Below are 55,628 nucleotides of genomic sequence, written 5' to 3' on the forward strand. Positions count from 1 at the left end.
CTTGGTGCCTTCGGGAACTTACATACAGGTGCTGCATGGCTGTCGTCAGCTCGTGTCGTGAGATGTTGGGTTAAGTCCCGCAACGAGCGCAACCCTTGTCCTTTGTTGCCAGCGATTCGGTCGGGAACTCAAAGGAGACTGCCGGTGATAAACCGGAGGAAGGTGGGGACGACGTCAAGTCATCATGGCCCTTACGGGTAGGGCTACACACGTGCTACAATGGCGCGTACAGAGGGCGGCGAACCAGCGATGGTAAGCGAATCCCAAAAAGCGCGTCGTAGTCCGGATCGGAGTCTGCAACTCGACTCCGTGAAGTCGGAATCGCTAGTAATCGCAAATCAGAATGTTGCGGTGAATACGTTCCCGGGCCTTGTACACACCGCCCGTCACACCATGGGAGTGGGTTGCTCCAGAAGTAGATAGCTTAACCTTCGGGAGGGCGTTTACCACGGAGTGATTCATGACTGGGGTGAAGTCGTAACAAGGTAACCGTAGGGGAACCTGCGGTTGGATCACCTCCTTACCTTAATCTCAACGTCTGTTGAGTGTTCACACAGTTTGCTTGATATAAAAGAGTGACGTCTTTGGGTCTGTAGCTCAGCTGGTTCGCGCCCCTTCCCTTGGGAATGAGCGGGTGAGGCCGGTTGAATGCAGCACAAGTTTTGGGTCTGTAGCTCAGGTGGTTAGAGCGCACCCCTGATAAGGGTGAGGTCGGTAGTTCGAGTCTACTCAGACCCACCAATTTCCTGTGGGAATTGGTAATGACGGTCAGCTAACTGGGGCTATAGCTCAGCTGGGAGAGCGCCTGCTTTGCACGCAGGAGGTCAGCGGTTCGATCCCGCTTAGCTCCACCATTACTTGACCGCACAATAAAGACGACAAAGTCATGGGTTGCCATCGGTAGCTTATCACTTTGACGTTTTGCGTCACGCTCTTTAACAATTCGGAAAAGCTGATGAATAAAAGTAGTTCTTGATACTGCAAGTGTCTTGGAACTTCTTGGCGAAACAATGTTGTAAGCATCAGTCACACGATGCGTACCGCCTTCAGTGAGTGCACCGGTCTTCGGACTGACACACTTCTTGGGGTTGTATGGTTAAGTGACTAAGCGTGCACGGTGGATGCCTTGGCAGTCAGAGGCGATGAAGGACGTGCTAACCTGCGTTAAGCACGGGTGAGCTGGTAAGAAGCGCTTGAGCCCGTGATGTCCGAATGGGGAAACCCACCGCATTCAGTGCGGTATCGCAACGTGAATACATAGCGTTGCGAGGCGAACCGGGAGAACTGAAACATCTAAGTACCCCGAGGAAAAGAAATCAACCGAGATCCCCTTAGTAGCGGCGAGCGAACGGGGGCCAGCCCTTAAGCAGCATTGGCGGTAGTGGAACGGCCCTGGAAAGGCCGGCCATAGTGGGTGATAGCCCCGTACACCAAACCGCCCTTGTTGTGAAATCGAGTAGGACGGGACACGTGTTATCCTGTCTGAACATGGGGGGACCATCCTCCAAGGCTAAATACTCCTGACTGACCGATAGTGAACCAGTACCGTGAGGGAAAGGCGAAAAGAACCCCTGTGAGGGGAGTGAAATAGAACCTGAAACCGTGCACGTACAAGCAGTGGAAGCCGACTTGTTCGGTGACTGCGTACCTTTTGTATAATGGGTCAGCGACTTACTTTTAGTAGCAAGGTTAACCGTATAGGGGAGCCGTAGGGAAACCGAGTCTTAACTGGGCGATGAGTTGCTAGGAGTAGACCCGAAACCCGGTGATCTAGCCATGGGCAGGTTGAAGGTTGAGTAACATCAACTGGAGGACCGAACCCACTAACGTTGCAAAGTTAGGGGATGACCTGTGGCTGGGGGTGAAAGGCCAATCAAACCGGGAGATAGCTGGTTCTCCCCGAAAGCTATTTAGGTAGCGCCTCGGACTTATACTACTGGGGGTAGAGCACTGTTTGGGCTAGGGGGTCATCCCGACTTACCAACCCCATGCAAACTCCGAATACCAGTAAGTACTATCCGGGAGACACACGGCGGGTGCTAACGTCCGTCGTGAAGAGGGAAACAACCCAGACCGCCGGCTAAGGTCCCCAAGTTCTGGTTAAGTGGGAAACGAGGTGGGAAGGCTCAGACAGCCAGGATGTTGGCTTAGAAGCAGCCATCATTTAAAGAAAGCGTAATAGCTCACTGGTCGAGTCGGCCTGCGCGGAAGATGTAACGGGGCTAAACCAGGCACCGAAGCCGCGGATTCAGAATTTATTCTGAGTGGTAGGGGAGCGTTCTGTAAGTCTGCGAAGGTGTGTCGTGAGGCATGCTGGAGATATCAGAAGTGCGAATGCTGACATGAGTAACGATAAAGGGGGTGAAAAACCTCCTCGCCGGAAGACCAAGGGTTCCTGTCCAACGTTAATCGGGGCAGGGTGAGTCGGCCCCTAAGGCGAGGGCGAAAGCCGTAGTCGATGGGAAACGGGTTAATATTCCCGTACTGACACACATTGCGATGGGGGGACGGAGAAGGCTAGATGGGCCAGGCGTTGGTAGTCCTGGTGAAAGGGAGTAGGTGGTGCGTTTAGGCAAATCCGGACGCACAACACTGAGACCCGAGACGAAGTCACCACGGTGACGAAGTCATTGATGCCCGGCTTCCAGGAAAAGCCTCTAAGCTTCAGATGTGTGTGAACCGTACCCCAAACCGACACAGGTGGTCGGGTAGAGAATACCAAGGCGCTTGAGAGAACTCGGGTGAAGGAACTAGGCAAAATAGTACCGTAACTTCGGGAGAAGGTACGCTGGAGCGGGTGAAGTCCCTTGCGGATGGAGCCTGAGCCAGTCGCAGTGACCAGGTGGCTGGGACTGTTTATCAAAAACACAGCACTGTGCAAACTCGTAAGAGGACGTATACGGTGTGACACCTGCCCGGTGCCGGAAGGTTAATTGATGGGGTTAGCCGCAAGGTGAAGCTCTTGATCGAAGCCCCGGTAAACGGCGGCCGTAACTATAACGGTCCTAAGGTAGCGAAATTCCTTGTCGGGTAAGTTCCGACCTGCACGAATGGTGTAACCATGGCCACGCTGTCTCCACCCGAGACTCAGTGAAATTGAAATCGCCGTGAAGATGCGGTGTACCCGCGGCTAGACGGAAAGACCCCGTGAACCTTTACTATAGCTTGGCACTGAACATTGACCCTACATGTGTAGGATAGGTGGGAGGCTGTGAAGCGGTGACGCCAGTTGCCGTGGAGCCGACCTTGAAATACCACCCTTGTATGTTTGATGTTCTAACGTAGGCCCCTAATCGGGGTTGCGGACAGTGCCTGGTGGGTAGTTTGACTGGGGCGGTCTCCTCCCAAAGCGTAACGGAGGAGCACGAAGGTTGGCTAAGTACGGTCGGACATCGTACGGTTAGTGCAATGGCATAAGCCAGCTTAACTGCGAGACGGACAGGTCGAGCAGGTGCGAAAGCAGGTCATAGTGATCCGGTGGTTCTGAATGGAAGGGCCATCGCTCAACGGATAAAAGGTACTCCGGGGATAACAGGCTGATACCGCCCAAGAGTTCATATCGACGGCGGTGTTTGGCACCTCGATGTCGGCTCATCACATCCTGGGGCTGAAGTCGGTCCCAAGGGTATGGCTGTTCGCCATTTAAAGTGGTACGCGAGCTGGGTTCAGAACGTCGTGAGACAGTTCGGTCCCTATCTGCCGTGGGCGTTGGATGATTGAGGGGGGTTGCTCCTAGTACGAGAGGACCGGAGTGAACGAACCGCTGGTGTTCGGGTTGTCATGCCAATGGCACTGCCCGGTAGCTAAGTTCGGAATCGATAACCGCTGAAAGCATCTAAGCGGGAAGCGAGCCCCGAGATGAGTCATCCCTAGAGCTTCGAGCTCTCTAAAGGGCCGTCCGAGACTAGGACGTAGATAGGCAGGGTGTGGAAGCGTAGCGATACGTGCAGCTAACCTGTACTAATGACCCGTGCGGCTTAACCATACAACACCCAAGAAGTGTGAGACCTTGCGGTTTCGAGAACGGATTATTCATCAGGCAGAACATTGCTCCTGCATGTTCTGCATGTCCGCCCTCCCTGGCGGTCGCTTTTCCGGATTAAAGTTTATTGCCTGGCGGCGATAGCGTTGTGGTCCCACCTGACCCCATGCCGAACTCAGAAGTGAAACGCACCCGCGCCGATGATAGTGTGGCAGCTGCCATGTGAAAGTAGGTCACTGCCAGGCACCCAAATTAGAGAAGCCCTTCACCGATGTGAAGGGCTTTTTCGTATCCATTCATCTCTTGTGCCTGCCAGCATTCCTACCATTGGCATTACCATCTGAGTACAATGAAGCCCTCTTTGCTTGCGGGTGATTCGGGATGAAAACGCTGCTTTTTATCGGTATGGGCGGTGCCATCGGGGCTATCCTGCGCTTCAGTGTGACCGATTTGATGGCTCGTCTGTTCGGTAAGGGTTTTCCCTTCGGAACTCTCTCGGTCAACCTGGCCGGTTCACTGCTGATCGGCGTGGTGTTCGTGCTGATCCAGCAGGGGGTAGTCGGGGGACACTCCTGGCGACCTTTCTTCGTGGTGGGCATGCTCGGTGCCCTGACGACCTTTTCATCCTTTTCCCTCGATACGGTACTGCTGCTAGAACAGGGACACTGGCTCAAGGCGGCATTGAATGTGTCTCTCAATGTGGTTTGCTGTATCATATTTACCTATTTGGGCATGCAGCTGACCGGCAGCCTGATCGCTTCCCGTTAGTCCGGTTCGCGCATTTGCAGTACACTACTTCCCCTTTGATTGTTACAGGTGTCTTCAGAATGTCAGAACAGCACAAATCGACGACCCATTTTGGTTATAAAACCGTGGATGCCGGTGAAAAGGAGCAGATGGTCGCCAGTGTGTTCCACTCTGTGGCCGCCAAGTATGATCTGATGAACGATCTGATGTCGTTCGGCATCCATCGCCTGTGGAAGCGTTTTGCTATCGACTGCTCTGGGGTGCGCAAGGGACAGAAGGTATTGGATTTGGCCGGTGGCACCGGCGATTTGACTGCCAAGTTTTCCCGTATCGTGGGGGAAACCGGCCAGGTAGTGCTGGCCGACATCAACGATTCCATGCTCAAGGTGGGACGGGACAAGCTGCGTAATATGGGCCTGGGCAGTAACATCGCCTATGTACAGGCCAATGCCGAACAACTGCCTTTCCCCGATAACCATTTCGATCTGATCACCATCGCCTTCGGTCTGCGCAATGTCACCGACAAGGACAAGGCGCTGGCCTCCATGCAGCGGGTGCTCAAGCCTGGCGGTCGCCTGTTGGTGCTGGAGTTTTCCAAGCCCCAGCACGAAGTGATGAACAAGCTGTACGATTTCTATTCCTTTAACATTCTGCCGAAGATGGGTGCCCTGGTGGCGAAAGACAGCGACAGCTACCAGTACCTGGCCGAGTCCATCCGCATGCATCCGGATCAGGAAACCCTGAAAGCCATGATGGAACAGGCCGGCTTCGAGCAGGTCGAGTATTTCAACCTGACCGACGGCATAGTGGCACTGCATCGCGGGTTCAAGTTCTGATGAAGGATCTGCTGCTCCCCCTGTTGAATGGTTCTCTGGAGAAGGTGTTTAACCGCGTTATCCTGCAGGATGCCGAGCGGCGTCGAAAGATGCTGCCGCTGCAGGGCAAGGTGCTGCAACTGACGGTGCACGAGATTGCCAGTGGTTTTCTGCTGTTCTCCGGGGATCGCCTGGAAATATTAGGACACTACGAAGGACAGCCGGACAGCCACCTGAGCCTGTCCCTCAATGCCCTTGGACTGCTGAAAGACAAGGGCCTGCTGATGCAATATATCCGGGACGGGCGCCTGGATCTGGAAGGTGATCCCCAACCCTGGCAGGATCTGGCTGCCCTGCTCAAGGAGCCGGCCATCGATCTGGAGTCCATGCTGGTGCCCTATACCGGAGATGTTCTGGCACATTTGCTGTGCCGGCATGGCAGGGAGCTGAGAGCCGGCGTCGAGCAGCGCCTGACGGGGGCCCGGGGCTACCTGGGGGACTACCTGCGCGAGGAAGCCCGCCTGGCGGTGGGGCCCCTTGAGCTGGCCGATTTTAATGACGAAGTGGCGGAACTGAACAAGCGGCTAATCCGCCTGCAGGGACGGCTGGCGACACTGGCAGACAAGGTGGTCCATTCATGAGAAAGCTGCGGGAACTGCTCCGCCTCTATCAGATAGGCAAGACCCTGTTCGACTACGGACTGGACGAACTGATCCCGGTTCGGCTGCAGGTCTGGCCGGCACGGCTTGCCCGTCGGAGCCTGTTCTGGCTGAAGAACCGGCATCCGGATCTGTCCCGGGGTAAACGCATCCGCCTGGCCTTGGAAAGTCTGGGACCGGTGTTCATCAAGTTCGGGCAGATGCTCTCCACCCGTCGGGATCTGCTGCCGCCGGATATCGCCGAAGAGCTCGCCCTGCTACAGGATCGGGTGCCGCCCTTCGATGGCGTCCTGGCCCGGCGGCAGATCGAGGCGAGCCTGCAGCACCCCATAGAAGCGCTGTTCGATGACTTTGATGAAAGGCCCCTGGCATCCGCCTCCATCGCCCAGGTGCACACCGCCCGACTGAAGACGGGGCAGGAAATCGTGATCAAGGTGATCCGCCCGAGCATAGAGAAGGTCATCGAAGCGGATGTCAGCCTGATGCATTCCATGGCGACCCTGATTGCCCGGCTGGTACCTGAGCGCAGTAACCGGTTACGGCCGGTCGAGGTGGTGGAAGAGTACCGTAAGACGCTGCTTGATGAGCTGAATCTGCTGCGTGAAGCGGCCAACGCCATCCAGCTGCGCCGCAACTTCGAAGGTTCCCGGACCCTCTATGTGCCGGAGATCTATCCCAGTTATTGTCATGAAAACGTGCTGGTGATGGAGCGGATCTACGGGATTCCCGTGTCCGATATCGAGGCGCTGGAAGCCAACGGCACCGACATGAAGCTGCTGGCCGAGCGAGGGGTCGAAGTGTTCTTCACCCAGGTGTTCCGCGACAGCTTCTTCCATGCGGACATGCATCCGGGCAATATCTTCGTTTCCTACGAGCACCCGGAAGACCCACAGTGGATAGGCATCGACTGCGGCATAGTGGGTACCCTGAACCGGGACGACAAGCGTTACCTGGCGGAAAACTTCCTGGCCTTCTTCAACCGGGACTATCGCAAGGTGGCCGAGCTGCACGTGGAGTCGGGTTGGGTGCCGGCAGACACCAAGGTGGAGGAATTCGAGTCGGCCATCCGTACCGTGCTGGAGCCTATCTTCGAAAAGCCCCTGTCAGAGATCTCCTTCGGCCATGTGCTGGTTAACCTGTTCAATACCGCCCGTCGTTTCAACATGGCGGTACAGCCGCAACTGGTACTGTTGCAGAAGACGTTGCTCTATGTGGAAGGGGTTGGCCGCCAGCTCTATCCGCAGCTGGACCTGTGGAAAACGGCCAAGCCTTTCCTGGAAGACTGGATGCAGCAGCAGGTGGGCTACAAGGCGGTGATTAACGCGGTGAGGGAGAAGGCGCCCTTCTGGGCCGAGAAGCTGCCCGATCTGCCGGAGCTGGTCTACGACGCCCTGCGCCAGGCCAAGCTGCAGCAACGGCAGGTGCAGGGGATCTACGATCAGTATGCCCGTCACGACAAGGGGCAGGGGCAGGGGCGCTTCCTGTTGGCGATGGGGGCCTCTCTGCTGTTGGCCAGCACCTTGCTGCTGGGGATGGAGAAAACCCAATGGGCCATGTCTGGTCTCGTGCTGACTTTGGTTGTATGGTTGCTGGGATGGCGGCGGATCAGCATACGTTAGTTTGATCTGGACTCGATTCTTTGTCATCAAGCAGAGATATAATCGTTTTTATTGTTTTCATTCTGTATAGGAAAGTGCGTTATGGGCGGAATCAGTATTTGGCAATTGCTTATCGTGGTGTTGATCGTGGTGCTGCTGTTTGGTACCAAAAAACTGCGTGGCCTGGGTTCGGATCTGGGCTCGGCGGTAAAAGGCTTCAAGAAGGCGATGACCGACGAAGAGCAGGGCAAGAAGGATGCCGACTTTGAGCAGCAGAAACTGGCCGACAAGAAAGAGTCGGATGACTCCCTTAATCAGAAAGACCAGGATAAAGCCAAAGACAAAGATCGGGTGTAATCATGTTCGACATCGGTTTCTGGGAGCTGGTTGTGATTTCCGTGGTCGGGTTGCTGGTGCTGGGGCCAGAGCGTTTGCCGGTGGCCATCAGGACCGTATCCCGGCTGTTTAAAACCGTGCGTGATACGGCCAACGCGGTCAAGACCGAACTGGCCCAGGAACTGAAGATGGAAGAGCTGCACCGGGATCTGAAAAAGGCCGAGCAGCTCGGCATGAAGGATCTGAGCCCCGAGCTCAAGCAGTCCATCGATCAACTGAAAGATGCCGCCGCCTCGGTCAATCGCCCCTACGACAAGACTGGCGGCAACAGTCCCCACGCGGAGCCGGCAAAGCCGGCATCAAACGAGCCCCAGGATAAAACCTAAATGAGTCAAGCACAGCAGCCGCTGATCAGCCACCTGGTGGAGCTGAGAGGCCGCCTACTCCGCGCTTTTGCTGCCATCCTGCTGGTATTTCTGGCCCTGGTCTATTTTGCCAACGATATTTACAGCATACTGGCCGAGCCGCTGTTGAAGCAGTTGCCGGAAGGTGCCAGCATGATTGCCACCGGCGTGGCGACCCCCTTTCTGACCCCGCTGAAGCTGACCCTGATCGTGTCATTCTTCGCGGCCATTCCCTATGTGCTGTACCAGGTTTGGGCCTTTGTCGCCCCGGGCTTGTACAAGCACGAAAAACGGCTGATCGCCCCCCTGGTGTTTTCCAGCGCCCTGCTGTTTTATGCCGGCGCCGCCTTCGCCTATTTCGTGGTGTTTCCCCTGGCTTTCGGCTTCTTCACCAAGATGGCGCCCGAAGGGGTGACCATAGCGACCGATATCGCCAGCTACCTGGATTTCGTGCTCGGCCTCTTCGTGGCCTTCGGCATCGCCTTCGAAATCCCCATCGCCACCATACTGCTGTGCTGGACCGGGGTGACCACGCCGAAGGATCTGGTGGCCAAGCGGCCCTATGTGATCGTCATCGTGTTTATCGTCGGCATGCTGCTGACACCGCCGGATGTGATCTCCCAGACCCTGCTGGCCATTCCCATGTGGCTGCTGTTTGAAGTGGGGGTTTTCTTTGCCCGCTTCTATGTCCGGCAGGAGGACGGTGACGAGGAGCAGGATCAGGCGCCATGATCGACATCGGGGTCAACCTGACCAGCAGTCAGTTCGATGTGGACCGACCTGAGGTCGTGGCCCGCGCCAGAGCGGCGGGCGTCACGGCGCTGATCCTCACCGGTACCAATCTGGAGGAAAGCCGGGCCGTGGCCGACTATGCCGCCGGTCAGCCCGGCTTCTGTCATGCCACCGCCGGCATTCATCCCCACGACGCCAACACTTTCGATGACCAGAGCCTGCGCGAACTGGAGCGGCTGGCAGCCCTGCCCCAGGTGGTGGCCATCGGCGAGTGCGGTCTCGACTACAACCGGGATTTCTCGCCCCGTCCCCAACAGGATGCGGCCTTCGAAGCCCAGTTGTCCCTGGCCGCCGAGCTGCAGCTGCCGGTGTTCATGCATTGCCGGGATGCTCATCAACGTTTTATCGAGATACTGGCCCCCTGGCGCGATCGCCTGCCTGCCGCGGTGCTGCACTGCTTTACCGGCACCGAGGCGGAGCTGCACGACTGCCTGGCGCTGGATCTGCATATCGGCATCACCGGCTGGATCTGCGACGAGCGCCGTGGCCGGGAACTGCAGCAACTGGTGCGCCAGATCCCGGCCGAACGGCTGATGGTGGAAACCGACAGTCCCTACCTGATCCCGCGGGACCTGTTGCCCAGGCCGGCTTCCCGGCGCAACGAGCCCGCCTATTTGCCCCATATCGTCCGGCGCATCGCCGAGTGCCGGGGCGACGACCCCCATGCCCTGATCGCCGCCGTCACGGCGACCAGCCGCGCCTTTTTCCGCATAGAGGAGCAGTCATGACCGAACAAGTTTTTGGCGGTTTTCCCAACCGTCGCCTGCGTCGCGTGCGCAAGCACGACTTCAGCCGCCGGCTGGTGCGCGAGCATCGCCTGACCGTGGACGATCTGATCTACCCGGTGTTCGTGCTGCCCGGCTTCCAGCGCCGCGAGGCGGTGCCTTCCATGCCGGGGGTGGAGCGCCTGTCCATCGACCTGTTGCTGGAGGAGGCGGCCGAACTGGTGCAACTCGGGATTCCACTGATCGCCCTGTTTCCGGTGGTCAATGCCAGCCAGAAATCCCTGCTGGCGGAAGAGGCCTACAATCCGGACGGCCTGGCCCAGGAGGCGGTGCGGGCGCTGAAGGAAGCCTTCCCGGAGCTGGGGGTGATGACCGACGTGGCCCTGGATCCCTTCACCACCCATGGCCAGGACGGCATCATCGATGAACAGGGCTACGTCCTCAACGACATCACCACCGAGGTGCTGGTCAAGCAGGCCCTGAGCCATGCCGAAGCCGGTGCCGACATAGTGGCGCCGTCCGACATGATGGACGGCCGCATCGGCGCCATCCGCCAGGCGCTGGAAGAGACCGGTTTTATCAATACCCAGATCATGGCCTACTCCGCCAAGTACGCCTCCAGCTATTATGGCCCCTTCCGTGACGCGGTCGGTTCGGCGGCCAACCTCAAGGGCGGCAACAAGGCCACCTACCAGATGGATCCGGCCAACGGCGACGAAGCCCTGCAGGAAGTGGCGCTGGACATCCGGGAAGGCGCCGACATGGTGATGGTGAAGCCGGGCATGCCTTACCTGGACGTGGTTCGCCGGGTCAAGGATCAGTTCGGGGTGCCCACCTTCGCCTACCAGGTCAGCGGCGAATATGCCATGCACATGGCCGCCATCCAGAATGGTTGGCTGAAGGAGCGGGAAACCATCATGGAATCCCTGCTGTGCTTCAAACGCGCCGGGGCCGACGGCATCCTCACCTACTTCGCCAAGCGGGTCGCCACCTGGCTGAAAGACGAGAAATAAAATGAAGGCGCCATTCGGCGCCTTTTTTATGCTTCGATAATCTCCAGTGGCCAGCCTTGTTCAGTCTGACGCCTGGCTTCCTGGCGCAGCTCGCTGGCGCGCAGGTGGTGTCGGCGGCTCCAGCCGGACGGCAGGGTGAGAGTCATACGGGAGCCGTTCCCTTCCAGCCGAAACTCGGGCACTGTGCCCCGGGTGCGGCGCAGGCAGAGGATGATGGCCAGTCGCAGCAGCCGGGCCAGCAGTATGGCCTGGTCGGTGTCGACGGCGCTCTGCTGGGCCAAGGGTTCCGGCTTGAATTCGTCCCGCTGGTTGAGCAACAGGGCGGCCAGCAGCTGTTTCTGCGCCGGGGTGAAGCCGGGCAGGTCGATATGGCTGATGATATAGGCGGCATGTTCGGGCGCCCGCTTGTATTCGATGCACAGTCCCAGCTCGTAGAGCAGGGCGGCCCAGCCCAGCATGGGGGCCAGCAATGCCGGCTCAGGGGAAACCTGCTCCAGGGCACGAAGCGCCGTCTTCCTGACCCGCTCACCCTGGGGGCGATCCAGCTGGTAGCGGGCGATCAGGCTGTCGGCGGTTCTTTCCTGGGCGTCGCACTCCTGGCGCCGGCCCAGCATGCCGTAAACCAGGCCTTCGCGCAGGGCACCGCCGGCCAGCACCATGGTCTCTATCGCCAGGGTGTCGAACAGGGCGATCAGTATGGCGAGCCCCGAGGGGAACACCGGTATCCGCTCCGGCTGCAGCCCGGGCAGTTGCAGTCGTTTGAGATGGCCGCAGGCCATCACCTGTTGCTGTAGTTGGCGCAGCTTGGCCAGGGTGATCTGCTCGTTTTCCCCCTGGCTGACCATGATCTCCTGAATGGCCTGCACCGTGCCGGAAGCGCCGATGCAGCCCTGCCAGCCCAGCTTGAGGTAGGCGGCGGCCACCGGCGCCAGCGTCTGCTGGGCGGCGGTGATGGCCTGGTCGAAGTGGTGGGCGGACAGCTCACCATCGGCAAAGTGATGCTTGAGCCAGGTGACACAGCCCATGTCCAGGCTGTGCAGCAGCTGCGGGCTGGTACTTTCCCCGATGATCAGCTCGGTGCTGGCGCCGCCGATATCGATCACCAGCCGCCGACCGGTGCCGGAAGACGTCCAGGCCACGCCCTGATAGATGGTGGCCGCCTCTTCCTCGCCGGAGATGATGTTGATGGGATGGCCGAGGATAGCCTCGGCCCGCTCGATAAAGACGGCGATATTGCGGGCAAGACGCAGAGTGGCGGTGCCGACGATACGGATGTGCTCGGGGGGAATATCCTGCAACTGCTCGGCGAACAGCCGAAGGCAGTCCCAGCCTCGCTGCATGGCGGCGGCGTCGAGGCTGCCATCCGGCTGCAGGCCGGCGGCCAGCCGCACCTTGCGCTTGACCTTGGCCAGGGTGCGGCTGGCGCCTTTCACGTCGTGCACCACCAGCATGTGGAAGCTGTTGGAACCCAGATCAATGGCGGCGTACAGAGCGGGGTTTTTCACCGGTGCTCAGCTCCGGGCACCCTGAGGGCGCCGGCGCCGGTTATTGCCGCCGGGGCGGCGTTGGCCACCGCCACTGCCCTGGCGCTCACGCAGGCTGCGGTTGGCCGCCGCCCTGTGGTGATGAATTCGCTTGGGCGGGGTGACGTCATCGAGCAGGGCTTCCTGATCATACTTGCTGACCGGGATCTCGTGCTCGATATAGGCCTCCACCGCCGGCAGGTTGAATACGTATTCCTCGCAGGCAAAGCTGATGGAGTGGCCGCTGGCGCCGGCCCGACCGGTGCGGCCGATACGGTGTACGTAGTCTTCCGCGTCGTCGGGCAGGTCGTAGTTGAACACATGGGTGACGTCGGGAATGTGCAGGCCGCGGGCCGCCACATCGGTGGCCACCAGGACGTCGAGTACGCCAGTAGTGAATTCTTCCAGTATCTTCAGCCGCTTCTTCTGGGGTACGTCACCGGTGAGCAGGCCTACCCGGTGGCCGTCGGCCTTCAGCCAGGCATAGACTTCCTCGCAGCTGTGCTTGGTGTTGGCGAAGACGATGGCCTTGTCGGGCCACTCCTCCTCCATCAGGCTGAGCAGCAGCAGCATCTTGTCTTCCTGGGCCGGGTAGAACAGCTCTTCCTGAATACGGATGCCGGTCTTGCGCTCCGGCTCGATCTGCACATGCTCGGGGCTGTTCATGTGTTCATAGGCCAGCTCCTGTACCCGCAGCGACAGGGTGGCGGAAAACAGCATGTTCTGGCGCTGGGAGGCCGATGGCATGCGGCGGAACAGGTAGCGGATGTCCTTGATAAAACCCAGATCGAACATGCGGTCCGCTTCGTCCAGCACCACCACCTGGATGGCACCCAGATCGATCACCCGCTGCTTGAGGAAGTCGATGATGCGGCCCGTGGTACCGATCAGAATGTCGACACCGGCTTCCAGCACCTGCACCTGCTTCTCGTAGCCCTCGCCACCGTAGGCCAGTCCCAGCTTGAGACCGGTACTGTCGCTCAGGGTGTCGGCGTCGTTGTAGATCTGCACCGCCAACTCGCGGGTGGGAGCCATGATGATGGCCCTGGGCTGGTTCTGCTGGCGCGCCTCGGGGGCGGGGGTGGTAAGCAGATGGTTGAAGGTGGCGGCGAGGAAGGCGATGGTTTTTCCGGTACCCGTCTGGGCTTGTCCGGCGATATCCTTGCCTGCCAGTAAATAGGGGAGCGACAACGCCTGGATGGGCGTGCAGTGATGAAATCCCTTTGCTTCCAGTCCGGCCAGCACCTCGGGTAGCAGGCCCAACTGGGCGAATTTGACGTCTGTTAAGTGTGTTTTGCTCATAGCGCTCAGAATATCAGGTTAGGCTTGCAATAATAAACAGGATCATTTGAAATAGGGCAACTAAATTGCCCCGGCGTTTTCTGTGGCGGGGCCGAACAACTGACTGGAGTTGGAGATGAGTGACAAAATTGTTCAGCTGACCGATGCCAGCTTCGATGCTGATGTGATCAAGGCCGATGGCCCGGTCCTGGTAGATTTCTGGGCTGAATGGTGTGGTCCCTGCAAGATGATCGCCCCCATCCTGGATGAGGTGGCCGGTGAATACGAAGGCAAGGTCACCGTGGCCAAGCTGAATATCGACCAGAATGCAGATACTCCGCCCAAGTTCGGTATTCGTGGCATTCCCACCCTGCTGCTGTTCAAGAATGGCGAAGTGGCGGCGACCAAGGTAGGCGCCTTGTCCAAGACTCAATTGAAAGAGTTTCTGGACGCCAACCTGTAATGGTGAATGCAAGGGGTGCGCAAGGCGCCCCTTGTGGTTTTTGCTAGACGCTTCCCCGTTTTGGTGCTAGTTTATTGGTCGTTTGCTAGCCTATTTGTGCCCTAGGGCTCTCCGAATTCAAGCATCAATCCAGCAGACTTTTCTGTCCGTTTAACATTCCTGGTTGATAGAAACTCACCACTATGAATCTTACTGAACTCAAGAATACCCCTGTATCTGAGCTGATAAAGCTTGGGGAAGACATGGGGCTGGAAAACCTCGCCCGGCTGCGCAAGCAGGACATCATCTTTGCCATCCTCAAGGCCCATGCCAAAAGTGGTGAGGACATCTACGGCGACGGCGTGCTGGAAATCCTGCAGGACGGCTTCGGCTTTTTGCGCAGCGCCGATTCTTCCTACCTGGCCGGTCCCGACGATATCTATGTTTCTCCCAGCCAGATCCGTCGCTTCAACCTGCGCACCGGCGACACCATCTCCGGCAAGATCCGGCCGCCGAAGGAAGGAGAACGCTATTTCGCCCTGCTCAAGATTGGTGAAGTCAACTACGACAGGCCCGAAAACTCCCGCAACAAGATCCTGTTCGAAAACCTGACTCCCCTGCATGCCAATGAGCGCATGAAGATGGAGCGGGGCAACGGCTCCACCGAAGACATCACCGCCCGGGTACTGGATCTGGCCTCTCCCATCGGCAAGGGCCAGCGGGGCCTGATAGTGGCGCCGCCCAAGGCCGGTAAGACCATGCTGCTGCAGAACATCGCCCAGAGCATCACCTACAACCACCCGGAGTGTACCCTGATCGTGCTGCTGATCGACGAGCGGCCGGAAGAGGTGACCGAGATGCAGCGGATGGTGAAGGGCGAAGTGATCGCTTCCACCTTCGACGAGCCGGCGGCCCGTCACGTGCAGGTAGCCGACATGGTGATCGAAAAGGCCAAACGCCTGGTCGAACACAAGAAGGACGTGGTGATCCTGCTCGACTCCATCACCCGCCTGGCCCGGGCCTACAACACTGTGGTGCCTTCCTCCGGCAAGGTGTTGACCGGCGGCGTGGACGCCAACGCCCTGCACCGACCCAAGCGCTTCTTCGGCGCCGCCCGTAACGTAGAGGAAGGCGGCAGCCTGACCATCATCGCCACCGCCCTGGTGGAAACCGGCTCCAAGATGGACGACGTCATCTACGAGGAGTTCAAGGGCACCGGCAACATGGAGCTGCACCTGTCGCGCAAGATCGCCGAGAAGCGGGTCTATCCGGCCATCGACATCACCCGTTCAGGTACCCGCCGGGAAGAGCTGCTCACCACTCCGGACGAGCTGCAGAAGATGTGGATACTGCGCAAGATCGTGCATCCCATGGGCGAGATCGATGGCATCGAGTTCCTCATCGACAAGCTGGCCATGACCAAGACCAACGACGAGTTCTTCGAAGCCATGAAACGGCAGCAGAAGTAAGCCCTTGTCCCCTGAAAAAACCGCGGCCCGACCGCGGTTTTTTGTGGGCGATACAAGCCCGCCCTAACCGGGTATAATCCCCGCCGCCACTCGATACACTCGGAACAAACCCATGAAATATAAGGATTTGCGAGACTTTATCGCGCAACTCGAAGCCCAGGGCGAACTCAAGCGCATCCGGCACGAAATCGATCCCTATCTGGAGATGACCGAGATCTGCGACCGCACCCTCAAGGCCGGCGGTCCGGCGCTGCTGTTCGAAAACCCCAAGGGTTTCGACATGCCGGTATTGGGCAACCTGTTCGGCACACCCAGGCGAGTGGCCATGGGCATGGGCCAGCAGGACGTGGCCGCCCTGCGCGATGTGGGCCGCTGGCTGTCCTACCTGAAGGAGCCGGAGCCGCCGAAGGGGCTGAAGGAGCTGATGGAAAAGCTGCCCATCTTCAAGCAGGTACTGAACATGCCGGTCAAGCGGCTGAAACAGGCACCTTGCCAGGAAGTGATCCAGGAAGGCGACCAGGTCGACCTGACCCGGCTGCCGATCCAGCACTGCTGGCCCGGCGACGCGGCGCCCCTGATCACCTGGGGCCTGACCATCACCCGCGGCCCCTACAAGAAACGCCAGAATTTAGGCATCTATCGCCAGCAACTGCTGGGCAGGAACAAGGTGATCATGCGCTGGCTCAGCCATCGCGGCGGGGCGCTGGATTTCCGCGAGTGGCAAGAGGCCAACCCGGGCCGGCCCTACCCGGTGGCGGTGGCCCTGGGGGCCGATCCGGCCACCATCCTCGGCGCCGTGACCCCGGTGCCCGATACCCTGTCGGAATACGCCTTCGCGGGCCTGCTGCGGGGCAGCCGTACCGAGGTGGTGAAATGCATCGGCAGCGATCTGGAAGTCCCCGCCAGCGCCGAGATCGTGCTCGAAGGCCATATCTATCCGGACGAGAACGCCCCGGAAGGGCCCTACGGCGACCACACCGGCTATTACAACGAAATCGACGAGTTTCCGGTGTTCACGGTGGAGCGCATCACTCGGCGCAGCGACGCCATCTACCACTCCACCTATACCGGTCGCCCGCCCGATGAGCCGGCGGTGCTGGGCGTGGCACTGAACGAGGTGTTCGTGCCCATACTGCAGAAGCAGTTTCCGGAGATCGTGGACTTCTACCTGCCGCCGGAAGGCTGCTCCTACCGCATGGCGGTGGTGACCATGAAAAAACGCTACCCCGGCCATGCCAAACGTGTCATGCTGGGCGTTTGGTCGTTTTTACGACAATTCATGTATACCAAGTTCGTTATCGTGTGCGACGATGACATCAATGCCAGAGACTGGAAAGACGTGATCTGGGCCATTACGACCCGAATGGACCCGGCGCGGGATACCACATTGATCGAGCACACCCCCATCGACTATCTGGACTTCGCCTCGCCGGTCTCCGGCCTGGGTTCCAAGATGGGCCTGGATGCCACCAACAAGTGGCCGGGTGAAACCGACCGGGAATGGGGTGAGCCCATAGTGATGACGGACGACGTAAAACAAAGGGTCGATGCGCTATGGGATCAACTCGGGATCCTGGATGCGAGTGCCGAACAGAGTGAGACCAAAGGATAGTCATGCAGAAAGTAACATGTAGTGTAGAAGCCCTGGAAGAAATGGCCGACACCCTCTGGTATGTGCGGCTTAAACCCGCACATACCGTCGATTTTCAACCCGGCCAGTACCTGCTGGTGGTGATGGCGGACGACGACAAGCGCCCCTTTTCCATCGCCAACATGCCCAATGAGCAAGGGACCCTGGAGCTGCATATCGGCGCCTCCCCCGACAACAGCTATGCCATGCAGGTATTGAAGCGGATGCAGGAGCAGGGCCAGATCGAAGTGCAACTGCCGGCGGGCAAGGCCTACCTGCGCGCCGAGTCCCGCCATCCGGTGATCCTGATGGCGGGCGGCACCGGTTTCGCCTATACCCGCGCCATTCTGCAGAAGATGCTGGCGAATGGGCTGCACAAGCCGGTGTTCCTGTACTGGGGCGTGCGTTTCGAGGATCATCTCTATGCCGACGCGGAAATGAAGACCTGGGCCGCCGAGCACAAGGAGCTGACCTATGTGCCCGTGGTGCAGAACGGCAACGAACACTGGCAGGGCCGCAGTGGCCTGGTGCACGAAGCCATCATGGAGGACTTTCCCAGCCTGACCGGTTACGACATCTATGTGGCGGGCCGCTTCGAGATGGCGGGGGTGGCACGGGAAGCCTTCAAGGAAAAAGGGGTGGACGCCGAGCGGCTGTTCGGGGACGCCTACGAGTTTATCTGATGTTCAGGACCGGGCAGGGGATTCCCGGTCTTCGTCACAGCAAGGGGCCAAGTTCAGGTTGCGGATGGCATCCATCGCCAGCTCGAACCGGCCCTCCTGGCACAGGCCCAGCAGGCCGCCCTGTTCATAGGCCGCGAGGGCGGCCTGCAGGCAGGCCTGGCGGATGTGCTCCGCCTCAGAGCTGTTCATCCCGGCCTTCGGCCAGCTGACGCTCGAGCTGGGCCAGCTTGGCTTCCATTTCGTTCAGTTTTTCCCGGGTGCGCAACAGCACCTTGGTCTGCACGTCGAATTCCTCCCGGGTCACCATGTCCAGCTTGCCCAGTTGCGCCTGCAGTACGGTGCGGATGCGTTTTTCCGCTTCCTCGCCCATGTTCTTCAGCCCGGCGGGCAGGTTGCTTTGGATCTGTTTGGCGATCTCTTCCAGTTTTTTCGGGTCCAGCATGGTCGCTCTCCTTAAGGTATTGACGCTATTGTAACCCAATCACCGGGGCAATGGGGATCAGGGATTGGCCAACTGCAGGGCAATCTGGCGGAAGGCCTGGATCAGCGGATCCTCCAGCCGCTTCTTCAGCAGGCAGACCCCCACCTCGAAGGGCTTGAAATCCGGCGTCACCTCCAGCCGGCGGATCTTGTCGGCCATGGGGCTGTGCTCTATTACCGCCGTGGGCACCAGGGCGATGCCGCAGCCCAGGGCTACCATGCCGACGATGGCCTCGTTGCCGGCCACTTCCGCGTAGATGTGGGGGCTGATGCCCTTGTTGCGAAACCATTGGTTGGTACGTTTGCGGGCCACTCCCTGCTCCGGCAGAATTACCGGGATCTGGCTCCAGTCGGCGCTGGCCTGCTGCAGCAGATCGTTGGCTCGGCAGGGGATGCGCGGGGCGATGAACACCAGGGGCACCGTCTGCAGCTTGATGAAGTCGAGCTTGGCGGGCAGGGCGTCGGGGCGGGCGCCGATGGCCAGATCCGACTCGTCGTGCAGTACCTTGTCGATGGCCAGCGCCGGGTCCCCGGTTTCCAGCCGCAGTTCCAGCTGGGGGTAGCGGGTGCGAAAGCGCGCCAATATGTCGGGCAGCAGGAAGTAGCTGGCGGTGACCGAGCAGAACAGCCGCAACCGCCCCTGCAAGGGGCTCTCACTGTGCCTGAGCTGCTCCCGCATGCTCTGCCAGTCGGACAACCAGCCCTGGGCGAACTGCTGCAGCTGCTGGCCGGCGGGAGTCAGGGTGACGCTGCGGTTGTCCCGGTCCAGCAGCTCGCAGCCCAGCTCCTGCTCCAGCCGTTGTATCGCCCGGCTCAGGGTGGAGGGGCTGACCGCCATGGCGTCGGCGGTACGGCCGAAGTGCAGGCTCTGGCTCAGGTGGAGGAACAGTTCCAGGTTGCGGATATCCATCACATTGCACCAAATGAAATACTCTGTTTCGAATATATCATTTCAAGCAATGAAAAGCCTGGGGTATAGTGACTGCCGTCGTCACCGCCGGGCGGTGCAGGAATTCAAGTTAAACGGATTAATTGGAGCAAAAGGTCATGGCTAACTATTTCAACACCCTGAACCTGCGTCAGCAGCTCGAGCAGCTGGGCAAGTGCCGTTTCATGAACCGCGAAGAATTCGCCGATGGTTGCAACTACCTGAAAGGCAAGAAAGTGGTCATCGTCGGTTGTGGCGCCCAGGGCCTGAACCAGGGTCTGAACATGCGCGACTCCGGCCTGGACGTGTCCTACGCCCTGCGTGCCGAAGCCATCGCCGAAAAACGCAAGTCTTTCCAGCAGGCCACCGAAAACGGTTTCAAGGTGGGCACCTATGAAGAGCTGATCCCCACCGCCGATCTGGTGATGAACCTGACTCCGGACAAGCAGCACACCTCCGCCGTCAACGCCGTGATGCCGCTGATGAAAGACGGTGCCGCCCTGGGCTACTCCCACGGCTTCAACATCGTGGAAGAAGGCATGCAGATCCGCAAGGACATCACGGTGGTGATGGTCGCACCCAAGTGCCCGGGTACCGAAGTTCGCGAAGAATACAAGCGCGGTTTCGGCGTACCCACCCTGATCGCCGTTCACCCTGAGAACGATCCCCAGGGTGAAGGCCTGGCCATCGCCAAGGCCTGGGCCTCGGCCACCGGCGGTGACCGTGCCGGTGTGCTCGAGTCTTCCTTCGTTGCCGAAGTAAAATCCGACCTGATGGGCGAGCAGACCATCCTGTGCGGCATGCTGCAGGCCGGCGCCATCGTCTGCCACGAGAAGATGGTGGCCGAGGGCATCGACGCCGGTTACGCCGGCAAGCTGATCCAGTTCGGCTGGGAAACCATCACCGAAGCCCTGAAGCAGGGCGGCATCACCAACATGATGGATCGTCTGTCCAACCCGGCCAAGATCAAGGCCTTCGATCTGGCCGACGAGCTGAAGGAGCTGATGCGCCCGCTGTTCAACAAGCACATGGACGACATCATCGAAGGCCATTTCTCCGCCGGCATGATGGCCGACTGGGCCAACGACGATCACGATCTGCTGACCTGGCGTGAAGAAACCGCCGGTACCAGCTTCGAGCAGTACCCGGCCACCGACGTGGTGATCGGCGAGCAGGAATACTTCGACAACGGCATCCTGCTGGTAGCCATGGTCAAGGCCGGCGTCGAGCTGGCGTTCGAAGCCATGACCGCTTCCGGCATCATCGACGAGTCCGCCTACTACGAGTCACTGCACGAGCTGCCGCTGATCGCCAACACCGTGGCGCGCAAGCGTCTGTACGAGATGAACGTGGTGATCTCCGACACCGCCGAGTACGGCAACTACCTGTTTGCCAACGCCGCGGTACCGTTGCTGCGCGAGAAGTTCATGCCCAAGGTGGGTACCGACGTCATCGGCAAGACCATCCAGGTTGAGTCCAACTCCGTCGACAACCGTCGCCTGATCGAGGTCAACGAGGCCATCCGTCACCACCCGGTCGAGATCATCGGCAAGACCCTGCGTTCCTACATGACCGACATGAAGAACATCGCCGTCGGCGGCTGAACCGGATAATAAACAGAGCGGTAACAACGGGAGGCTTCGGCCTCCCTTTTTGTTTGCACAATGGTGAGGAGTGAGGGGGCAGGCGTGAGGGGATCCATTATGCACCGGCGCAGCTCTCCTCATCCCTCACCTTTCACTCCTCACGGAGAGCGGGCTTGATATAATGCCCGCTTAACCAAGGGGAGCAGAAGATGAGTTTTGACGAGCGTTTTGGTGGTATCGCCCGACTGTACGGCGCCGAGAGCCTGGCCCGTTTCGCGGCGGCCCGGGTATGCGTGATCGGCATCGGCGGCGTGGGGTCCTGGGCGGCGGAGGCGCTGGCGCGCTCCGGCATCGGCGGGCTCACCCTGATCGACATGGACGATATCTGCATCACCAACACCAATCGCCAGATCCATGCCCTGTCCAACCGGGTCGGGGCCGAGAAGACCGCCGCCATGGCCGAGCGGATCGCCCTGATCAACCCGGACTGCGAGGTGAGGGTGGTGGACGACTTTATCGGCCCGGACAACCTGGAACAGCACCTGCTGGCGGGATTCGACTATGTGCTGGACGCCATCGACTCGGTCAGGGCCAAGGCGGCGCTGATCGCCTTCTGCAAGCGCAACAAGATCCCGGTGATCACCGCCGGTGGCGCCGGCGGCCAGATCGATCCCAGCCAGATCCAGCTGAGTGATCTCAGCAAGACCATCCAGGATCCCCTGGCCGCCAAGGTACGTGGCGAGTTGCGCCGCAATTACCAGTTCAGCAAGAACCCCAAGCGCAAGTTCGGGGTGGACTGCGTCTTCTCCACCGAGCAGCCCCGTTACCCCGACGGAAGCGGCGGCATCTGCCGCAGCAAGCAGCAGTCGGACGGCACCATGAAGATGGACTGTGCCTCCGGTTTCGGCGCCGTCACCCATATCACCGCCACCTTCGGCTTCTTTATGGTCGGCCGGATACTGGCCAGGCTTGCTTCGCAAGCAGTCGTAAGTGAGAAGCCGGAAGCTGGAAGTTAAGGGCGCCTCCGGCGGCTCATCCCCTGGTCACCAGCTTTTGTTGGCTTTTGATGAGATGTGGACCATCGGCCAAAGGGCATATTCCAGCTTCTAGCTTCTAGCTTCTAGCTTCTAGCTTCTAGCTTCCGGCCTTGGTTTTAATCGCCTCCACCACGGCCCGCAGGCCGTTGCCCCGAGAGGGGCTCAGGTGGGACAACAGTTGCAGCTCCTCGAAGTAGGCCTCCATGTCGAAGGCCGCGATGTCGGCGGCGGTCTTGTTGTTGAGCGCCGCCAGCACCACCGCCATCAACCCCTTGACGATGCGGGCGTCCGAGTCGCAGTGCAGCTGCCAGCGGCCCAGGGCGTCCTGTCCGGCCATCAACCAGGCCTGGCTTTCGCAGCCGTGGATGGCGTTGGCCTCGGCTCTGGCCTCCGGCGGCAGCGGCGGCAGTTGTTTGGCCAGCTTTATCAATTGTTTGTAGCGGGCTTCCCAGCCGGGGGCGGCGGCGAAGAGGGTGCGGATATCCTGGTCGGTGATGGCGGTGCCGAAGGGGTGGTTCATCACAGCAGCTCCCGGGCTTTGTCGATGCCGGCCAGCAGGGCGGCGATATCGTCGTCGGTGTTGTAAAAGGCGAGGGAGGCGCGCACCGTGCCCTGGGGCAGGGCCAGCGCCTGCATCAGCGGCATGGCGCAGTGGTGGCCGGTGCGCACCGCTATGCCCTGCATGTCGAGCAGGGTGGCCAGATCCTGGGGGTGAACGTCGTCCATCACGAAGGAAACGGCACCGGCCCGGGGCCGACCGATCACCCGGATATCGGCCATGGCGCTTAGCCCGTCCACCAGCCGGCGCAGCAGGGCGTCTTCGTGGCGCAGCAGGGCGGCCCTGTCCTGCGCGGCCAGGTAATCCACCGCCGCTCCCAGGGCGATGGCGCCGGCGATATTGGGGGTGCCCGCCTCGAACTTGAACGGCGGCGCGTTGAAGGTAGTGGCCTCGAAGCTCACCGTTTTTATCATCTCGCCGCCGGTCTGCCAGGGCGGCATCCGCTCCAGCCATTCGCTCCGCCCGTAGAGCACGCCGATGCCGGTGGGGGCGAACATCTTGTGGCCGGAAAAGGCGTAGAAGTCGCAGCCGAGCACCTGCACGTCCACCGGGAAGTGGCCCACCGCCTGGGCGCCGTCCACCAGGGTAACGGCGCCCACGGCCTTGGCCAGGCGGACAAGCTCCGCCACCGGATTGACCTGGCCGAGGGCGTTGGAGACATGGCCGATGGCCAGCAGTTTGGTGCGCTCGCTGATAAGGGCCCCGGCGGCGTCCAGGTCCAGCTCGGCGCTTTCGCTAAGCGGAATGACTTTCAGCACGGCGCCGGTGGCCGCCGCCGCCTGCTGCCAGGGCACGATATTGGCGTGGTGCTCCAGGGTGCTGAGCAGGATCTCGTCCCCGGGCTGGAGGAAGTGGCGGCCAAGGCTGAAGGCCACCAGGTTGATGGCTTCGGTGGTGCCCCGGGTCCAGATGATTTCACGGGCCGAGGGGGCGTGGATAAAGCGCGCTACCTTTTCCCGCGCCTGCTCGAAGGCGCGGGTGGCCTGGCCGCTCAGGGCGTGGGAGGCCCGGTGCACGTTGGCGTTGGTATCCCGGTAGTAGTGGTTGAGGGCGTCCAGCACCGGCTGCGGCTTCTGGGTGGTGGCGGCGTTGTCCAGATACACCAGGGGGTGGCCGTTGACGATTTGGGCCAGGGTGGGAAAGTCGCGTCTGAGTGCCTTGATGTCGGTCGCCATGATGTTGCCGGAAAAAGAAAAAACTGAGCGGATCATGAGCCAAAGCCGGGCCCATGACAAGGCGGCCTTCACCCGGAGGCGGTCTGTCGTTAAAATAGCCGGCCCTGTTCAGCCCCGCGGAGCTTTGATGAAACTCAACCCAGCCCAAGATGACGCCGTGCGCTATATTGCCGGGCCCTGCCTGGTGCTGGCCGGCGCCGGCAGCGGCAAGACCCGGGTGATCACCAACAAGATCGCCTACCTGGTGCGCCAGTGCGACTACAAGGCGCGCCATATCGCCGCCGTCACCTTCACCAACAAGGCGGCGCGGGAGATGAAGGAGCGGGTGGCCCAGACCCTGGGCAAGCACGAGGCCCGGGGGCTGATGGTGTCCACCTTCCATACCCTGGGGCTGGAGATCATCCGCCGCGAGCACAAGACCCTGGGGCTGAAGGCCGGCTTCTCCCTGTTCGACGACCAGGATCAGCTGGCGCTGATCCGGGAGCTGACCGAGCAGGAACTGGACAACGACAAGGACAAAATTTCCCGCCTGCTGTCCACCATCTCCAACTGGAAGAACGATCTGGTGCTGCCGGCGCGGGCGGCCCGGCTGGCCACGGATCCGGAAACCGTGCTGTTCGCCCAGTGCTACGAGCGCTACCAGCGGCAGATGAAGGCCTATAACGCCCTGGACTTCGACGATCTGATCCTGATGCCGACCCTGCTGCTCAAGACCAACGCCGAGGTGCGCGCTTACTGGCAGAGCAAGATCCGTTACCTCTTGGTGGACGAATACCAGGACACCAACACCAGCCAGTACGAGCTGGTCAAGCTGATTGCCGGCGAGCGGGCCCGCTTCACCGTGGTGGGGGACGATGATCAGTCCATCTATTCCTGGCGCGGGGCGCGGCCCCAGAACCTGGTGCTGCTGAAGGAGGACTACCCCAGCCTCAAGGTGATCAAGCTGGAGCAGAATTACCGCTCCCGGGGGCGCATCCTGCAGTGCGCCAACATCCTGATCGCCAACAACCCCCATGTGTTCGACAAGCAGCTGTTCTCGGAGATGGAATACGAGGCGCCGGTGCGGGTGCTGTTCGCCAAGCACGAGGAGCACGAGGCGGAGCGGGTGGTGGCCGAGATCATGGGCCACAAGTTTATGAATGGCAGCAAGTTCGGCGACTACGCCATCCTCTACCGGGGCAACCATCAGTCCCGGATGCTGGAAAAGGCGCTGATGACCAACCGCATCCCCTACAAGATCAGCGGCGGCACCTCTTTCTTCTCCCGCACCGAGATCAAGGACATCATGGCCTACCTGCGGCTGTTGGTGAACCCGGACGACGACAACGCCTTCCTGCGGGTGGTGAACACGCCGCGGCGGGAAATCGGGCCCACTACCCTCGAAAAGCTGGGCACCTACGCCAATCAGCGGGGAAAAAGCCTGTTCGCCGCCAGCTTCGAACTGGGCCTGGAGCAGCACCTCGGTGGCCGGGGGCTGGTGGCGGTGCGCGCCTTCTGCGACTGGCTGGTGCGCCGGGGCGACGAGGCGGCGCGCGGCAACGCGGTGGAGGCGGTGCGCGACATGATCAAGGACATCCACTACGAGGAGTGGTTGTACGAGAGCTCCCCCAGCCCGCGGGCGGCGGAGATGCGCATGCAGAACGTGTCCACCCTGTTCAAGTGGGTCAGCCAGATGCTGGAAGGCTCGGAACTGGACGACGCCATGACCCTGCCCCAGGTGGTCACCCGCCTGACCCTGCGCGACATGATGGAGCGGGGCGAGGAGGAGGACGACGGCGAGCAGGTACAGCTGATGACGCTGCATGCCTCCAAGGGCCTGGAGTTCCCCTTCGTGTTTATGGTGGGCATGGAGGAAGGGCTGCTGCCGCACCAGAGCAGCATCGACGAGGACAATATCGAGGAAGAGCGGCGCCTGGCCTATGTGGGCATCACCCGCGCCCAGCAGGCGCTCACCTTCACCCTATGCCGGGAGCGGCGCCAGTTCGGTGAAATGGTGCGGCCCGAGCCGAGCCGCTTCCTGCTCGAGCTGCCCCAGCAGGATCTGGACTGGGAGCACAACCGCAAGCCGCCGAGCGAAGGGGAGCGGATGCAAAAGGGCCAGGCCGGGGTGGCCAGCCTGAGGGCCATGCTGGGCCGGAAGTCGTGATGCAGGCGTGAGGAGTAAGGTGTGAGAAGGGGGAGCGTGTCCGATGTTTTTTCTCCTCACACCTCACCTTTCACGCCTCATTGTCTTCAATAAAAAAGCCGCATCGCTGCGGCTTTTTTATGGGCTGCGGTGCCTCAGAGAGCTTCGAGCATATAGTCGACGGCGTTGGCGATCTCTTCGTCGGAGCAGTTGCCACAGGCGCCGCGGGGCGGCATGGCATTGAAGCCGTTGAGGGCGTGGCTCAGCAGGGTCTCGCGGCCTTGCTCGGCGCGCGGACCCCAGGCGGCGGCGTCACCCTTGACGGGAGCGCCGGCGGCGCCGGTGCCATGGCAGGCGGCGCAGGCTGCGGTATAAACCGCTTCACCACTGCGCGGGGCGGCCGGTTCGCCGCTGTTACCGGCGGCGGCGGTGTCCACGATTCCTTCCAGATCGGCGGCGGTATAGACGCTGCCCACCGGTTTGGTGCGCTCGGCGATGGCTTCCGGCGACATATCATTGGCGGCGTAGGCCATGCCACTCAGCGAGGCAGCGGCAACACCGGCAAGCAACAGGTTTCTTAACAGGCTCACCTTTTTATTCTCCCAGTTGGCTTATTTGTTTCCGTTAAACCCGCGGAGTATACCCCAAGTACGGCGGTCATTAAACGGTCTGGCTAAAAGAGTGGCGGCTTGTGAAAACAGCGGCTTGAAGGCGGGGCCCGGGCATTATGCCCGCGCCGCGACGGGATCCTTTATGTTATTATCAATATTCTCTTGATATGAAAATGGCTGCGATCATCACGGAGCACCCGACAACAATGAACGACAACAACACGCAGAATACCGGCCCGGACGGCACCCGGGTTATGGATCAGATCGACCGTATCGTCACCCTGTGGCGGCGGGCCCGCCCCGATCTGGCCTTTGAGAGTACCGAAGTGATCGGCCGGGTGGTGCGGCTGGAGTACTTTATTACCCGCCGGGTGCTGCAGGATCTGGCCCGCTACGACCTCAACGTGGGGGAGTTCGACGTCCTGGCGGCCCTGCGCCGTCATCCGCCCTATTTCCAGCTGTCTCCCAACCAGTTGCAGTCCATGGTGCTGATCTCCTCCGGGGCCCTGACCAACCGTATCAACCGGCTCGAGAGCCGGGGCCTGGTGACCCGGGCCCAGGCGGACCACGACCGTCGGGGCGTGATCGTCACCCTCACCGACGAAGGCTTCAAGGTGGTGGAAGATGCGGTCAGATACCACCTCGCTGCCGAGGCCGAGCTGGCTTCTGCCCTGTCTGCCGAGGAGCAGCAACAATTCTCCGCCCTGCTGAAAAAAATGCTGCTGGCGGTGGAGGACTGAGGGCCACCTCACCTTTTTGACCTGCGGATGGCGATGACAGTTTGATGACATCGCCATTTCCCGATTTCCTGCTGATAATTAGTAAAGGCCGGCCCTGGGCGGTGAAACTCGCCCAGGGCCGGACGATCTCACCCGATTCAGACAGGCAGCGGTCGCCGTACCGCCCGAGGAGGTCATCGAATGAAGTTATACTACAAGCCGGGCGCCAGCTCGCTTGCTCCCCACATCGTCTTGTCCTGGCTGGGCCTGCCCTATGAGCTGGAACTGGCCGATACGCGGGATCCCGAGTTTCTCAAGATCAACTACATGGCCACGGTACCGGTGCTCTTTACCGAGGAGATGGGGCCCCTGTACCAGAACAGCGCCATACTGCGTTACCTGTCCCGCCTGCCTGAAGGTGAACACCTGGGGCCGGGTACGGATCCTGTGTTGCAATACCAGTGCGACTACTGGCTCAGTTTTCTCAATACCGACGTCTACAGTGCCTTCGCTCCCTACTTCGCCCCGCAGAAATACACCAAGGATCGCAGCTTTGCCGCCCACGACGCCATCAAGGCCGCCGTGCCCGAGCGGGTCGCCCGCTTTCTGCAGCGCATGGACAATCACCTCGCCAGCCGCACCTGGTACATGGACGAGCACAAGAGCATAGTGGACGCCTGCGCCTTTCCGCTTGAATACTGGGCGACCCTGGCGCTGCCCGACGGCCTCGGCCCCTATCCCCACCTGGCCCGCCATTTCCAGGATCTGAAGGAGGATCCGGGGGTGTGCAAGGCCCTCGACGAGGAAGGCCTTAAACTCTAATGCCGGGCGACGATTAACCCGGTTCCCACCACGGTGGCCAGGGCGCCCAACCAGGCGCCACTGGCCGGTCGCCGTTTCATGATAAGCCACAGCAAGGGCAGCACCAGCACCGGGCTGACCGAGCTCAGCATGGCCACCATGCCCACTTCGCCGTAACGCAGGGCCAGCAGGATCAGTGTCATGCCCACCCCCATCGCCAGGAAGGCATTGAGCGCCACCATGCCGAACACCGGCCAGCTGATGGCGCGCAGCGGTTTGGCCACCGTCAGGCCGCACCAGAGCAGGGCCAGGTGGGCGAGAAAGGCGGTGCTCATGCGCACCGCCGAGGCGGAGACCGGGTCGATGTCGCCCATCATCACCGGCTTGACCATCAGGGTGGCCACCGACTGGCACAGGGCCGACAACAGCCCCAGGCCGATGCCGGGCCAGGGGCTGCCGTCATCCTGCTCCCAGGCATGGGTGTCGTTGCCGCGCTTGCCGAAGAAGATGGCGGTCATGACCCCGCCCACCAACAGCAGGCAGCCGAGCAGGGTGAGGCCGGTGATGGTCTCGCCGAACACCAGGTAGCCGAGCAGGGCCGAAAACAGGGCGTGGGTGGCGAACAGCACCCCGGCCCGGCGGGGGCCGAGCCGGTTCATGGCGGCGAACAGCGCGGTATCGCCGATAAAGATCCCGATCAGCCCTGAAATGGCCATGACTCCTAAACTGTGGGGGCTCAGGCTGGCCCAGCCACCGCCGAGCAGGGCCAGCGACCACAGCATCAGGCTGACGCAGAACATCCGCCAGCGGGAAAAGGCGAAGGCGCCCAGGTGGCGGGCGGCATTGGCCGAGAGCAGGCTGGCCACCGCCCAGCAGGCGGCCGCCGCCAGGGCGAGAAAATCGTAGGAAAAAGGCATCTTCGGGCGGAATGTCGGGAGAAAGGCCCAGTCTAGCAAGTTTTCTGCGCCCGCCAAGGGCATTTGCGCCCGGCCTCCTTAGCGGGTTTAATAGCGGCTGAGCCGTTACCACAAGAATCACAAGAGCCGCCATGCGCATACTGCACACCTCCGACTGGCACCTGGGCCAGCATTTTCTGGGCAAGAACCGTTATGACGAACACCGGGCCTTCCTGAGCTGGCTGGTGGAGCAGGTCGAAGGGCAGGGGGTCGATGCGGTGATCCTGGCCGGCGACGTCTTCGACACCGGCACGCCGCCGAGCTATGCGCGCGAGCTGTACAACCAGTTTGTGGTCGAACTGCAGCGAACCGGCGCCCATCTGGTGGTACTGGGCGGCAATCACGACTCGGTGGCCATGCTCAACGAGTCCCGGGAGCTGCTCGGCTGCCTGAACGTGTCGGTGATCGCCGGGGTGCTGGCCGAGCCGGAACGGCAACTGCTGACCCTGCACCGGCGAAACGGCGAGCCCGGCGCCCTGCTGTGCGCCGTGCCCTTTATCCGCAGCCGGGAGGTGCTGGAAAGCCAGGCCGGCCAGAGCGGCCGGGACAAGCAGCAGGCCCTGCAGCAGGCCATCGCCGACCACTACCGGGCCCTGTTCGAGCTGGCCGAGCGGCGGCGCGCGCAACTGGCTGCCGCCCTGCCCATCCTCGCCACCGGCCATCTCGCCACGGTGGGGGCCAGCAGCAGCGATTCGGTGCGGGAGATCTACATCGGCACCCTGGAGGCGTTTCCCGCCGCCGCCTTTCCCGCCGCCGACTATATTGCCCTGGGTCATATCCACCGGCCCCAGAAGGTGGCCGGGCTGGAGCACGTTCGCTACTGCGGCTCGCCCATCCCCCTCAGTTTCGACGAAGCTGGCCGGCAGAAGGAGGTGCTGCTGGCGGAGTTCGCCGGAGGGGGCCTGGAACGGGTGACCCCGCTGCCGGTGCCCCTGTTCCAGCCGCTGGCCCGGATTGGCGGCAACCTGCAGGAGCTGGGCGCAGCCATGGCCGACGTGGCGGCGAACGGCAGCGAAAACCGGCCCGTCTGGCTGGAAGTGACGGTCACCGGCGACGACTACCTGAGCGATCTGCAGCCCCGGGTGCAGGCCCTGGCCGAGGGGCTGGCGGTGGAGGTGCTGCTGGTGCGGCGGGGACGGCGGGAGCAGGCCGCGGCCCTGGTGGCCGAACAGCGCGAGACCCTGAGCGAGCTGACGCCGGAGCAGGTGTTCGCACGGCGGCTGGCGGCGGAGACGCTGGCGGAGGCGGATCTGGCCGCGCTGAACGGGCTGCATGCCGAGGTGCTGGCGGCGCTGGGGGAGGAGGCATGAGAATCCTGACCCTCAGGCTGAAAAACCTCAACTCCCTCAAGGGCGAATGGAAAATCGACTTTACCCGGGAACCCTTCCTGGACAGCGGCCTGTTCGCCATCACCGGGCCCACCGGGGCCGGCAAGACCACCCTGCTGGACGCCATCTGCCTGGCGCTCTATCACCAGACGCCGCGGATGAAGGTGATCTCCGCCGGCGGCAACGAGCTGATGACCCGCCATACCGCCGACTGCCTGGCGGAGGTGGAGTTCGAGGTGAAAGGAGAAGGCTACCGCGCCTTCTGGAGCCAGCGCCGGGCCCGGGACAAGAGCGACGGCAAGCTGCAGGCGCCCCGGGTGGAGCTGGCGAAGCGGGCCGGCGAGATCCTGACCGACAAGGTCAACGACAAGTTGAAACTTACCGAGCAGCTGACCGGGCTCGACTTCGGCCGCTTCACCAAGTCCATGCTGCTGGCCCAGGGCGGCTTCGCCGCCTTTTTGCACGCGGACGCCAACGAGCGGGCGGAACTGCTGGAGGAGCTGACCGGCACCGACATCTACGCCCGCATTTCCCAGCGGGTGTTCGAGCAGGCCCGGGAACACAGGGCCGCCCTGGCGCAACAGGAGGCCAGGGCCCAGGGGGTGGCGCTGCTGAGCGGGGAGGAACGACGGAGCATCGAACAGGAGCGGGCCGGGATAGGCACCGAGCTGGCCGGGCAGCAAGAGGGCCTGCGGCAAACCCGGGCCGAGCTGCAGCGCCGCCGCCAGTGGGATCACTGCGAGCAACAGCGGGTTGCCGCCCGCCGGGAGCAGCAACAGGCCCTGGCCGCCCTGAACGACGCGGCAGGCGAACAACAGCGGCTACGGCAGAGCGAGCCGGCCGCCTGGTTGTATCCGCAATGGCAACAGCTGCGGCAGCACCAGGCGCGGCTCGGCACCCTGGCGGCACAGCTGGAGCGGCGCGAGGCCGGGCTGGCCACCCTGACGGCAGGGCGCCACCGGCACAGCTGGCAGGGGCTGTCGTTCAGCCGCCAGCACCATCAGGCCTTGCAGGCCCGGGATGCCGAACTGGAACGGCAGCAGCAAGGGCTGACCGAGGCCATGGCCGGCAACGCCGCCGGTGAACGCTTGGGCGAGCAGCTGGCGGGCTGGCGTGCCGGTGTGGAGCAGCTCGACCGGCTGCAGCAGCAGGCTCACCAGGCGCGGCTGCGGCAGCAGCAACAGGGCGATGAACAACAGCGGCTTGAGCGTGAGCGGCAAGTGCTGGCACAGCAACACCAGCAGGCGAGGCAGGCCGAGCAACAGGCGGAAGCACAATACCGGCAACAACAGCAGGCACTGGCCGGCATTCTGGGTGCGCTCACCGAGCAGGAGCTGAAGGCGCGCCTTCAGCAATTGCGCGGGCAGCAGCCAGACTGGCTGACGCTGCAGCAAAGTGTCGACCGACTGCGGGAGCTGCAGCACGAGTGGCAACAGGAGCAGCAAAAGCAGGTCCGGATGGAGCCGGAATGGCAACGGGGCGAGCAGCAACTGGAACAGGCCCGTGAGCAGTACCGTGTGCTCCAGGAGCAGGTGAAGGACAAAACCCGCCTGCTGGAGCAGGAAAAGCTGATCCGCTCCCTGGAACAACACCGGGCGCAGTTGCAGCCCGGCGAAGCCTGCCCGCTGTGCGGCAGCGAGTCTCATCCGGCCATCGAGGCGTATCGGAACCTGGATAACGATACGGCAACCGAACTGCAGCAAAAGAGCGCCGAGCTGGAAAAGGTGGAGCAGCAGGGTCAGAGACTGAACGCTCTGCAGGCGGAGCGCAAGGCGGTGCTGGAGCAAACCGGGCTTCGGCTGCAGCACCTGGACAGGGCCATGGCGGAGCACGGCGCACGGCAAGCCGCCCTGCTGCTGGCCCTGGCTCTGGATGCGAATCACTGGCCAGCACAACTTGACGAGCGCCGGCAGCAGCTGGCACGGCTCGAGCAGTTGGCCGAGCAGCTGGATGCGGCCAAAACCGCACTGAACCACGGGGAGCAGGCCAAACAGGCCGCCACTGCCCAGGCCGACAAGTTTAAGCACCGGCAACAGCTGCTGGAGCAGCAGCAGCAAACCCTGCTGCGGGCACAGCAACAGCTGAACGAAGAATGCCAGGCCATTGCGCAGCAACGGAATGAGCTGGAACAACGGCTGACCGCCAGCGTCGGCCAAAAGCCAGAAAGCTGGCAGGACTGGTTGCAGCAGACCGAGCAGCAATGGCAGCACTGGCGACAGCAGCAGGCCGCCGTCACCCGGCTGCAAGAAGAACGCCAGCAACTGGCCGTCAGCCTGAGCGAGGCGACCAGCCTGTTCCTGCGCTGGCAGCAGCGCTGGCAGGCACTGGCATTGCCCGATGGCGAGCCGGTCACGGCGGCGGCTCCGCTGGCTGCTGCCCATGAGGCGGAAACACGGCTTGTTGGCCTGAATGACGAACTGCAGCGCCAGGGGGCCATTCAGGAACAGGAGCAACAGCAACTGGCGGTGTTGCAACGGGAGCTGAGCGACGCGCAGGCCGGCTGGCAGCAGGCCCTGGCCGACAGTCCCTTCGCCGACGAGGCCGCCTTCATTGCCGCCCGGCTGGAGGAGGACGAGCGCCAGCAACTGCAGGCGCGGCTGCAGGCCCTGCAACAGGCGCAGGTACTGGCCGCGGACCGGCTGGCTCAGGCCGAGCAGGCCTGGCAGCAGCTGGGGCCGCAGGACCCGGCACCGCTGGCGGAGCTGGAGGCCCGGGAGCGGCAACAGCAGGATGCCGTCAACCTGCTGCAGCAACAGCTGGGCCGGCTCGACGGCCGGCTGGAGCACGACGCGATCCTGCGCCGGCAGCAGCAGGCCCTGCTGGACGAGATCGAGCGGGGGCGCCGGCAGTTGCGTCACTGGGAGCAACTCAACGGCCTGATCGGCTCCGCCGACGGGGCCCGCTACCGCCGCTTCGCCCAGGGCCTGACCCTGGAACACCTGGTGCACCTGGCCAACCGCCGGCTGGCACGGTTGCACGGCCGCTACCGGCTGGCCCGCAAGGATGGCGGCGAGCTGGAGCTGGCGGTGATCGATGGCTGGCAGGCTGACGCGGCCCGGGATACCCAGACCCTGTCCGGCGGCGAGAGCTTCCTGGTCAGCCTGGCGCTGGCGCTGGCGCTGTCGGATCTGGTCAGCAGCAAGACCCGCATCGACTCCCTCTTCCTCGACGAGGGCTTCGGCACCCTGGACGCCGAGACCCTGGAGGTGGCCCTCGACGCCCTCGACGCCCTCAACGCCAGCGGCAAGATGATCGGCATCATCAGCCATATCGAGGCGCTGAAGGAGCGGGTGCCGGTGCAGATCCGGCTGAGCAAGAGCCAGGGCCTGGGCCTGAGCCGGCTGGCGCCGGAATTCGCGGTGAAATAAGCAGGCCTTCGATTCAGCGACCGAGCAGAAACTCGGCGTCGATCTCCACCGCCGCATTGCCGGGCAGGGCGCTGACGCCGACGGCGGAGCGCACATGGGCGCCGCGTTCGCCGAAAATCTCGACCATCAGGTCCGAGGCGCCGTTGGCCACCAACGGCTGGGCACTGAATTCGGGGGGACTGTTGACGAATACGGTCAGTCTGACACAGCGGGCAACCCGGTCCAGTTCGCCGCCGCAGGCTGTCTTCAGTTGGGCCAGCAGGTTCAGGGCGCAGAGGCGGGCGGCGGCCTGTCCTTCTTCGATGGAGAGGGTTCCGCCCACCTGGCCGGCGTAGGCCAGGACGCCGTTTACCCGGCAGGTTTGCCCGCTCAGCAGCAGGCGATCGCCCAGTTGCAGGAAGGCCTGGTAGTTCCCGGCGGGAGTGCCGGCTTCGGGCAGGCTGATACCCAGCTCGGTGAGCCGGTGTTCTATGGTATTCATGGGTGTTTTTCTCCGGATGGTGGGGCCGCGCCGGTTCAGCGCAGGCCGTGGTCGATAGGGCGCAGCCCGCTGTCGTCGATGGGGGCGGGGTCACCGCCTATCCGGGCCGCCAGCAGCGAGGCCGAGCCCATGGCCAGGGTCCAGCCCAGCATGCCGTGGCCCAGGTTAAGGTAGAGGTTGTCGGCCCCGGCCCGGCCGATGATGGGGGCGCTGCTGGGGGTGACCGGGCGGAAACCGGTCCAGCGGTCGAGCAGGCGATCGTAGTCGCCGGCCTCGGGGAGACGTTGCCGGCAGACCCGCAGCAGGTGGTCGATACGCCGTTCGTCCAGCACCCGGTCGTCACCGACGATATCGGCGCAGCCGGCCACCCGCAGCCGGTCGCCAACGCGGGCGAACACCACCTTGTTGTCCACGTCGGTGATGCAGACATCGGGGGCCCGCTCGGTGGCGGGCACCGTGATGCTGTAGCCCTTGATCGGGTAGATGGGAATATGAAGGCCGATGCCGCGGGCCAGCGCCAGGCTGTCGGGGCCGGTGGCGAGCAGGTAGGCATCGGCGGTGATGCTGCCCTGGCTGGTGTCCAGCCCGGTGATGCGGTTCCCTTCTTTGTGCAGGCGGTGAACCCGGCAGTGGTAGCGCTCCTCCAGCCGATGCTCCTGGCGCAGTCGGTCCAGCAGGGCGAGGGCGAACCGGTGGCAGTCCCCCACCTCGTCGAGGGGAGAATACACCCCGCCGGCCATGGGGCCGGCCAGCTGGGCCAGGTCGGGTTCGAGTTCCAGGCACTGCCGCCAGTCCAGCACCCGCTGCGGGCAGCCCCATTCCCCTTTCAGCCGGACCCTGGCGGCGGCCTGCTCCAGATCCTGGCGGCTGCCGTAGAGATGCAGCTTGCCCGAAGCGCGGTGCTGGAATTCGATCTTGGTCTCGGCCTGAGTGGCGTGCATCACCTCCCGGGAGTGCAGCGACAGCCGCAGTATATTGTGGGTATTGCGTTCCTCCCGGCTCGCCCGGGCGTGCAGCAGGAAGCGGCCGCCCCAATGCAGCAGTTGTCTGTCCGCCGACATCCGTACCCGGAAGGCGGGATCCCGGCCCAGCAATATCCGGGGCATCTTGGCCACCAGGCCCGGCGAGGCCATGGCGTCGGTATAGGAGTAGCTGAGCTGGGCCCCGTTGGCGAAACTGGTGCCCAGGGCCGGCCCCTCGTCCGCATCCAGCAGCATGACCCTGTGGCCGGCACGGGCGAGCAGGTAGGCCGAGGTGACGCCGATGATGCCGGCGCCGATGATGGCGATGGACGCTGTCTTCATGGTACACCTCGTCCTAGTTGGCCAGGGGAAGGGCGGCCGCGTGCCGGCGGTACTGGGTCGCCGCCGCGACCAGCTCCTCGAACAGCCGCCGCTCCCCCTGGTTGATCAGGTATTCGGGGTGCCACTGAAAGCCCAGGCAGAAGTGCTGGCCGGGAATTTCGATCGCCTCGACGATGCCGTCGTCGGCGACGGCGCTGACGATGATCTCCGGCGGCAGATCCCGCACCGCCTGATGATGCACGCTGTTTACCTCCAGCCATTCCTGCCGGAACAGCCGGAACAGACGGGTGCCGGGGGTGAGGTGCACCCGGTGTCCGGCCAGGTGGTGGGGCGGGGGTTGCATATGGTTCAGGCTGTCCTTCACTTCGCTGGGAATATCCTGGATCAGTTTGGCACCCTTGAGCACCGCCAACAGCTGCATGCCTCCGCAGATGCCGATCAGGGGAATGTCGCGGGCCAGCGCCCCTTCGATCAGCTTGCGCTCGAACCGGGTGCGGCCTTCCTTGGTCACCAGCTCTCCCTGGCGCAGGGTTTCTCCGTAGAGTTCGGGCGGGATGTCATACATGCCGCCGCTGATCACCAGGCCGTCGACCAGGTCGAGATAGTGCTCCGCCGCTTCCTGCTCGTGGGGCAGGGCCAGCGGCAGTCCGCCCGCCGCCGCTATGGCGGAGCAGTAGTTTTCCCGCAGCGCGTACCAGGGCTCCAGGGCATAGCCCGGGGTGTGTTCGATATCCAGTGTGATTCCGATGACCGGCATGGAAGACATGATGCGTACCTCTGTGACTGTGATGAAGGCTTCTTTAATGTTTGATCGTGCGTCGTCGGCGGTGGTTTCGTGTTCCCTGCTACCCGCGAGGGTTATCGCCCCATCGGCTGGTATCCCAGGATCACCTCGGGCAGCAGCAGCGACAGCGCCGGAATAAAGGTGGTCAGCAAGAGCACCGGCAGATAGCCGAACAGGATGAACGCCATGGTGTACCCGATCATCCGGGGCAGGGTGGTGTTGCCGATCAGCCCGGAGAAATAGAGGATGGGTGCCGTGGGCGGGGTGATCAGCCCCATCCCCAGGTTGACGCCGACAATGGCGCCGAAATGCACCGGATCCATGCCCAGGCTGACGGCAACCGGCAGCAGCATGGGGGAGGCCAGCAGGACGCCGCTGATGTCGTCCAGGAACATGCCGATCAGCAGCAGGAACAGGTTGATGAGCAACAGCAGCAGTATCTTGTTGTCGCTGAGACCCAGAATGAACTCCATCACGGTTTGCGGCACGTTGCCCATGGTCCAGATCCGCGCCAGCATCGACGAGAAGAACACCAGTATCATCAATACCGCCGCTATCTGGCCGGTCTTCCAGGCCACATCGGAAAGGGAGCGGAAGCTCAGTCCCCGGTAGATGAAGACGGCGACGGGAATGGCGTAGATCACGGCGATGGCGGCGGCTTCGGTGGGGGTGGTGATGCCGCCGTAGATGCAGCCCAGAATGACGATCGGCATGGTCAGTCCGAAGGCGGCACGCTTGGTCTTGAGCCAGACATCGGTGCCCGTCTCCCGCAGCGAGCGGCGCGGGGGCTCGACCACCTCCATGTTCCGGGTCAGCACCAGGTTCAGCAGGGTGAAGCTGCCGATCAACAGCAGGGCCGGCAGCACCGGGGCCAGGAACATGGCGGTGATCGAGGTGTTGGTCACCCAGCCGTAGAGGATCATCGAGGAGCTGGGCGGGATCAGCAACGCCAGCACGGAAGAGGCCGCCACCAGCGTGGTGGCGTAGCCCCGGTTATAACCGCGCTCGACCATCTTGGGGATCATGATGGAGCCGATGGAGGCGACCGCCGCGGTGGACATGCCGGAGATGGCGCCAAAGATGGCGGTGGAAAACACCACCACTATGCCGAGCCCGCCCTTGACCCGGGCGATCAGGCTTTCGGCCAGATCGATGAGGCGGCCGGCGATGCCGCCCTGGGTCATCAGCCCGCCGGCGAAGATGTAGAGGGGAATGGCCAGCAGGATCAGCGATGACAGCTTGCTAAAGCCCGACGACACCAGGAAGTTGGCGTTGTGAAAATCACCCGTCGCAAACAGGAACAGGGCGGCGGCCGCAAAGCACAGGGGGGCGGGCACGCCCAGCAGCAGCAGGCCGACGAGGATGATGGCATCAATCAGAATATCGATATTCATCAGGATCTTCCTTCCGCCTTGCGGGCGGTGTCGTTATCGTCGATGTCCGCCAGGGAATGATAAGGGCGGCCTGTGGCCAGGCAGTGGAGTCGGCCGACCAGCTCGATAAGGGTGTACAGAAACATGAGTCCCGCTCCCGCCAGCATGGCGGCATGCACGTAGTAGAGCGGTATTCTCAGCTCCGGCGACTTGGGCACCCGTGCCAGGCTCCACTGGAAATAGCCGAGGCAAAGCCAGCAGATCCAGCCGATGATGGCCAGTGAAACCAGCGACACCAGGGCCTGGAGAGCCGCCTTCGCCGCCGGGGAGGACAGGGCGATGTCCATGACGCCGGCCGAGATATGGTTGCCGCGGTAAACACCGTAACCGGAGCCGATGAAATAGAGCCAGACCGCCAGGTAGACCGCGATCTCTTCCACTCCATAGAGGGGCAAATCCAGGAAGTAGCGAATAAACACCTGAACGAAGATCAGGACGGAAAAGGCGATGGTGGTCAGGCCCATCACCAGGCGCTGCAGCCACAACAGCCTGTTATGCAGCAGGGATAAAACGGTCGTGTCCATGACGATCCCCTGTGTTGGGGCCCTTCCGGCCGCCGCAGGGCGGGGAAGGGCAGGGAGAACGGTTTCATGCCGGAGTGGGCATGGCCGATGGTGCCGGCGGATGCCGGCCTGGGAACCAAGGGCTACCTGATGCCCAGGCTGAGCTTCAGGCGGGCCATGTTGATAGAGCCTATTTCATCCTCTATCTTCGGCCAGACATCGGCACGCACCACCTGGGCGACGGACTCGAGTTCGGGCTTGTCCAGCACCACCACCTCAATCCCCTTGTCGCGCATCTGTTGCAGGAATTTCTCGTGCTCCTGCTCGGCCGTGGCGAAGCGCTCGGCGGACAGCTCGGTGGCGGCCCGGTGGATGGCCCGCTGCTGCTCCCGGGAGAGGCTGTCGAAACGGCCCTTGTTCACCGCCAGGAAAGACACCTCGAAATGGTCGTTGTTCTGTACCCACATCTTGGCGATGTCGGCGAAGTTGTTCATGACCAGCTCGGGTGTCGCCCCGATGGCGCCATCCACCACCCCGGTCTGCATGGCGGTATAAAGATCCGACCAGGGAATGGGGGCGGTCTGATAGCCCAGCCGCTTGAGCAGCTCCTGGTGGGTGGTGCCCCCCGGCCAGACCCGGATCTTGAGGCCCTGGCTGGCGTTCGGATCCCGGGGCGCGGGCGCCGGCTTGGTATAGACGATACCGCCCATGCCGGACACGAAGGCGCCCAGTATCTTGATGTCCTGCTCGGCCAGGGCCTCGTTGATGATTTCATGGACGACACCGCCTTCCGAGAAGGCATCCCGGCCGGATTCGAAATCGAGGGCCGCATAGGGGAACCACTGCAGGGCAAGCACTTCGTTGAAGCTGTTGGACAGAGGCTGCAGGGCGAGATCGATGGTGCCTTCCATCACCTGTTCATGTACCTCGACCCAGTCGCCGAGCTGGCTGGAGGGATAGACCTTAATGTCGATGCTGTCCTGGCTGTATTGCCTGACCCGCTCCGAGAAGGCATTGGCGAACGCCACCACGGTGGAGGTGGGGGGCTCGATCGCCGACAGCCGCAGGGTCTCGGCGGAGAGGGCGGCAAGGGGGCTCAGCGCCAGGGCGCTGGCCAGAGCGACAGCGGAAAAGGTGGGGATGCGATGCAAGAGTTTCATGGCCGACTTCCTTGTGGTTGGGACGGAGGAGATGGCGCCCCGCAGGCGCCTCCTGGATATCCATTAGAGCAGGGGCCGCCGTCGGCGAGCAGTTCGCAGCCGGCACAGCCCGGCGCACCGGGTGCGTCACCCCTGGCGCAATCTGTGCGCCCGGTCGAAAAGGTGCCAGTCGGGGCCTTCCGTAAATGGCATGGGGGCCGTCCCGGTGGCACAATTGGCCACAGCCATGGCCGCCCGGCCGGGCGGCCAAGTCCTTGGAGAGACGACGATGATCAGGGGAAAACGAAGAAGGGAGCCGGCAGCGGCCGCATCTTTCGGGAGCAGGGTGCCGGCCGGGAAGCAAGGTGATGGCTTCCGGGCCGGGAGGAAAAGCATGATGTGCCTGGAAGGCAGGGAGTGAGCCGGGTGGATTTTACGGACAACCTGAAGCTGCTCTGCGGCCACTACCCGTCGATGGCCCGGGTGTGCCAGAAAATGGGCATCAACCGGACCCAGTTCAACAAGTACCTGAGCGGCAAGGTGCATCCCTCCAAGGCGAACCTGCGCCTGATCTGCGACTTTTTCGGGGTGGAGGAGTTCGAGATCCTGATGCCCCATGAGCAGTTCACCAAGCAGGTGATCGCGGCCCGCGCCGAGAATGCTCCCCAGGACGGCTACTCCCGGAAAATGGCCGAGCTGCGCGCTCGGTCCCGGCCGAGCCTGGAGCGCTACCTGGGCTGGTATCACGAATACTACTATTCCCTGGGCTACCCGGGGCGGATTTTCCGCTCGCTGATCCAGGTCGGTACCAGCAAACAGGGCATCGCCTACGCCAGGTACGAACGGCTGATCGGCGCGGGGGCGCGCGGCGAAAAAGTGACTCACTGCCGTTACCATGGCATCGCCGTCAACCTGTGCGACCGTATCTTCCTGATGGACTACGAGGCGTTGACGGAAAACGAAATCACCCAAACGGTGCTGTTCCCCTCCTACAAGAGCCAGCTCAGGCACCTGCTTGGCGTGAAAATCGGCGTGTCGTCCAACAGCCACCGCACCCCGGCCTGTACCCGGGTGCTCTATGACTACCTGGGCGACAGCATCGATTTCAAGAAACAGTTCAGGGTGTGCGGCCTGTATGAGGAAGCCGAGGTCGACGGCCGTATCCGGGCCGCCATCGACAACCGGCGAGCTGTAGACGAGCCGCTGTTTCTCGCCATCGGAGACTAGGGCCTTTGCGGCGCCGAACCAAAAAAAGCCGGGGCTGGGCCCCGGCTGGAAAGGTGAACTTAACTTGAGGTCTTTCAGGAGATCTTCATCAGCGCCGGTATGCCGGGCAGCATGCCCACCATGGCCATGATCACCAGCAACACCGCGAAGGTGATGCCGGGGATCACCCAGCGGTCCATCAGGCGCAGCTTCTTGCCGCGCTCCTTGTCACCGATGAGTCCCAGGTTGTCGAGCAGCATGGTCATGGACCAGCCGAACACCGGGTTGACGAAGGCGGAGGCGAACACCACTATGCCGGCGGACTGGCTGCTGGTGGTGTTGCGGGTCATCTGCATGCCGGCTTCCAGCAAAGGCATGAAGACGCCGACGAGCAGCGCCACCCGCAGTACCGGATCCCACACCGCCAGATCCATGGGGTAGCCCCAGAGGGCGGCGATGACGCAGAACAGGCCGGTGAGCACGGCGCCGGCGGGGATGGGGCGCTTGGCGATGGCGGCGGGGATCATGTAGGTGCCCCAGGAGGAGGCCAGGTTGCCGCCGCCGAGCAGGCTGCCCACCGCCTGGCGTACCGAGGCCACGCCCATGGTGTCGTCCACGTTCATCAGCACCTTGTCGGCCTTCTTCGGGTAGTTCAGCTCCTGGAACACCCGGTGGCCCATGAAGTCCGGCGACCACATGGCCACCGCCAGCACCGCGAAGGGGATCACGCTCACAAAGTGGTGCAGCTCGGGCCAGCCCATCTGCCAGCCGGTGCTTTCGCCCCACCAGTAGCCCGGGCTCAGGTGGGGAATGCCCGGCTCGGTCACGAACTCGAAGGGCGCGCCCAGGACGATGGCGAGCAGGAAGGCCAGGCCGGAGCCGAGCGGGATCGACAGCCAGCGCATTTCCAGCCGGGCCAGCAGGGCATACATGATGATGGTGGCGAGGATCACCGCGAAGGCGATATGGCCCATGTCGATGCCCGTGGCCCAGGCGTTGAGCGCCTTGATCTGGCTGAGCAGGCCCATGGCGCCCAGGTAGATCAGCAGGCCGCCGCGCACCCCGTCGCTGGTGAGCGCCATCAGCTTGCTGCCGCCCTTGCTGATGCTGAGCAGCAGGCCGAACAGGCCCACCATCAGCCCCAATGCCAGCGGGTGGCCGCCGGAGGCGACGATCAGCGGGATCAGCGGGATCATGGGGCCATGGGTGCCGGCCAGGTTGGCGTTGGGGTTGATCAGCCCCGAGAACAGGATCACGAACAGCAGGGCGGCGATCAGCATCTCGAAGCGGACGTTCTCCACCACGAAGCCGCTGCCGAGGCCGAGCGGCCCGGCGAAGGCGGCCACCACCGCGGCCACCATCACTATCTTGCCGATGGTCGCGGCCAGGGCCGGTACCAGATCTTCCAGTTCGAAACTGTAGTCGCGGAACGGCAGGTTGATGCGCCAGCGGCGGGGAGCCATGATCGACAACTCGTGCTCCAGGTAGGCGGCGCGGCTGTCGAACTCGCGCCGGGGCTTGCGCAAATCGCGGTAACGGGGGGACTGGGCCTCTGACACGGGACTCTCCTTGATGATGCTCATCACTATGGTGTCATGTTGGCGCCCATGGTATGGCCTGTTACCGCTTTGTGCCATGCGACCTAAGTCTTAACAAAATGCCATTCTGTGAAATATTTTTTTAACAGCGAACGGGCTGGCGCAGGCCCTCAGCCGTCGGCGGGGGCAGGGCTGCCCCGCACGATATGGATGAAATTCTGCAGGGCCGGGGAGTGGTTGTGGCGGTTCCAGGCGAAGTGGATAGACATGTCGCACTCCCGCAGCTCGGCCATGTCGATAAAGTGCACCCCGGGCGGCGAGCTCCAGCGGCAGTCGCCGGGCACGATGGAAATGCCCAGGCCGGCGGCGACCAGGCTGAGGATGGTGATGTTGTCGGCCCCCTGCTGCACCACCCTGGGCACCAGGCCGAGCCGGGTGAAGTAGGCGCTCAGCCGATCGTAGTAGAGGGGGGAGCTGTGGCGGGGGCCCCAGACGAAGTCAAGCCCGTTCAGCGCCCGCACCCGGGCGGGCGGCGAGGCCACCAGCGGGGAGTCGGCGGGTACCGCCAGCACCAGGTGATCCCGGTGGAACAGATGGCTCTGCAGGAAGTCGGGGACCCTGTCCTCCAGATACAGGAAACCCGCGTCTATGCTGCCCTCCTTCAGCCTCTCGCCCTGGGGCCCCGAGAGCAGCGGATAGACCTCCAGCGCCACCTGGGGGTAGTCGTCCCGGAACCGGGCCAGCAGCCGCCGGATATCCGGCACCCAGAGGTGGGACACCGTTACCCCCAGGGTGACCTTGCCGGTCAGCCCCTGGCCCAGGGCGCGGATGCGCGCCATCACCTGCTCCCGGTTTTCCAGCATCTTGCCGGCTTCTTCGTAGAGCGCCTGGCCGGCCACGGTCAGCGTCATGCCCCGGGTATGGCGCTCGAACAGGCTGACCTGCAGTTTTTCTTCCAGGGCGTGGATCTGGCGGGTCAGGGCCGGCTGGGCGATATGCACCTTGCGGCTGGCCGCCGACAGGGAGCCTTCCTCCACCACGGCGACGAAATAATGCAACTGGCGAAAATCCATCTCAACATTCCGGTGGTTTCACACCGGTCTCCATACCTTAATGGCATTGCGGGTATAGATATTTACTATTTTTTATATTGCCGTAACAAGTCCTATCTTGATCATTAACACTTGCCCTGTCGGCGAGTCGAGGAACGCCATTGCGAAGGAGATGCTTGATGAATACCAACCGCTGGATAGGGCTGCACTTCGTGCTCTGCACCCTGGCCATGATCTGGCCCGGGGCCCTGATCGCCAACCGGGTGGAGCCCATGATACTGGGCCTGCCGTTCCTGTTCTTCTGGTACATCCTGTGGATGTTCCTGCTGTTCGCCGGCCTGCTGGCGGCCTTTATCAAGCAGTATGGAGGCCAGCGCCATGTCTGACGCCGTCATCGTTACCGGCATTACCCTGTCCTACCTGCTGCTGGTGCTGTGGGTGGGGGTGCGCGCCCGCGGCAAGGGCACCGGCTCCAGCCTGGAGCAGTACGTGGCCGGCGGCCGCCACGTGGGGGTGCTGATCCTGTTCTTTATCCTGGGGGCGGAAATCTTCTCCGCCTTCGCCTTTCTCGGCACCCCGGGCTGGGCCTACAAGCACGGCGCCCCCGCCCTCTACATCCTGGCTTACCTGAGTCTTATTCCCATCATCATCTGGGTGATGGGGCCGCGGGTGCGCGAGCTGGGCAAGGCCCACGGCTACCTGACCCAGGCCGACCTGATCGCCCATCACTATCGCAGCCCGGGCCTGGGCGCCTTCGCCGGCATCATCAGCGTGGTCGCGCTGATCCCCTACCTGGCCATCCAGATCGCCGGCGCCGGCCTGCTGTTCCAGGCGGCCACCGGCGGCCTGGTGCCCTTCTGGCTGGGGGCGCTGCTCGCCTTCCTGGTGGTGGCGGCCTATGTGTACTGCAGCGGCCTGGGCGGCATCGGCTGGACCAACCTGCTGCAGGGGGTGATGATGGTGGCCATCGCCTGGTTCCTCGGCTGGGCGGTGACCGATCGCCTGTTCGGCGGCGTGGGTCCCATGTTCGAGCAGATCCAGCTGCAGATGCCGGAATACCTGGTGATGCCGGGCGCCACCGGGGTCATGGGCTGGGGCGCCTTCAGCACCGCCATCCTGGTCAGCGCCTTCGGCGGCGCCATGTGGCCGCACCTGTTCATGAAGTTCTACACCGCCGAAAACGACCGTACCCTGCGCCAGGTGGCCGTGTTCTACCCGCTGTTCGCCTACCTGCTGGTGCCCCTGCTGCTGATCGGCTTCGCCGGCATCCTGGTGTTCGCCGACCAGCCCCTGGCCCGGCCCGACGAGGTGCTGCTCAAGCTGGTGATGGACGTGGCCAGCTTCTCGCCCTGGGTGACCGGCATCATGCTGTCCGGCGCCCTGGCGGCGGCCATGTCCACCGGCGCCAACCTGGCCCATACCGCCGCCACCATAGCGGTGCGCGATATCCTCTGCATCTCGGTGATGCGCAAGGCGTCCGAACGGGCCGTGGTGCGGGCCATCCAGCTGGGGGTGCTGGTGGTGTCGCTGCTCGGCTACCTGTTCGCGCTCTACAACCCGGCGTCGCTGGTGGCGGTGCTGCTGGGCGCCTTCGGCATCATAGTGCAGCTGATGCCCATGGTGGTCGGCGCCCTCTTCCTGCCCGCCCTCACCAAGCAGGCGGTGATCGCCGGCACCCTGCTGGGCGGCGGCCTGACCCTGCTGTACCAGTTCTACCTGCCGTCGCCGCTGCAGTTCCATCCCGGCTTCTGGGGCTTTTTGCTCAACCTGCTGGTGGTGGCCCTGTGGCAGTGGCTGTTCAACAACAAGACCGACGCCGTGGCGTCCAAGGTATAAGGTAACCCCATGCAGATACATGAGCTGATCAAGGGCGCCCTGGCGCGTGTCTACGACGATATCGACCACCTCTACCAGGACCTGCACCGGCATCCGGAGCTGCCGTTCGAAGAGGTCGAGACCGGCCGCAAGCTGGCCGCCCGGCTGGACGCCATCGGCTATGAGGTGACCACCGGCCTCGGCAAGACCGGGGTGGTGGGCCTGCTGCAAAACGGCGAAGGGCCCTGCGTGATGCTGCGCGGCGACATGGACGCCCTGCCCATCCGCGAGCAGACCGGGCTCGATTACGCCAGCTGCCGCCACGACGGGGAGGGCCCGGCGGTGATGCACGCCTGCGGCCACGACCTGCACGCCAGCTGCCTGACCGGCGCCGCCGCCGTGCTCCATGCCCTGCGCGAGCACTGGCGGGGCACCCTGATGGTGGTGCACCAGCCGGCGGAGGAGGTGTTCGGCGGCGCCCGCGCCATGCTCAGGGACGGCCTCTACGAGCGCATCGCCCGGCCCGACGTCATCCTGGGCCAGCACAACATGCCGGCGCTGGCCGGCATGGTGGGCCACATCGCCGGCCGGGCCATGGCCGCGGCCACCACCCTGGGGGTGACCATCCACGGCAACGGCGGCCACGGCTCCATGCCGGCCCAGGCGGTGGATCCGGTGGTGATCGCCGCCCACGCCGTGGTGCGGCTGCAGACCATCGTCTCCCGGGAGGTGGAGCCCAGCGAGCAGGTGGTGGTGACGGTGGGCAAGCTGCAGGCGGGCACCCAGGGCAACATCATCCCCCACAGCGCCGAGCTGGAGATCAACGTGCGCTGCTTCAGCGACGCGCTGCTGCAACAGGTGCTGGATGCTATCCGGCGCATCATCGACGCCGAGTGCCTGGCGGGGCGCTCGCCGAAGCCGGCGGAATACCGGGTGCTGAGCGAAACCATCACCCTGGACAACGACGCCGCCACCGTGGAACGGCTGCGCCGGGCCCACGGCGACTACTTCGGCGAGCCGCAGCTGTTCGAGATGGGCCGGCTCGGCGGCAGCGAGGACTTCCCCTACTTCGGCAACGCCGCCGCCGGCGGCTTCGAGGGCGGGGACATCCCCTACGCCTACTGGTTTATCGGCGCCGCCACCGCCGAGAGTTGGGCCGGCACCCGCGGCGAGCGGGTCTATGATCGCATGCGCCAGCTGCCCATGCCCCACTCGCCCTACTATGCGCCCGACCGCCAGCCCTCCCTGGAAACCGGCATCGCCGCCCTGGTCACCGGCGCCCTGGCGTTTCTGGAACGGTAGCGGCGGCAGGGCTTTCTGCCACCCTTTCGGCGGGCTTTCAGGCGGCCTGCCGTCTGGCCTCGGCGCGGGTCTCGCTCAGGATAAAGCGGCCCCGCTCGTCCCGGCCGACCCGGCCCAGGGCGATCTCCGGATCGTGGGTCAGCACGATGCGGCCGCCCCGCTCGACCAGGTCGGCCAGCAGTTGCTCCTTCTCCTCGATCAGCCCTTCCGGGAAGCGGTCGTAGCCCATGGTGATCGGCAGGTGCACCCAGGGGGCGCCGGGAATGAGATCGCCGGCGAACACCACCGGGCCTCCGGGCATGGCGAATTCCGGCAGCAGCTGGCCCGGGGTGTGGCCGTCGCTGACATGAAAGCGCCAGCCGGGGCCGAGCAGGGGCGGGCCGTCCCCCTCATCTGCCAGCAGCAGCCGTCCGCTGTCTTCCAGCCGTGCCACGAGCTCGGGAATAAAGGAAGCCCGGTCGCGGGCATGGGGCTTTTGGGCTCGCTGCCAGTGACGCCGGCCGGTGATAAAGCGGGCCCGGGGGAACAGCAGCTGGCAGGGGGCGTCCGGGCGCCAGGCCGAGAGCAGGCCGCCGGCGTGGTCGAAATGCAGGTGGGTGAGGATGACGATGTCGATGTCGTCATGGCCGAGGCCGACGGCGGCCAGGCTGTCGAGCAGCACATGGTGCTCTTCCTGCACCCCGAAGCGGCTTTTCAGCTCGGGCGAGAAGAAGGCGCCGATGCCGGTTTCGATCAGTATGTTGCGGCCCGGTTCCTGCACCAGCAGGGCCCGGCAGCCGAGGCGGATGCGGTTGTGTTCGTCAGCCGGCATCCAGCGGCTCCACAGGGCCTTGGGGGCGTTGCCGAACATGGCGCCGCCATCCAGTTGCTGGCTGTTGCCGGCCAGGGTGGTAAAGGTTCTCATGGGTGCTCCTTGAAAGGGGCCCGACGGGCCCCGCCTGACTCAGCCATTGTCCGGCGCCTTGGTGCTGAAGCGCAGCAGATGGGTGCGCTCCACCAGGATATAGAGGATGACCCCGGTGGCCAGGCCCCAACTGGCGCCGTACACCGCCAGCACCACGCCCATGGTGCCGGCGATGCCCCGCTCGGTGTTGTTATTGAGCTGCTCGAAGCCCACCATCAGGCAGATGTAGCCGGTGAGGATCAGGGTCAGCGACAGGGCGATGGGCAGCACCGGCTGGAAGAAGCTGACCAGGGGCAGCATGAACAGGGCGAGGAAGCCGGTGATCCAGAAGGTGCCGGTGCCGCTGTAGATGGACTCCATGGCCTCGCGGCCGTGCTTGTAGCGTTCGGCCATGGTCGCCGCCACGGCGGTCCACAGGGGGCCGGCCAGGCCCGGGTAGGGAGCGAAGCAGGCGTGCAGGGCGTTGCGCAGGGCGGTGACCAGGTGCACCCGGTCGATGTTGTTTTCGATCAACTCGTCGGTGCGCAGCTCGTCGGCCCGCTGCATCAGCGACTGGCCGACGATGATGTCGCCGAAGGCGATGATGTAGGCGATCAGCGCGGTGGGCACCGCCAGCATAAAGACCCGGGGCTCGGGAAAGCCGACGCTGAACGGCAGGTACTGCCACATGGCGGCGAAGTCGGGCTGGGTGATGCCCCACCTGACGTCGGGCATGGAATATTCGCCCACGGCGATGCCCACCAGTATGGCGATGATCATGCCCGGCACCATGCCGTAGTTGACGATCTTGCGCGCCATGGGTACCCGCTCCAGCAGCCCCTTGAAGGACACCGAGAACATCAGGTACAGGCAGATCAGGCTGCCCAACACCAGGGAGACGGGGGTGTTGGCCAGGCGGCCGCCGCTGGAGATTTCGCCCATCAGGGCGGCGATGCCGGCGCCGATGATGATGCCGCCCTTGAGCGAGTTGGGCACCAGCCGCACCATCACCGAGCCCAGCCGGGTCAGGCCCAGCACCAGGAAGATCAGGAACACCAGCAGCTGCAGCGCGAACAGCGCCTGGATGGCGGCCGGTCCCGGCTCGAAGTCGCCGAGGAACAGCAGCACCACCGGAATGCCGGGGGTGATCCAGCCGGGCACGAAGGGCACCCCGAGCAGGGCCGGCAGCATAAAGCCGATGCCGCACACCACCACATAGGCCAGGGCCACCTCGTAGGGCAGGCCCAGGTATTTTTCCAGCAGCGGGATCATGGCCAGGCTGACCACGAACATGATCAGCGCCTGCATCATCTCCGCCGTTTCCCAGCGGTAATGCACGAAAGGCAGGCGGATCTTGAACGGGCCGAGTGGCCAGTGGGGCTGTTCGGCCCCGTGTTGACGTTTGAATACTTGCATGGTTCCCTCCAGGCGCGCCCAAGGGGGCGCGGATCATGGCGTTGAGTGATCAAAGGGGTGCGACGGCTCCCTGCACCCGGCTTGTCGTCGGCGGCGCGGTCAGAGCTCCCTGGCCCAGTCGCGCAGCACGTATTTCTGCACCTTGCCGGTCGAGGTCTTGGGCAGGTTGGTGAACACCACCGTCTTCGGCACCTTGAAGCCGGCCAGGTGCTGGCGGCAATAGCCGATGATGTCGTTTTCGCTGGCGTACTCGCCGCTTTTCAGGGTCACGAAGGCGCAGGGCGTTTCGCCCCATTTCTCGTCCGGCCGGGCCACCACCGACACTTCCAGCACCGCCGGGTGTTTGTAGAGCACGTCTTCCACTTCGATGGTGGAGATGTTCTCGCCGCCGGAGATGATGATGTCCTTCAGCCTGTCCTTGATCTCGATGTAACCGTTGGGGTGGCACACCGCCAGATCGCCGGTGTGGAACCAGCCTCCTTCGAAGGCCTCGGCGGTGGCGTCCGGGTTTTTCAGGTAGCCCTTCATCACCGTATTGCCGCGCATAAAGATCTCGCCGATGGTCTGGCCGTCCTTGCTGACCGGCGCCAGGGTCTTGGGATCCGCCACCATGACGCCCTCCAGGGTGGGGTAGCGCACCCCCTGGCGGGCCTTGAGCCGGGCCCTTTCCTCCAGGCTGCATTGATCCCACTCCCGGTGCCAGGCGCAGACGGTGACCGGGCCATAGACTTCGGTCAGGCCGTAGACGTGGGTGACCCTGATGCCCATTTCCTCGATGGCGCCGATCACCTTGGCGGGTGGCGCCGCCCCCGCCACCATGGCGTGGACCGGGTGGTCGATGGCCGCCTTGGCGGCCTCGGGCATGTTGATCAGGGCGTTGAGGATGATGGGGGCGCCGCATAAATGGCTGACCCCGTGCTCGCGGATCAGGGTGAGGATCTTCTGGGGATCCACCCGGCGCAGGAACACATGGGTGCCGGCCAGGGCGGTCACCGTCCAGGGGTAGCACCAGCCGTTGCAGTGGAACATGGGCAGGGTCCACAGGTAGACGGGGTGCTGGCCCATGGCCCAGGTCATCTGGTTGCCCAGGGCGTTGAGGTAGGCGCCCCTGTGGTGATAGACCACCCCCTTGGGGTTGCCGGTGGTGCCCGAGGTGTAGTTGAGGGAAATGGCCTGCCATTCGTCCTCCGGCCACTGCCAGTCGAAGGCCGGATCCCCTTCCGCCAGCAAGGCCTCGTAGTCCAGTTCGCTCACCGGCTCGCCCTCGCCGTATTCCGGGTCGTTGACGTCGACCACCAGCGGCGGCACCGGCAGCAGGGCCAGGGCGTCGCGGATCACCTGGTGGAACTCCCGGTCGGTGATCAGCACCTTGGCCTCGCCGTGGCGCAGCATAAAGGCGATGGCCTCGGCATCCAGGCGCACGTTGAGGGTGTTGAGCACGGCGCCGATCATGGGCACGCCGAAATGGGCTTCCAGCATGGCCGGGATATTGGGCAGCATCACCGCCACGGTGTCGCCCCGGCCTATGCCCCGCCCGGCCAGGGCCGAGCCCAGGCGGCGGCAGCGTTGGTAGGTGTCGGCCCAGGTCCGGCGGATGGCGCCGTGGATCACCGCCGGATATTCGGGGTAAACGGCGGCGGTGCGCTCGATAAAGCTCAGCGGCGACAGGGCCAGGTGATTGACGGCGGTGGGGGCCAGGCCGGTTTCAAATATGGACATCGTCTTTCCCTCTTGCGAACGTTGGCTTCCGTATCACTGTTGTTTCATTTAGGTAATCTTTTATTAACATGCGATACTTTATAGCAACGGGATATGGTTTATGGAAATATTCTGTAGTCTTATAGTGTTTTTACTATATGGTGGCACCCATGATTGAGGAGCAACAGCAGGGCATCCGATTGCAGGCCTGGCTACGGCTGCTGCGGGAAGGAGGCCCGGCGGGGGAAAGCGCCGATGCCCTGTGCCGCTACGTGCGGGCTTGCCCCGGCGTACAGCAGGCCTACTGGCTGGGCTGGCAGGAGCGGGGGCGGATCTATGCCCATGAAGGCCGGGGGCCGGATCTGCCGCCGGGGCAGGGCGATCCGCTGCAGGCCAGCGATCTGGCGCTGTACCGGGCCTTGCAGCGACGGCGCTACCTGAGCCTGGAACAGGCAAGGGAACAGCCTTGCTGGCTGGCGGGCCGGCTGCGGCGGGCCGGGCTGGCCCATGGCGGCCTGCTGCCCCTGGCCCAGCCCCGGCCGGGGATACTGCTGGTGGCCATGGTGCCCGGGGCCGACCCGGCCTGGCTGCCCGAGCTGGGGGTGCTGTTGCACAGCCTGCTGGCTCAGCTGCCCCGGATGGCGGCCAGTAGCCCCCTGCTCAACGCCGATCCCCAGGCCGCCATCGAGTTCGAGCCCGACGCCACGCCGCGGGCGCTCAATGCCGCCATGCAACGGCTGCTGGGGGAGCGGCCCCTGACCGAGGTGGCTGCCCTGCTGCCGGTCAACTACCGCCAGCTGGTGTCCGCCTGCCTGGGTCAGGGCCGTGCCATCGGCGAGGTGGAAGCCCAGGTGGGCGAGCGCATCCTGCTGTGGCAGTTCATTCCCGAGCCGGCCGAACGGCGGGTGCTGGCCCGCTGCCGGGACGCGACCGAGGAGCTGACCGCCAGCCGCGAGGCGGCGGTGGCCACCCGCCTGTACCGGCTGATCACCGAGAACACCACCGACCTTATCTCCCGCCATACCCCCGACGGCCGCTTCCTCGATGCCTCGCCCGCCTCCTGGGTGCTGCTCGGCTACTGGCCGGAGCAGTTGCGCGGCCAGCCGGTGCAGCCGCTGCTGCACCCGCGGGACAGGGCGCTGCAACTGCGCCGGGCGGGCGAGGCGCTGGCGCGGGACGGCTACCTGACCCTGACCTACCGGGTACGGCACAGCCAGGGGCATTATCTGTGGTTCGAAACCGCCTGCCGAGCCATCCGGGAAACCTACACCGGCGCCGTGGTGGAGGTGGTGTGCGTGTCCCGGGACATCACCGCCCGGGTGCAGGCGGAAGAGAACAACCGTCGCCTGGCGGAGGTGGTGAAGGCCAACACCGATCTGGTGCTCTTTATCGATCCCGAAGGGCGGCTGACCTCGGTCAACCCCTCGGGCCGGCGGGCGCTGGGGCTCGAGGAAGGAGGGGCGCTGCCGGCCCTGGCCGCGCTGATGAGCGGGGAGGACTTCGCCCGCCTGCAGCGGCAGGGCTGGGCGGCGGCCGAGCGGGACGGCGCCTGGACCGCCGAAGCCCGTCTGCTGCCCCGGGGCGGGGGCGCCGCCTTGACGGTGTCGCTGGTGTTGCTGGCGCACAAGGGCGCCGGCGGCCAGTACTACTTTTCGCTGGTGGCGCGGGACATGACCGAGCGGGAACTGCGGGAGGCCCAGCAACGCCGGCATCAGGACGAGCTGGCCCATACCGCCCGGCTGGTCACCCTGGGAGAGCTGGCCTCGGGCATCGCCCACGAGATCAACCAGCCCCTGGCCGCCGTGGTCAATTACGCCGGTGCCAGCCTGCGCTACCTGAACGGCATGGCCGACAACCCCGGCGCCCTGGACAAGGTGGCGGAGGGGTTGCACCGTATTACCGGCCATGCCCGCCATGCCGCCGAGGTGATCAGTCGGCTGCGGGGCTTCCTGCGCAAGGGGCAGCGGCGCATGCAGGCGCTGGACATGGAGGAGGTGGTGCGCGAGGCCATCGACTTCTGCGCCTGGGAGGCGGCCCGGCACAGGATCACCATAGTGCCGCAGCTGGCGCCGGCCCTGCCGGTGGTGTACGGGGATCCGGTGCTGCTGGAGCAGGTGCTGCTCAACCTGCTGCGCAACGCCATAGAGGCAAACCGGGAGCGGCACCCGGATGCCGACTCCCGCATCCGGCTGCGGGTGGAGGCCGAGCCGGAGCGGCTGCTGCTGCGGGTCAGCGATCAGGGGCCGGGGGTGGGGCCCGAGCAGCGGGCGCGGCTGTTCACCCCCTTTTATACCAGCAAGGCGGATGGCCTGGGCTTGGGTTTGTCCATGAGCCGCAGTATCGTAGAGGGCTTTGGCGGCGGCCTGGATCTGGAGCCAAACGGCAGTGAAGGCGCCACCTTCTATTGCTGGCTGCCGCGCCGGCCCGAGGACGGGGCGGGGAATGCCATCGCCGGTGAACAACGGACAGGAGGACAATGATGCCGACCCGGGAGCAAATCGTGTATGTGGTGGACGACGACCAGGGCATGCTGGATTCCACCGTCTGGCTGTTCGAGTCGGTGGGCCTGAAAGCCGAGCCCTTTACCAGCGGCCAGGCCTTTCTCGCCGCCTGCGACGCCGGTGCCAATGCCTGTGTGCTGCTCGATATCCGCATGCCGGGCATGGGTGGCCTGCATGTGCAGGAGGAGATGCGCGCGCGCGGCATAGCGCTGCCAGTGATCTTCGTCAGCGGCCATGCCGACGTGCCCATAGTGGTGCGGGCCTTCCGTGCCGGGGCGGTGGATTTTATCGAAAAACCCTACAACGAGCAGCTGCTGCTCGACAGCGTGCAACAGGCCCTGAGTCGGGGCCGGCAGGAGGCCTGCGACGATGTGGCCAGACAGTTGGTGCGCGCCCGGCTGGCGGAGCTGACCCCACGGGAGCAGGATATCTTCCTGCCCCTGGCACAGGGCTACGGCAACAGGGAGATTGCCGAGCAACTGGGCATCAGCGTCAAGACGGTGGACCTGTACCGCTCACGCATCATGAAGCGGCTGGCGGCGAACAACCTGCCCGAACTGGTGGGCCTGGCCATCGCCGCCGGCCTGGTCGATCCCCTGGATCTGCGCGGCACCTCGCCGGGCTGATCGGCGGCGTGCTATTTCCCCTGCTTTCTGCGCTCGGTGATGGTGGCGCCACCCACGCCGTAGTTGTCGGTGTCGACCTCGTCGATCACCACCACAGTGGTGCCGGGGCCGCGGCCCACCACCTGCACCAGCAGCTCGGTGACGCCGGCGATCAGTTCGGCCTTCTGCTCCCGGGTGATGGGCTCTTGTTCCCGGGTGAGCTTGATGTTGACGTAGGGCATGAGGGTTCTCCTTGGGTGGTTGACAACGGGTATCGGTAGCGGCCCCAGAGCAGGGCCAGGGCGCCGAGCAGCACCGCCAGGGCGCCGCCCAGCAGGGCCTGATCGTAATTGTATTGGTGACTGAGGCTCAGCCCCGCCAGCACCGGGCCGATGATCTGGCCCAGGCCGAAGGCGGCGGTGAGCCCGGCCAGGGTAGCCTGGACCCGGATTGGGGCCAGTTTCCGGCCCAGCGACAGGGTCAGGGCGGTGATGCCCATAAAGGTGCCGCCGAACAGCAGGGCGCCGAGCAGGGCCCCGGCCGGGCCTGGCCAGAGCAGGGGCAGCACTATGCCCAGGGCCTGCGCCAGGTGGGCGGCGACCAGGGTGCCGGCCAGGCCCAGGCGGTGGCCCAGCCCCAGCCAGAGGCCGCAGGAGGGGATGGCCGCCAGCCCCACCAGCAGCCAGCTCAGGTGGCCGAGCCCGGCCAGCGCCGGTTGCTGGTGCAGCATGGCCACCATAAAGGTGCCGGTGATGATGTAGCCCAGCCCCTCGCAGAAATAGGCCAGCAGCAGCCAGGGCAGCAGGCCGGGCCTACGCGGCGCCGGCATCTGCGCCGAGGGTGCCGCCGGGATGGACGCGGCGGCGCCGGGCAGGCCGAACCAGGGCAGCAGTGCCAGCAGTCCGCCCAGTGCCGCCAGCCCCAGCCAGCCACCCCGCCAGCCGGCCAGGCCGTCCAGCCAGGGCACCGCCAGGGCGCTGAGGGCGATGCCCAGTCCCACGCCGCTGTACAGCCAGCCACTCTTGGCCGCCCGGCCCCGGCGGGCCAGCTCCTCCAGCACCAGCCCCGAGGCCAGCACGAAGGCGGCGGCGCTGCTCCAGCCGGCCAGAAAACGCCACAGCAGCCAGAGCCAGGGGGAGCTGGTCAGGCCCATGGCAGCCACGCAGGCCAGGTTCAGCAGCAGCTGGCGGCGCAGGCGTGGCAGCGGCTGGCTGCCGGGGCGGGCGCCGGCCAGCCAGAGGGCGCCGAGCAGGTAGCCCAGGTAGTTGCCCGAGGCCAGCCAGCCGGCCAGCAGGTCCGACAGGGGCTGGTCGGCCTGCATCAGCGGCAGCAGCGGGGTATAGGCGAAGCGGCCTATGCCCATGACGATGGCCAGCAGGGCGATACCGGCGGCCAGGCTCAGGTGCCAGGAGGCGTGGGATGTCACTGTGGTTCCTCGGTCTATTGAAAAAGTTTGATAACCCCGGAAAAGTCGGTCAAAGGGCCTACTCCGCCGACACGCCGTGGGATCTGGTACTCGCCATTTCGGCCTGCTGCGAACATTCACTGGATGTTCGGTCAGGCCGAAATGGCTCGTCACGGCGAGCAAGCTCGCTCCATGGGGCTTCGCCGCGCCCTCCCTGGCGCGGAGGGTCGGCGGAGCCGTTCCCTTTGTCCGCCTGCCTGGCGTGAGCGCTGCCTGTTTGTGCTTGTCTGTTGGTTTTCCCACAGTCTGCTCGTTCCTGCACCATCATTGCCCTTGTACGCCATCCAGTCTAATGATTAGTTATGATGCGGCTTTCATAAAAAGTGATGGGTAAGGCGATGGCGATGGATTTGCGTGAACTCAGGGTGTTCCTGGCGGTGTGGGAGCAGGGCGGGGTGACGGCGGCGGCCCGTCAGCTGCACTGCGTGCAGTCGAACGTAACCGCCCGGCTGCAGGCGCTGGAGAGCAGCCTGGGCACGCCGCTGTTCTACCGCCGGGCCAGGGGCATGGTGCCGACGCCGGCGGCGGAAAAACTGCAGGGCTATGCCCGGCGCCTGCTGCACCTGGCGGAGCTGGCGCACCAGGCGGTGCAACCGGCGGCGCAGCCGGAAGGCAGCCTGGTGCTGGGCTCGATGGAAACCACGGCGGCCATCCGCCTGCCGCCGGTGCTGGCGGACTTCCACCGGGCCTATCCCGGAGTGGAGATCCGGCTGCACACCGGCACCAGCGCC

General features: G+C 63.7%; 49 protein-coding genes, 2 tRNA genes and 3 rRNA genes (2 of these 54 only partly in view). 32 read left to right on the top strand and 22 right to left on the bottom strand.

The window, feature by feature from the left end; all coding sequences use genetic code 11:
* The 14 genes from ACT7DK_RS01540 to hemB all read left to right on the top strand — a co-directional run.
* Positions 1-523: ribosomal RNA gene (locus tag ACT7DK_RS01540) — 16S ribosomal RNA — on the top strand; it begins 1,019 nt to the left of the window's first position.
* Between the two features lie 141 nt (positions 524-664).
* Positions 665-741: transfer RNA gene (locus ACT7DK_RS01545), tRNA-Ile, on the top strand.
* A gap of 37 nt (positions 742-778) precedes the next feature.
* Positions 779-854: transfer RNA gene (locus ACT7DK_RS01550), tRNA-Ala, on the top strand.
* A 240-nt stretch (positions 855-1,094) separates the two neighbouring features.
* Positions 1,095-3,985 (top strand): 23S ribosomal RNA (locus tag ACT7DK_RS01555).
* A gap of 127 nt (positions 3,986-4,112) precedes the next feature.
* Positions 4,113-4,227 (top strand): 5S ribosomal RNA (rrf, locus tag ACT7DK_RS01560).
* Together the 16S, 23S and 5S rRNA genes with 2 tRNA genes alongside form the textbook arrangement of a ribosomal RNA operon.
* A 136-nt stretch (positions 4,228-4,363) precedes the next feature.
* Positions 4,364-4,750, top strand: coding sequence for a fluoride efflux transporter CrcB (crcB, locus tag ACT7DK_RS01565; protein ID WP_445395647.1), 387 nt, complete (start codon positions 4,364-4,366; stop codon positions 4,748-4,750).
* A gap of 59 nt (positions 4,751-4,809) precedes the next feature.
* Positions 4,810-5,565: a bifunctional demethylmenaquinone methyltransferase/2-methoxy-6-polyprenyl-1,4-benzoquinol methylase UbiE gene (gene ubiE / locus ACT7DK_RS01570; RefSeq protein WP_445395649.1), complete on the top strand. Its 756-nt coding sequence runs from the start codon at positions 4,810-4,812 to the stop codon at positions 5,563-5,565.
* Positions 5,565-6,185, top strand: coding sequence for a ubiquinone biosynthesis accessory factor UbiJ (locus ACT7DK_RS01575; RefSeq protein ID WP_445395651.1), 621 nt, complete (start codon positions 5,565-5,567; stop codon positions 6,183-6,185). The genes ubiE and ACT7DK_RS01575 overlap by 1 nt, the downstream gene beginning before the upstream one ends.
* Positions 6,182-7,822, top strand: coding sequence for a ubiquinone biosynthesis regulatory protein kinase UbiB (gene ubiB, locus ACT7DK_RS01580; RefSeq protein ID WP_445395653.1), 1,641 nt, complete (start codon positions 6,182-6,184; stop codon positions 7,820-7,822). The genes ACT7DK_RS01575 and ubiB overlap by 4 nt, the downstream gene beginning before the upstream one ends.
* Positions 7,823-7,903: 81 nt before the next feature.
* A complete protein-coding gene (gene tatA, locus ACT7DK_RS01585) occupies positions 7,904-8,158 on the top strand; it encodes a Sec-independent protein translocase subunit TatA (RefSeq protein WP_445395655.1) in 255 nt (84 codons plus the stop codon).
* Positions 8,159-8,160: 2 nt separating this feature from the next.
* Entirely contained in the window at positions 8,161-8,523 is a 363-nt protein-coding gene (gene tatB, locus ACT7DK_RS01590) for a Sec-independent protein translocase protein TatB (RefSeq protein ID WP_445395657.1), read from the top strand.
* On the top strand, positions 8,524-9,273 hold the full coding sequence (tatC, locus tag ACT7DK_RS01595; RefSeq protein ID WP_445395659.1) for a twin-arginine translocase subunit TatC: 750 nt from the start codon (positions 8,524-8,526) through the stop codon (positions 9,271-9,273).
* Entirely contained in the window at positions 9,270-10,061 is a 792-nt protein-coding gene (gene tatD, locus ACT7DK_RS01600; RefSeq protein ID WP_445395661.1) for a 3'-5' ssDNA/RNA exonuclease TatD, read from the top strand. The genes tatC and tatD overlap by 4 nt, the downstream gene beginning before the upstream one ends.
* A complete protein-coding gene (gene hemB / locus ACT7DK_RS01605) occupies positions 10,058-11,071 on the top strand; it encodes a porphobilinogen synthase (protein WP_445395663.1) in 1,014 nt (337 codons plus the stop codon). Before tatD ends, hemB begins: the two co-directional genes overlap by 4 nt.
* 26 nt (positions 11,072-11,097) lie before the next feature.
* Here the strand turns inward: hemB and gppA are convergent, their stop codons facing one another.
* Together gppA and rhlB are read right to left on the bottom strand one after the other, a co-directional pair.
* Entirely contained in the window at positions 11,098-12,576 is a 1,479-nt protein-coding gene (gene gppA / locus ACT7DK_RS01610; RefSeq protein ID WP_445395665.1) for a guanosine-5'-triphosphate,3'-diphosphate diphosphatase, read from the bottom strand.
* A gap of 6 nt (positions 12,577-12,582) precedes the next feature.
* The gene (gene rhlB, locus ACT7DK_RS01615) at positions 12,583-13,896 is read right to left on the bottom strand and encodes an ATP-dependent RNA helicase RhlB (RefSeq protein WP_445395667.1); all 1,314 of its coding nucleotides are present in this window, start codon (positions 13,894-13,896) and stop codon (positions 12,583-12,585) included.
* 115 nt (positions 13,897-14,011) lie between these two features.
* Here rhlB and trxA point away from each other — a divergent pair, with 115 nt between their 5' ends.
* The 4 genes from trxA to fre all read left to right on the top strand — a co-directional run bounded on the left by trxA (position 14,012) and on the right by fre (position 18,099).
* Positions 14,012-14,338 (top strand): thioredoxin TrxA, encoded by a 327-nt coding sequence (gene trxA / locus ACT7DK_RS01620; protein ID WP_094039082.1) that lies wholly within the window; start codon positions 14,012-14,014, stop codon positions 14,336-14,338.
* A gap of 182 nt (positions 14,339-14,520) precedes the next feature.
* Positions 14,521-15,786, top strand: coding sequence for a transcription termination factor Rho (gene rho / locus ACT7DK_RS01625; protein WP_445395669.1), 1,266 nt, complete (start codon positions 14,521-14,523; stop codon positions 15,784-15,786).
* Positions 15,787-15,898: 112 nt separating this feature from the next.
* Entirely contained in the window at positions 15,899-17,398 is a 1,500-nt protein-coding gene (ubiD, locus tag ACT7DK_RS01630; RefSeq protein WP_445395671.1) for a 4-hydroxy-3-polyprenylbenzoate decarboxylase, read from the top strand.
* A gap of 2 nt (positions 17,399-17,400) precedes the next feature.
* Complete coding sequence (gene fre, locus ACT7DK_RS01635) at positions 17,401-18,099, top strand: NAD(P)H-flavin reductase (protein WP_445395673.1); 699 nt, start codon at positions 17,401-17,403, stop codon at positions 18,097-18,099.
* A 3-nt stretch (positions 18,100-18,102) separates the two neighbouring features.
* Here the strand turns inward: fre and ACT7DK_RS01640 are convergent, their stop codons facing one another.
* The 3 genes from ACT7DK_RS01640 to ilvY are packed head-to-tail and all read right to left on the bottom strand — an operon-like array spanning position 18,103 to position 19,489.
* Positions 18,103-18,288, bottom strand: coding sequence for a hypothetical protein (locus ACT7DK_RS01640; protein ID WP_445395675.1), 186 nt, complete (start codon positions 18,286-18,288; stop codon positions 18,103-18,105).
* Positions 18,275-18,541 carry a ubiquinone biosynthesis accessory factor UbiK gene (gene ubiK / locus ACT7DK_RS01645; protein ID WP_445395677.1) on the bottom strand — a complete coding sequence of 89 codons (267 nt, stop codon included), beginning with the start codon at positions 18,539-18,541 and terminating at the stop codon, positions 18,275-18,277. Before ubiK ends, ACT7DK_RS01640 begins: the two co-directional genes overlap by 14 nt.
* Positions 18,542-18,598: 57 nt before the next feature.
* The gene (gene ilvY, locus ACT7DK_RS01650) at positions 18,599-19,489 is read right to left on the bottom strand and encodes an HTH-type transcriptional activator IlvY (protein WP_445395679.1); all 891 of its coding nucleotides are present in this window, start codon (positions 19,487-19,489) and stop codon (positions 18,599-18,601) included.
* Positions 19,490-19,626: 137 nt separating this feature from the next.
* On the opposite strand from ilvY, the gene ilvC reads away from it, so the two are divergent.
* Together ilvC and tcdA are read left to right on the top strand one after the other, a co-directional pair.
* Complete coding sequence (gene ilvC / locus ACT7DK_RS01655; protein ID WP_445395681.1) at positions 19,627-21,111, top strand: ketol-acid reductoisomerase; 1,485 nt, start codon at positions 19,627-19,629, stop codon at positions 21,109-21,111.
* Positions 21,112-21,302: 191 nt separating this feature from the next.
* Positions 21,303-22,109 (top strand): tRNA cyclic N6-threonylcarbamoyladenosine(37) synthase TcdA, encoded by an 807-nt coding sequence (gene tcdA / locus ACT7DK_RS01660; protein ID WP_445395683.1) that lies wholly within the window; start codon positions 21,303-21,305, stop codon positions 22,107-22,109.
* Between the two features lie 118 nt (positions 22,110-22,227).
* Here the strand turns inward: tcdA and csdE are convergent, their stop codons facing one another.
* Positions 22,228-22,650, bottom strand: coding sequence for a cysteine desulfurase sulfur acceptor subunit CsdE (gene csdE, locus ACT7DK_RS01665; RefSeq protein WP_445395685.1), 423 nt, complete (start codon positions 22,648-22,650; stop codon positions 22,228-22,230).
* A complete protein-coding gene (locus tag ACT7DK_RS01670; protein WP_445395687.1) occupies positions 22,650-23,864 on the bottom strand; it encodes an aminotransferase class V-fold PLP-dependent enzyme in 1,215 nt (404 codons plus the stop codon). Before ACT7DK_RS01670 ends, csdE begins: the two co-directional genes overlap by 1 nt.
* A 127-nt stretch (positions 23,865-23,991) precedes the next feature.
* Here ACT7DK_RS01670 and rep point away from each other — a divergent pair, with 127 nt between their 5' ends.
* Positions 23,992-26,010 carry a DNA helicase Rep gene (rep, locus tag ACT7DK_RS01675; protein ID WP_445395689.1) on the top strand — a complete coding sequence of 673 codons (2,019 nt, stop codon included), beginning with the start codon at positions 23,992-23,994 and terminating at the stop codon, positions 26,008-26,010.
* 134 nt (positions 26,011-26,144) lie between these two features.
* Here rep and ACT7DK_RS01680 read toward each other — a convergent pair whose 3' ends face one another.
* Entirely contained in the window at positions 26,145-26,522 is a 378-nt protein-coding gene (locus ACT7DK_RS01680; protein WP_445402251.1) for a c-type cytochrome, read from the bottom strand.
* A gap of 284 nt (positions 26,523-26,806) precedes the next feature.
* On the opposite strand from ACT7DK_RS01680, the gene ACT7DK_RS01685 reads away from it, so the two are divergent.
* Both ACT7DK_RS01685 and ACT7DK_RS01690 read left to right on the top strand, forming a co-directional pair.
* Entirely contained in the window at positions 26,807-27,340 is a 534-nt protein-coding gene (locus ACT7DK_RS01685; RefSeq protein ID WP_445395691.1) for a MarR family winged helix-turn-helix transcriptional regulator, read from the top strand.
* A gap of 180 nt (positions 27,341-27,520) precedes the next feature.
* Positions 27,521-28,141, top strand: coding sequence for a glutathione S-transferase family protein (locus tag ACT7DK_RS01690; RefSeq protein WP_445395693.1), 621 nt, complete (start codon positions 27,521-27,523; stop codon positions 28,139-28,141).
* Here the strand turns inward: ACT7DK_RS01690 and ACT7DK_RS01695 are convergent.
* Positions 28,138-29,037, bottom strand: coding sequence for a DMT family transporter (locus ACT7DK_RS01695; protein WP_445395695.1), 900 nt, complete (start codon positions 29,035-29,037; stop codon positions 28,138-28,140). The genes ACT7DK_RS01690 and ACT7DK_RS01695 overlap by 4 nt on opposite strands.
* 131 nt (positions 29,038-29,168) lie before the next feature.
* Here ACT7DK_RS01695 and sbcD point away from each other — a divergent pair, with 131 nt between their 5' ends.
* Entirely contained in the window at positions 29,169-30,386 is a 1,218-nt protein-coding gene (gene sbcD, locus ACT7DK_RS01700; RefSeq protein WP_445395697.1) for an exonuclease subunit SbcD, read from the top strand.
* The gene (sbcC, locus tag ACT7DK_RS01705; protein WP_445395699.1) at positions 30,383-33,772 is read left to right on the top strand and encodes an exonuclease subunit SbcC; all 3,390 of its coding nucleotides are present in this window, start codon (positions 30,383-30,385) and stop codon (positions 33,770-33,772) included. The genes sbcD and sbcC overlap by 4 nt, the downstream gene beginning before the upstream one ends.
* A gap of 13 nt (positions 33,773-33,785) precedes the next feature.
* On the opposite strand, the gene ACT7DK_RS01710 is transcribed toward sbcC, so the two are convergent.
* The 6 genes from ACT7DK_RS01710 to dctP form a co-directional block, all read right to left on the bottom strand.
* Positions 33,786-34,253, bottom strand: a complete 468-nt coding sequence (locus tag ACT7DK_RS01710; RefSeq protein ID WP_445395701.1) for a RidA family protein — start codon at positions 34,251-34,253, stop codon at positions 33,786-33,788.
* 35 nt (positions 34,254-34,288) lie between these two features.
* Positions 34,289-35,557, bottom strand: a complete 1,269-nt coding sequence (locus ACT7DK_RS01715; protein WP_445395703.1) for a D-amino acid dehydrogenase — start codon at positions 35,555-35,557, stop codon at positions 34,289-34,291.
* A gap of 13 nt (positions 35,558-35,570) precedes the next feature.
* Positions 35,571-36,314: a gamma-glutamyl-gamma-aminobutyrate hydrolase family protein gene (locus tag ACT7DK_RS01720; protein WP_445395705.1), complete on the bottom strand. Its 744-nt coding sequence runs from the start codon at positions 36,312-36,314 to the stop codon at positions 35,571-35,573.
* 101 nt (positions 36,315-36,415) lie between these two features.
* Positions 36,416-37,735, bottom strand: coding sequence for a TRAP transporter large permease (locus ACT7DK_RS01725; protein WP_445395707.1), 1,320 nt, complete (start codon positions 37,733-37,735; stop codon positions 36,416-36,418).
* On the bottom strand, positions 37,735-38,298 hold the full coding sequence (locus ACT7DK_RS01730) for a TRAP transporter small permease (RefSeq protein WP_445395709.1): 564 nt from the start codon (positions 38,296-38,298) through the stop codon (positions 37,735-37,737). The genes ACT7DK_RS01725 and ACT7DK_RS01730 overlap by 1 nt, the downstream gene beginning before the upstream one ends.
* A gap of 122 nt (positions 38,299-38,420) precedes the next feature.
* The gene (dctP, locus tag ACT7DK_RS01735) at positions 38,421-39,437 is read right to left on the bottom strand and encodes a TRAP transporter substrate-binding protein DctP (RefSeq protein WP_445395711.1); all 1,017 of its coding nucleotides are present in this window, start codon (positions 39,435-39,437) and stop codon (positions 38,421-38,423) included.
* Between the two features lie 405 nt (positions 39,438-39,842).
* Here dctP and ACT7DK_RS01740 point away from each other — a divergent pair, with 405 nt between their 5' ends.
* Entirely contained in the window at positions 39,843-40,643 is an 801-nt protein-coding gene (locus tag ACT7DK_RS01740; RefSeq protein WP_445395713.1) for a helix-turn-helix domain-containing protein, read from the top strand.
* A 74-nt stretch (positions 40,644-40,717) separates the two neighbouring features.
* On the opposite strand, the gene ACT7DK_RS01745 is transcribed toward ACT7DK_RS01740, so the two are convergent.
* Together ACT7DK_RS01745 and ACT7DK_RS01750 are read right to left on the bottom strand one after the other, a co-directional pair.
* Positions 40,718-42,181 carry a DUF3360 family protein gene (locus ACT7DK_RS01745; protein WP_445395715.1) on the bottom strand — a complete coding sequence of 488 codons (1,464 nt, stop codon included), beginning with the start codon at positions 42,179-42,181 and terminating at the stop codon, positions 40,718-40,720.
* A gap of 149 nt (positions 42,182-42,330) precedes the next feature.
* Positions 42,331-43,233: a LysR family transcriptional regulator gene (locus ACT7DK_RS01750; RefSeq protein WP_445395717.1), complete on the bottom strand. Its 903-nt coding sequence runs from the start codon at positions 43,231-43,233 to the stop codon at positions 42,331-42,333.
* A 158-nt stretch (positions 43,234-43,391) separates the two neighbouring features.
* On the opposite strand from ACT7DK_RS01750, the gene ACT7DK_RS01755 reads away from it, so the two are divergent.
* Genes ACT7DK_RS01755 through ACT7DK_RS01765 form a run of 3 tightly spaced genes read left to right on the top strand, consistent with a single transcriptional unit; the run spans position 43,392 to position 46,329 of the window.
* Entirely contained in the window at positions 43,392-43,598 is a 207-nt protein-coding gene (locus tag ACT7DK_RS01755) for a hypothetical protein (RefSeq protein ID WP_094039059.1), read from the top strand.
* Complete coding sequence (locus ACT7DK_RS01760) at positions 43,591-45,048, top strand: sodium:solute symporter family protein (RefSeq protein WP_445395720.1); 1,458 nt, start codon at positions 43,591-43,593, stop codon at positions 45,046-45,048. The genes ACT7DK_RS01755 and ACT7DK_RS01760 overlap by 8 nt, the downstream gene beginning before the upstream one ends.
* Before the next feature lie 9 nt (positions 45,049-45,057).
* Positions 45,058-46,329, top strand: coding sequence for an amidohydrolase (locus ACT7DK_RS01765; RefSeq protein ID WP_445395722.1), 1,272 nt, complete (start codon positions 45,058-45,060; stop codon positions 46,327-46,329).
* Positions 46,330-46,366: 37 nt separating this feature from the next.
* Here the strand turns inward: ACT7DK_RS01765 and ACT7DK_RS01770 are convergent, their stop codons facing one another.
* From ACT7DK_RS01770 to ACT7DK_RS01780, 3 genes are all read right to left on the bottom strand, one after another.
* Positions 46,367-47,233 carry an MBL fold metallo-hydrolase gene (locus ACT7DK_RS01770; RefSeq protein ID WP_445395724.1) on the bottom strand — a complete coding sequence of 289 codons (867 nt, stop codon included), beginning with the start codon at positions 47,231-47,233 and terminating at the stop codon, positions 46,367-46,369.
* Between the two features lie 39 nt (positions 47,234-47,272).
* Complete coding sequence (locus ACT7DK_RS01775; protein WP_445395726.1) at positions 47,273-48,628, bottom strand: solute carrier family 23 protein; 1,356 nt, start codon at positions 48,626-48,628, stop codon at positions 47,273-47,275.
* A gap of 99 nt (positions 48,629-48,727) precedes the next feature.
* Positions 48,728-50,347 (bottom strand): acyl-CoA synthetase, encoded by a 1,620-nt coding sequence (locus ACT7DK_RS01780; protein ID WP_445395728.1) that lies wholly within the window; start codon positions 50,345-50,347, stop codon positions 48,728-48,730.
* Positions 50,348-50,496: 149 nt separating this feature from the next.
* Here ACT7DK_RS01780 and ACT7DK_RS01785 point away from each other — a divergent pair, with 149 nt between their 5' ends.
* Positions 50,497-52,806, top strand: a complete 2,310-nt coding sequence (locus tag ACT7DK_RS01785; protein WP_445395730.1) for a PAS domain-containing sensor histidine kinase — start codon at positions 50,497-50,499, stop codon at positions 52,804-52,806.
* On the top strand, positions 52,803-53,453 hold the full coding sequence (locus tag ACT7DK_RS01790; RefSeq protein ID WP_096780080.1) for a response regulator transcription factor: 651 nt from the start codon (positions 52,803-52,805) through the stop codon (positions 53,451-53,453). Before ACT7DK_RS01785 ends, ACT7DK_RS01790 begins: the two co-directional genes overlap by 4 nt.
* A gap of 11 nt (positions 53,454-53,464) precedes the next feature.
* Here ACT7DK_RS01790 and ACT7DK_RS01795 read toward each other — a convergent pair whose 3' ends face one another.
* Together ACT7DK_RS01795 and ACT7DK_RS01800 are read right to left on the bottom strand one after the other, a co-directional pair.
* Positions 53,465-53,674: a tautomerase family protein gene (locus tag ACT7DK_RS01795; RefSeq protein ID WP_096780079.1), complete on the bottom strand. Its 210-nt coding sequence runs from the start codon at positions 53,672-53,674 to the stop codon at positions 53,465-53,467.
* Positions 53,605-54,858, bottom strand: coding sequence for a YbfB/YjiJ family MFS transporter (locus ACT7DK_RS01800; RefSeq protein WP_445395733.1), 1,254 nt, complete (start codon positions 54,856-54,858; stop codon positions 53,605-53,607). The genes ACT7DK_RS01795 and ACT7DK_RS01800 overlap by 70 nt, the downstream gene beginning before the upstream one ends.
* A 383-nt stretch (positions 54,859-55,241) precedes the next feature.
* Between ACT7DK_RS01800 and ACT7DK_RS01805 the strand changes: the two genes are divergently transcribed.
* Positions 55,242-55,628 carry the 5' end (the start) of a LysR substrate-binding domain-containing protein gene (locus tag ACT7DK_RS01805; RefSeq protein WP_445395735.1) on the top strand. 471 nt of this gene lie beyond the right edge of the window, so 387 of the gene's 858 nt are visible here — the first part of the coding sequence; its start codon is at positions 55,242-55,244; the stop codon falls past the right edge of the window.

The organism is Zobellella sp. An-6, from assembly GCF_052487945.1.

Bases quoted from the DNA above. Each gene is read 5' to 3' on its own strand.
- ACT7DK_RS01720 (WP_445395705.1), bottom strand. From the start codon at position 36,314: ATGCCGGTCATCGGAATCACACTGGATATCGAACACACCCCGGGCTAT.
- tatB (WP_445395657.1), top strand. From the start codon at position 8,161: ATGTTCGACATCGGTTTCTGGGAGCTGGTTGTGATTTCCGTGGTCGGG.
- ACT7DK_RS01640 (WP_445395675.1), bottom strand. From the start codon at position 18,288: ATGAACAGCTCTGAGGCGGAGCACATCCGCCAGGCCTGCCTGCAGGCC.
- ACT7DK_RS01755 (WP_094039059.1), top strand. From the start codon at position 43,392: ATGAATACCAACCGCTGGATAGGGCTGCACTTCGTGCTCTGCACCCTG.
- ACT7DK_RS01795 (WP_096780079.1), bottom strand. From the start codon at position 53,674: ATGCCCTACGTCAACATCAAGCTCACCCGGGAACAAGAGCCCATCACC.
- ACT7DK_RS01750 (WP_445395717.1), bottom strand. From the start codon at position 43,233: ATGGATTTTCGCCAGTTGCATTATTTCGTCGCCGTGGTGGAGGAAGGC.
- ACT7DK_RS01725 (WP_445395707.1), bottom strand. From the start codon at position 37,735: ATGAATATCGATATTCTGATTGATGCCATCATCCTCGTCGGCCTGCTG.
- ACT7DK_RS01685 (WP_445395691.1), top strand. From the start codon at position 26,807: ATGAACGACAACAACACGCAGAATACCGGCCCGGACGGCACCCGGGTT.
- ubiB (WP_445395653.1), top strand. From the start codon at position 6,182: ATGAGAAAGCTGCGGGAACTGCTCCGCCTCTATCAGATAGGCAAGACC.
- ACT7DK_RS01680 (WP_445402251.1), bottom strand. From the start codon at position 26,522: ATGGCCTACGCCGCCAATGATATGTCGCCGGAAGCCATCGCCGAGCGC.
- hemB (WP_445395663.1), top strand. From the start codon at position 10,058: ATGACCGAACAAGTTTTTGGCGGTTTTCCCAACCGTCGCCTGCGTCGC.
- csdE (WP_445395685.1), bottom strand. From the start codon at position 22,650: ATGAACCACCCCTTCGGCACCGCCATCACCGACCAGGATATCCGCACC.
- ACT7DK_RS01730 (WP_445395709.1), bottom strand. From the start codon at position 38,298: ATGGACACGACCGTTTTATCCCTGCTGCATAACAGGCTGTTGTGGCTG.
- ACT7DK_RS01760 (WP_445395720.1), top strand. From the start codon at position 43,591: ATGTCTGACGCCGTCATCGTTACCGGCATTACCCTGTCCTACCTGCTG.
- ubiD (WP_445395671.1), top strand. From the start codon at position 15,899: ATGAAATATAAGGATTTGCGAGACTTTATCGCGCAACTCGAAGCCCAG.
- ACT7DK_RS01785 (WP_445395730.1), top strand. From the start codon at position 50,497: ATGATTGAGGAGCAACAGCAGGGCATCCGATTGCAGGCCTGGCTACGG.
- rep (WP_445395689.1), top strand. From the start codon at position 23,992: ATGAAACTCAACCCAGCCCAAGATGACGCCGTGCGCTATATTGCCGGG.
- ubiK (WP_445395677.1), bottom strand. From the start codon at position 18,541: ATGCTGGACCCGAAAAAACTGGAAGAGATCGCCAAACAGATCCAAAGC.
- tatD (WP_445395661.1), top strand. From the start codon at position 9,270: ATGATCGACATCGGGGTCAACCTGACCAGCAGTCAGTTCGATGTGGAC.
- tatA (WP_445395655.1), top strand. From the start codon at position 7,904: ATGGGCGGAATCAGTATTTGGCAATTGCTTATCGTGGTGTTGATCGTG.
- ACT7DK_RS01715 (WP_445395703.1), bottom strand. From the start codon at position 35,557: ATGAAGACAGCGTCCATCGCCATCATCGGCGCCGGCATCATCGGCGTC.
- ACT7DK_RS01710 (WP_445395701.1), bottom strand. From the start codon at position 34,253: ATGAATACCATAGAACACCGGCTCACCGAGCTGGGTATCAGCCTGCCC.
- sbcC (WP_445395699.1), top strand. From the start codon at position 30,383: ATGAGAATCCTGACCCTCAGGCTGAAAAACCTCAACTCCCTCAAGGGC.
- ACT7DK_RS01775 (WP_445395726.1), bottom strand. From the start codon at position 48,628: ATGCAAGTATTCAAACGTCAACACGGGGCCGAACAGCCCCACTGGCCA.
- ilvY (WP_445395679.1), bottom strand. From the start codon at position 19,489: ATGGATATCCGCAACCTGGAACTGTTCCTCCACCTGAGCCAGAGCCTG.
- dctP (WP_445395711.1), bottom strand. From the start codon at position 39,437: ATGAAACTCTTGCATCGCATCCCCACCTTTTCCGCTGTCGCTCTGGCC.
- fre (WP_445395673.1), top strand. From the start codon at position 17,401: ATGCAGAAAGTAACATGTAGTGTAGAAGCCCTGGAAGAAATGGCCGAC.
- rhlB (WP_445395667.1), bottom strand. From the start codon at position 13,896: ATGAGCAAAACACACTTAACAGACGTCAAATTCGCCCAGTTGGGCCTG.
- rho (WP_445395669.1), top strand. From the start codon at position 14,521: ATGAATCTTACTGAACTCAAGAATACCCCTGTATCTGAGCTGATAAAG.
- ACT7DK_RS01770 (WP_445395724.1), bottom strand. From the start codon at position 47,233: ATGAGAACCTTTACCACCCTGGCCGGCAACAGCCAGCAACTGGATGGC.
- tcdA (WP_445395683.1), top strand. From the start codon at position 21,303: ATGAGTTTTGACGAGCGTTTTGGTGGTATCGCCCGACTGTACGGCGCC.
- ubiE (WP_445395649.1), top strand. From the start codon at position 4,810: ATGTCAGAACAGCACAAATCGACGACCCATTTTGGTTATAAAACCGTG.
- ilvC (WP_445395681.1), top strand. From the start codon at position 19,627: ATGGCTAACTATTTCAACACCCTGAACCTGCGTCAGCAGCTCGAGCAG.
- sbcD (WP_445395697.1), top strand. From the start codon at position 29,169: ATGCGCATACTGCACACCTCCGACTGGCACCTGGGCCAGCATTTTCTG.
- ACT7DK_RS01780 (WP_445395728.1), bottom strand. From the start codon at position 50,347: ATGTCCATATTTGAAACCGGCCTGGCCCCCACCGCCGTCAATCACCTG.
- ACT7DK_RS01670 (WP_445395687.1), bottom strand. From the start codon at position 23,864: ATGGCGACCGACATCAAGGCACTCAGACGCGACTTTCCCACCCTGGCC.
- ACT7DK_RS01695 (WP_445395695.1), bottom strand. From the start codon at position 29,037: ATGCCTTTTTCCTACGATTTTCTCGCCCTGGCGGCGGCCGCCTGCTGG.
- ACT7DK_RS01575 (WP_445395651.1), top strand. From the start codon at position 5,565: ATGAAGGATCTGCTGCTCCCCCTGTTGAATGGTTCTCTGGAGAAGGTG.
- tatC (WP_445395659.1), top strand. From the start codon at position 8,524: ATGAGTCAAGCACAGCAGCCGCTGATCAGCCACCTGGTGGAGCTGAGA.
- ACT7DK_RS01765 (WP_445395722.1), top strand. From the start codon at position 45,058: ATGCAGATACATGAGCTGATCAAGGGCGCCCTGGCGCGTGTCTACGAC.
- ACT7DK_RS01690 (WP_445395693.1), top strand. From the start codon at position 27,521: ATGAAGTTATACTACAAGCCGGGCGCCAGCTCGCTTGCTCCCCACATC.
- trxA (WP_094039082.1), top strand. From the start codon at position 14,012: ATGAGTGACAAAATTGTTCAGCTGACCGATGCCAGCTTCGATGCTGAT.
- ACT7DK_RS01790 (WP_096780080.1), top strand. From the start codon at position 52,803: ATGATGCCGACCCGGGAGCAAATCGTGTATGTGGTGGACGACGACCAG.
- crcB (WP_445395647.1), top strand. From the start codon at position 4,364: ATGAAAACGCTGCTTTTTATCGGTATGGGCGGTGCCATCGGGGCTATC.